The sequence below is a fragment of the Streptomyces sp. SID12501 genome (assembly GCF_010550245.1).
Classification (GTDB): Bacteria; Actinomycetota; Actinomycetes; order Streptomycetales; family Streptomycetaceae; genus Streptomyces.
The window spans coordinates 1-57,671 of sequence record NZ_JAAGLU010000047.1 but is presented as its reverse complement, the minus strand read 5'-3'; the positions used below and the strand labels follow the sequence as shown (position 1 = coordinate 57,671).

Here is a 57,671-nt window from a genome sequence, read left to right as displayed (position 1 = left end):
AACTGACCGCCCATGCCCGTACCGCCCTGGCCCGCACGGAACGCTCCGTGGTGGATCAGGAACTGCTGCGCTGGGCCTTCAGCCGCCTCGCATGAACGCCACCCACCGTGCCGCGCCGCCCGTCGCCCTGGTCATGGACCGGTACGACGACGTCGCCCACACCCACACCGCCCTGGCAGCCCACGATCCCGCCGCCGGCCGGATCACCCTGCACCCCGGACCGGGCACCACCAGTGACACCGCTCTCGCCCACGACCTCCTCGCGGCCCTGGGCAAGCCGCCGTTACTGCCAGGCCGCTTCCCCGCAGGCCGACAGCCCGCGTGGGAGGCCGCCACCGCCTGGATCGCCGCCCTGCCTGCCGCCCGGCTCACCGTCCTGCGCGCCCACCGGCTCACCGCACGCCGCATCGAGTGCCTCCTGCACCTGCGCGACACCACCGGCATCCCCCTGACCCTGGTCTGCCACCGCCCCCACCTGACCATCGCGCTCCACCGGGCCCTGCACCCCGTGCCCCACACCGTCACCAGCGACCTGGACACCGCCCGCAGCCACTACTACGGCGGCACACCCGCAGCGACTGGCCCCCAGCCCTTGGCGCAGACCCCGACCGCGTCTGCGGTCCGCTGGATGACCATCCCCGCCCTGGACCGCCTCGTCTCCTACGACAGCACCCAGCCCTGCACCGGCCCGTGCACGCCGGCACCGATCGACTGGCGCCACCGGCCGCCGCCACGCCCCCTCACCCAGGCAGCCGTACGCGGGATCACCCGCAGAATCCACCAGGCAACCGCGCACCCCCGGCTGGCCGCCGCCCTGGCCACCACGCTGCTCACCGGCGCGTCGTTCCAGCAACTCCTCACCGTCCGCGCCGAAGACCTCGGCCCTGACGCGACCACCCTCGCCTTCCACGACCCCGCCCGCTACACCGACGGCTGCGCCGTGCACCCGATCCCGGCATGGGCCCGCCCGTTCCTGCGTGCCGCGGCATCCTTCGCCGCCCTCACCGACAGCCGGGAACTGCTGGCTTGCCAGGACGAACGCCCCCACATCCTGCGTCTGGCCGAGAACGCCAGACTGCGCCCACCCCAGCCTCCGCAGCCGGCCCGCGCCGGCGGCGTCGTGTGGGACTGGGCGGAACGCGGGCAGGCCGAGCGCTACGAGACCCTGCTGTCCCGGCCCGGAACGCCGTCCCGACCGCGCCGGTAGACCGATACAGCCGCACACCGCCTCCGGCGAACCCGACGTCCTCGACCACCGGCCCGGTCACCCGATGGTGAAGTCGGCGAACTCGACATCCGAGAAGGCCACCTGGAGACCGTGGGCGCGCCCTCCTCCGTCACGGAAGTACGCATGCCCCAGCGAGCGGGCCAGGATGACCATCTGCTGCGCCTCGCCGGCACCGGCGTCCCGGGCGGCGAACAGCTCCCGCGCGACCGCGCCGGACAGCCGCTGGGTGATCAGCCGCCGACGCGGGTCATCGGAGGAGCCGACCGCGGACGCGAACCCGAACCGCGCCCGGGTGTGCAGGCAGAAGCCGCGGGCCTCGGCATCTGCACGCAACCGCTCGCGTATTCGGGGCTGCCACCGCGCCCGGACGGCATCCTCGATCACCTGTGCCTGCACAGGGCTTGGCTGGCGCCTCCCCGGGCCGGAGGTGACCCACCGCTGCACCGTCCGCTGCGAGACACCCAGAACAGCAGCCAGCCTCTTCGTGGATCCCTTCTCCGCTCTGAGCAGGAAGCCCAGGCGGGCACCGACACTGACCGGCAGCGGCCGGGTACGCAAGGCCCGCTCTAAACCCTCGTTGATCTCGCCCAAGACCCCGTCCGCTCGCCCGTGTCCACTACATACCGCTCCAGAGGCACCATGTTCCTACCCCGGCTTTGTTTCCGTGTACTGGTGTCAGTGGTGGCCGACTTCAGCTGCCGACACCGCAGTACCACTGCGCGGCCCAGACGATCGCTCTGCGTCAGGCACCGCCACCTGCCGAAGATCACCTTCACTGCCCTGCGCTACGCGTGGCAACGACCCGAACTTCTCGGCCCCACACCGTGCGGGCGAGGCTGATCGCGAATATGGCAAATGGCTCGAAACAGGTGGGCAGCTAGGGGCAGACTGGTTGTATGCAGCTCACTAAGGTGCGAAGTCGTCTCTTTCGTAACATCGTTGACAGCGGCGACGTCGATATCGCGCCGGATGTCACAGCGCTGGTCGGTAAAAACGAGAGCGGGAAGATAGCACTGCTGTCGGCGATCTACCGCTTCCATCCTGTCTACCCGAACGACTCCTTCACTTTGCGGCAGGACTATCCGCGGTGGAGGAAGGTCCCGGACACCCGCTCGGGGGGATCAAGAACGCCAAGCCGATCACCTGCACGTTCACTCTCGACGATGAAGACCTGAAAGCTGTCACCGACGAGCTTGGCCCCGGTGTGATCAAGGGACGCTCGTACTCACGATCCATGCCCTACGAGGGAAACAACACGGTCACCCTGCAAGTCGACGAAGCCGTGGCTTTGGAGAACCTCTATGCCGAAGAAGAAGTGCCCCCTGCACTGCGCAGCGTCCTCGGAACACGGAGCCTGGCCGCCGCCCTCGAGCAAGCTGGCGGCCTGGCCCCCGCGGAGGACTCCGACTACACCGCGGCGGACGTCGACCTCTTCACCAGGGCGGCCCGTCAGCGACTGGGCGACAGCGCGAGCGCCTGGCAGCGGGCCGTACGCATTCTGCGCGGCCGCGAGCCGAAGTTCTTCTACTTCAGCAACTACCAGAACCTTCCCGGACGGATCGCCCTGACGGACCTCAATGGCCAGGAAGAGCCTGGGGCCTCAGAGATACAGACTGCCCGGGCACTGCTGGAACTCGCCAGCACGACCGCCGGAGCGATGTCGGCGGAAGACTTCGAAGAACGCAAAGCCGAGCTCGAAGCGGTAAGCAACGACCTCACGCAACAGGTCTTCGAGTACTGGAAGCAGAACCCAGACCTGTCGGTCGAGATCGACCTGGACAAGACCACAGTCCAGCACCCGAACGGGCAGCAGGCCGTCGCCAGCCATCTCGACATCCGCGTCAAGGACCGCCGACACGGGTTCACCAATAACTTCTCCGCCCGCTCCACCGGCTTCCAGTGGTTCTTCAGCTTCCTTGCCGCCTTCTCCCAGTTCGAGACCTACCCGCACGGTGTGGTCGTCCTGCTGGACGAACCCGGCCTGAGCCTGCACGGCCGCGCACAGGCAGACTTCCTGCGTTTCATCAACGAGCGCCTCGCCCCCAACGCCCAGGTCATCTACACGACCCACTCGCCGTTCATGGTCGAAACGGCCCGGCTCGATCGCGTACGGATCGTCGAAGACCGTGGGCCGGACACCGGGGCTGTCGTCACCCAGGAAGTCCTCTCCGTCACCGACGACTCGCTCTTCCCGCTCCAGGCGGCTCTCGGCTACGACATCGCTCAAAACCTGTTCGTAGGCCCCGACAACCTCCTGGTTGAAGGAACCAGCGACTACACCTACCTCACCCTGATCAGCGACTTCCTCAAAGAGGCTGGCCGCACGCACATCGACGAACGCTGGCGCATCCTGCCAGCTGGCGGCGCCACGAACATCCCCGCCTTCGTCGCTCTTATCGGCACTAACCTCCAGGCAACGGTCCTCATCGACAGCACTCCGGCCGGAGTCGCCAAGCTCAAGAACCTCACCAACAAAGGCCTGCTGTCCCCCAAACGGCTCTTGCTCACGGACGCCTTCAGCGACGGCGTCAAGGACAGCGACATCGAGGACCTGTTCTCCCCGGGCGACTACCTCAAGCTGTACAACGCCGCCTTCGGCACCAAACTCAAGGTCGGTGACCTCAACGGCACCGACCGCATCATCGCGCGCCTCACTCGCGCGACCGGGGCTCCGTTCACCGAACACGGCCGGCCGGCCGACGCTCTCCTACGCAAGCGAGACACCCTCCTGCCCGGGCTCTCCGAGACGACCCTGAGTCGCTTCGAGCAACTCTTCACCGCCATCAACGACACTCTCACCTGACCCTGAGGGCCACACACCGCGAAGCCCCGGGGATCTGCCACGGTGTCCCCCCATGCGGCTCAACTTCGCCACGCAGTGCGCCGCGATACGGCAGATCAGGGACGACTTTGTACCCCAAGGAGCGATGCGGAACACCCGACCGTACGGATCGCCGTCGTGGGCCTGCCCGGGGAGAGTCGACCAGCCTGGCAAGCACCAGGCGCCCCTGTGACTGGCCCTTCTCTCGATTCGCCGCTATGCACCGTATGACCGAATATCCCTTAATCCAAGGGTAAGGAATGGGTCATATCCAGGGGTAATTTCTTGCTAGCGTGGGGGTCGGAGGTGGCGATGCCGAACCAGCCGAATCAGAATGAGCTGTTCGCAGCGGTGGACGAACTGTTGGCAGGTGAACCGGAGTTGCCGCCGCCGGGGGAGCGAGCCCGGCTGCGTGAGGCGGCCGGTATCACGCAAGCCCGGCTGGCTCAGGTGCTGCGGACTTCGACGCAGACCGTGAAGAACTGGGAGAACGGCCGGTCCGAGCCGCGCCCGCCACGCCGTGAGGCCTATCTGCGGCTGCTGGAAGGCTGGGCGGCGAAGCACCCGGCCGCACCGGTCACCGAGCCTGCGCCGGAGACCTTCACCGGTTCCGTGCCCGCACCCGAGCAACCTGCGCCCGCCGGGCCTGCTTACGACCCAGTGCCTGTGCCCGCGAACTCCTTGCCCCCCAACAGACCTGCCGTGGCCGCGTCCCGTCCGGTCGGCGCCCCGAGGACCGCGTCGACGGCACGGCGTCCGTCGCGGCCGAAGGCGGCCGCGCCCGCGGCCGACTCCCGCTTCCCGAACGGACCTTTGGCCGTGCTGGACGGGGACGGCACCGTCTACTGCCTGGGTGGCGTGTTGCTGGACTGCCCAGCAGCCACCATTGCGCAGTTGGTGGAGTGGACGCTGCAGGAGTCCGGTATCGGGCAGGCGCGGTTGCACCGGCACGGCAAGGACTCCGATCCGCTGATCGTGCTCACCCAGTCCGCGGCCGTACGGCTCGGGCTGCCGGAACGGCTGGAGGACCGCCGGGACCTGCGTCTGGCGGAGGACCACCCGGTCGTCAGGCAACTGGCCAAAGCCAAGTGGAAGTTGACGCAGCGTGGGTTCGGCCCGTGGCCACGGATCTACCGTCCGGCCGAGGCAGGCCGGCGGCAGTGCGTGCAGCTGGCGATCCTGCCCTGGGGCGCCCTGGACACCCGCGCCTGGCGCGAGCTCGACGAGATCACCGACCCTCGACTCCGATCCCGCATCGCCGCCCTGTGCTGACCATCCCCTGCCTGTCGGCCGCCCTCGGCCGCCCCTGAATCCCTCCCAGCCCACGGCAGGACCGGACCGGGAAAGTAACTGGTCACGGTCCTGCTGGCTTTGGTGAAAGGGGCCGAAGGGACCGAGTATTCGACATGACGGCACCGGCCGGAGAACTATGAAGGTCATGAGCTCCTCCAACACCACGATCACGGTGACCTTGTCCGCGGACGAGTACACGGCCGTCACCGAGCAAGCTGCCAAGCGCGGCATCGCCCCCGATGAGTACATCCGACAGGCCGCCGCCCAGAGGGCCAACAACGGGAGGGCCAAGGACCGCCTGCTCCAGGAGACCGCCGCTCGGCGTGGGCAGAGCGTCGAGGAGTTCCTCAATCCCGGCTTCCTCATCGACACCGACGACAGCGTCGATGCCGAGCTGGACCGGCGCCTGACTGCGGCTCGTGGCACCCAGGCCGAGCCCGAGACCGATCACTAGCTCAAGCGGGCGACGTTCAGCACGTCCGGCACCGGCATGCCGGCCCGGCGTTTGGCGACGATCGCCGCAGTGACGTTCCGGCGGGCCTCGGTCACTGCAGCCTCCGCCGCCCGCAGTTCCGCCACGGCCTACTCCAGCACACCCTCATCACCCGTCATGCCGTCCATCGTGACAGGGCCCGGCGCCCACTCCGTCGCGGTCTTCTGACGTGGTCGGCGCCGAGTTCTCGATAGGGCGTGCGGTCGTGCAGGACATGCCAGATGGCGATGGTGAGTTTGTGCATCACGGCGACCAGAGCCCGTTTGCCTCCGCGTCTGGCCGCGATCCGGCGGAAGAAGACGCCGAAGTAGGAGTCCTTCTTCCCGATAGCGACCATCGCGGCGATCCCGAGCAGGCGCAGCGACAGGAAGCTTGCACTCGGACGGCATTGCGATGCGGACAACTGAACAACAATATGTTGTTTCGTTGAACTATTGTGGTAAGCTGGCCGTATGGCACGTGATGCTCGTGACGAGGCCCGCCGGCAGTTGTCCGCACTTGCGGAGGACCCCACCGCCCACTGGGCCCCGGCGCGCAGTTTGGAACAGGGCGCCGCACTGATAGGGCGGTTGATGATGGCTGCGGCCAATTATCAACAAAGCGGCGGGCAAGCAGTGGACGTGACCCCGGACGATGTGGGTGCGGCACTCGGCTTGTTCGAGGACATGCGCCATCAACTGGACCGGCTGGAAACCCAGGTGGTCATCGAGGCCAGGCGTCGCGACATGGACTGGCGGCAGGTCGCCCAGTACCAAGGGCTCAACTCCTCCCAGGCCGCTTCGCAGCGCTATCAGCGGCTGATGACCCGCCTCGAAGAGATCCGCCAGGGCGTCAGGTAGAGGGAGGCGGAGCACAGATGACGGATCAGTCCCAGGAACTGTTTGCAGCCGTCGACTCGCTGCTTGCCGCCGTCGACGACGGCACCGTGCTGCCCCTCCCGGCTGAGCGGGTGAGGCTGCGTGAAGCGGCCGGGCTGACCCGGGCGGCCCTCGCCCAGGCTCTCGGCGTACGCGTGCCGAGCATCGAGGCGTGGGAGGCTGGACGGGCCGAGCCGAAAGGGGAGCGCCGCGAGGCCTACCGCAGACTGCTCGAAGGCCTCGCGGCGCGCCACCCCGCACCCGCCCCGCCCCCCGGCAGGCCCGCGATCCCGGCAGAGCCCCGCTCCGCGCCGTCGGTCCAGACAGCGGTGGGCGCCGCGACGGCTCCGCCCACCGCACCCTCGGCGCACGACACGCCGCACACGCCCACGCCGGGGACGCGGCGCCCGGCCCGGCCCACGGAAGCCGCGCCAGCCGTCGGCTCGCGGTTCCCGAACGGGTCGCTGGCGGTGCTGGACGCGGACGGCACCGCGTACTGCCCGGGGGGAGTGCTGCTGGAGTGTCCCGCGGCCACCATCCCGCAACTGGCCGACTGGGCCGTGAAGGAGTCCGGGCTCGGTGCCGAGAGGCTGCACCGCCACGGCAAGGACTCCGATCCGCTGATCGTCCTCACCGCCCGGGCCGCCGCCCGTTTCGGCCTGCCCCCCGCCCTGGAGGACCGGCGCGCGCTGCGCCTGGCCGATAACCACCCGGTGGTGCGTGAGCTTGCTCGCGCCAAGTGGAAGCTGACGCGCCGCGGATTCGGCCCCTGGGCCCGCGTCTACCGGCCCGCCGAGGGCGGCCGACGCCAGTGCGTCCAGCTCGCCGTACTGCCCTGGAACGCCCTCGATACCCGCACCTGGGGGAGTGCCGGCCAACTCCCGGCCCCTGAACTGGCCCAGATCCTCGGCGACTACGCCACACGCGTGATCACCCCGCGCGGATCCGCGGCCGTATGCGGTCTGGAACTGTTGACCGCGCTGCGCCCGCCCACCCGCCCCGTCAAAGACCCGGCCACCGACACCTGGATGTCCGGACCGAACCCCGGCGCCCTCACCCAGGCGGTCGACCCCGCACCGCCGGAGGCACCCGACGAGCACCCCGTCGTCACCGCCTGCTCCCCGCGCGGCCACCAGCGCACCCCCGCGGACGTCCTCGACGAAGAGGCCTTCGAGTGGATCCGCGACCCGGAACAGCTCACCGACGACGAATGCGCAAAGCCGTTCGCAGTGGGCATCGACGTCAACATGGCCTTCGCCGCGGCCGTCAACCGGCTCACCGTCGGCCTCGGCGCCCCCGTCCACGTCAACCACCCCCGCTTCGACAAGAAAACGCCCGGCAGCTGGCTCGTCGACCTCTCCCACATCAACCTCGACACCCGCCTGCCCAACCCCTTCACCCCACACGGCCTGCGGCCCGAAGGCCCGGCCTGGTACGCGACCCCCACCGTCGCCTACGCCGCCGAACTCGGCTGCGGCATCACCCCACTTGAAGCCTGGCTGCGCCCCGAGTCCGGTTCCTACCTGGACGGCTGGTACACCCGGCTGCGCGACGCCTACCTGGCCACCATGGAACGCCTCGGCGTCAGCGCGGGCATGAGCGAGGCGGACTTCCTGGCCGCCATGGAACACCACAAGGGCACCGATCCCGCGCAAGTCGCTGTCCTCTCCGCGATCAAGGCGACCGTCAAGGGCGGCATCGGCAAGCTCCGCGAACGACCCCAGGGCGCCGGCTACCGGCCCGGCGAGCGCTGGCCCGCTCTGGAACGCCCCACCTGGCGGCCCGACATCCGCGCCGCCGTCATCGCCACCGCCCGCGTCAACATGCACCGCAAGATGCTCAAACTCGCCGCCACCGGCCTGTTTCCGATCGCGGTGCTGTCCGACTGCGCTGTCTACCTCTCCGACGGCCCCACCCCTTTGGACTTCCTGCCCCGCACCCCGGAGGGCAAGCCGCTGCCCGGCGGTTTCCGCCTCGGGGTGAGCCCCGGCATGGTCAAGCACGAAGGCACCCAGTCACTGTTGTGGGCGGTGAAGATGCTCGATGAAGGCCATAACCCCGCCCGGCACATCAAGGGCGCCGATGCCGCCGCGGGCGGGGAGTAGGAACCGCACATGGGCATCTTCAGTGACAGCCTCGACAAAGCCACCGCCAACACCCTCACCCGACCCCTGCCCAAGTCTCCCCAGGCCCAGATGCGCTTCCTCGTCAAAACCGCCAAGGGCACCCGGGCCGCAGCCGAAGCACTGGGCATCTCCCGGCGCACCGTCGAACGCTACGTGAAAGGACAGATCCAGCAGCCGCGCCCGGAACTCGCCACCCGCCTCACGGACGAAGTCCGCCGACGCTGGCAGCCCCGCGTACGCGCGAAGGCCAGACAACAGGCAGCCACCACCAGCGGCATCACGATCGAGACCCGCGCCCGGTTCGGCTACACCGCCGCCCCCGGCACCACCGACGACGCCCGCATCCGCCTGATCACCCAGCACCTGCCCCCCGACTACGCCGCCCGACTCCTCGACGCCCACACCGCCGGCGCCACCGACCAGCGACTCCAGGAGATCGCCGCCGAAGGCCTGCAGGAGGTCTACTTCAAAGACCGCGGACAACGCGCCCCCGGCCTGCAGGTGGCCTTCACCGACATCGACTACGTCGAACTCGGCTTCTGAGGGATGGGCAAGGAATCCGCCTGCACATCCCACTGCGACTGGGTGCTGCTCGACGAGGCCCAGGACACCAACCCCGTTCTCGAACAGGTCTTCACCGCCCAGCGCGGTCACGCCCAGCTGATGATGGTCGGCGACTGTGCCCAGGCCGTCTACGGCTGGCGCGGCGCCCACGATGCCATGACCGGCTTCGACGGCACCGCCCTCACCCTGACGCAGTCCTTTCGATTCGGCCCCCGCCTCGCCGTTGAAGCCAACCGGTGGCTGGCCATTGCCGGCGCGCCCATCCGCCTGGACGGGACCGACACCATCTCCACCGAACTCGGCCCGGTCGTCTCTCCCGCCGCCGTGCTGTGCCGCACCGACGTCGGCGCCATGGCCGAGGTGATGGCGCACTTCGCCACCAGTCATCGCGTGGCCCTGGCAGGGGGAGCGGGAACCCTGCGCGCCTTGGCCACCGCGGCCCGTGACCTGACCGAAGGACGCCGCACCTGGCATCCCGACTCGTGCTCTTCCAGTCCTGGGGCGAACTGTGCGACGGTGACCGTCTCCGCCGTACACAGGGCCGAGGGTCGCGAATGGGCGACCGTAGAAATCGCCGACGACTTCACCCCGTCCGACGACAGCGACGGGAACGACGTCAACGGCCGGCCCCTGCCCGGCCCGATCGACGACGCCGAAGCACCTGTCGCCTACATCGCCGTCACCCGCGCCCGCCACCGACTGGACCTCGGCGGCCTGTCCTGGATCCGCCACCCCGGCGGAAACCCCTGCGTCACGCCCCCGGAACCACGCGGCGGACGCTCTGCCCGAACCGCTCACCGCGGAACCCGCGCTCGTCACCCTCGGATGAGCGATGTGATAGGCAGCGGGCTGCTGGTGAACCAGGTCCGGTCCCTCTCACGATGCTGACGGTGCGGCAGTTCTACGTCGGGGACGGTCCGCTGGGCGAAACTCCCGGCCTTCCTGGGCATCTCGTCGGTGGCCGTCGAGGCGATGCGGGAGGCCGGTTCGCGCAGGTGAGTTCTTCGGGGAGGAGTGTGATGGGTACGTCGATGCCGGTTTCCTCGTGCGGGAGGCTGACAAGACGCACCGTGGTCACTGAGCCGTCCCCGGCGGGGAAGCAGAGGTCTCGAGGGTGTCTGCCGGCTCGGCGCCCAGCGTGGTGCACAGCGGTTCGGTGACGCGCGCTTCGACGCCGTCGGCTGCCGCGGCCGCCGCCGGGGCCCTGCCGGGCGTTCCCGGCCGCAACGCGCCGTGGCTTTTCCCCGCGAAGGGGTAGGTGGGCAGGTGCACCCGAGGTGTCTCCTCGTCGAGCGGCGCGGGCCAGGTGACGTCGTTGCCCCGCACCCATGCCTGGCTCAGGGCCGCCAACTCGTCGGCTCCGGTGTCGGTGGTGATCACAGTGCCTGCGGCCAGTTCGCCCAGCGCACTCGCGGCGTTCTCGGTCCTCGACGCCACCACGCAGCCGCGCACAGGGAAGGGGCTGCGCCCGGTGCGCAGGGTGTGGCCGACGGCGGCGAGCGGTGGTGCGTCGGGGCGGTGCAGGGTTTCGGCGAGGCTGTTCGCCATGGTCCTGAGCTGGGCGGCGGTTCCGGCGGAAAGGGGGAGGACCTCGACCCGGGGGGCATCGACGGTCGTGAGCCGTATGGGTGCTTCTTCCAGGACGACGTGGACGTTGGTGCCGCCGATTCCCAGGGACGTCACACCGGCCCGGCGGGGTGTTCCGGTCGCAGAGACCCAGGGTTCGGTGCGTTCGATCAGGCGGAAGGGCAACGAGCCGTCGAGCAGTTCGGGCTGCGGCCGTCGCACGTTGACGGTGGCGGTCAGATCTCCGTTCTGCAGCATGAGGACTGTTTTGATGAGCGAGGCGACGCCTGCCGCCGCGTCGAGGTGACCGATGCTCGACTTGACGGAGCCGATGCCGCAGCGCTGTGCGTCGGCGAACGCCGCAGCCGCGGCCGCCAGTTCGGCGCGGTCGCTCCGTTCGGTTCCGGTGCCGTGCATCTCGATGTAGCCCGCTGTCGCGGGGTCCAGGCCCGCGGCGCCCCAGGCCTCCAGGATGGTCGCCGTCTGCTGGTCCGGGCTGGGCGCGGTGAAGCCGGTCTTCGCCGCGCCGTCGTTGGTGACGGCCGAGCCGCGCAGGACGGCACGTACGGGGTCGCCGTCGGCGAGGGCGTCCTCCAGGCGGCGCAGGACGACGATGCCGACGCCGTTGCCGGGAACCGTGCCGTCCGCGTCCGCGTCGAACGGCCGGCAGCGCCCGTCGGCGGAGAGGGTGCCGCCCTTGTGGTGGAGGTAGCCGTGCTTGCGTGCGGAGACGAGGCTTACCCCGCCAGCGAGCGCGGTGTCGCACTCGCCCAGCAGCAGTGCCTGCGCGGCGAGGTGAAGCGCGGTGAGGGAGGTGGAGCAGGCCGTCTGGACGGTCATGCTCGGCCCGGTCAGGCCGAGGCGGTAGGACACCCAGGAGGCCAGGAACTCCCGGCCGGTGAGGAAGCGAACCTGTGCGGTGCCGAGGACGGAGGCGTGGGCGGGATCGCTGAGTGCCGCCAGTTCGTGTTCGGTGGGGCTGCCGCCGACGTAGACTCCGGCGCGCCTGTTGCCGCCTCTGGGGGCGTACCCGGCGTCCTCCAGGGCGCTCCAGGCCGTCTCCAGGAGGAGCCGGTGCTGCGGATCGAGTACCGCTGCCTCGGCCTGGTTGAAGCCGAAGAGCCCGGGCTCGAAACGGTCGGCGCCGTCGAGGTGTCCCTTGGCGGGGACGTAGAGGGGGTTGCGGAGTTCCTCGGGGGCAACGCCGTCGGCCAGCAGGTCACGCTCGGTGAAGTCGGACAGGGAGCAGGTGCCTTCGCGGAGGTTGTTCCAGAACGCGTCGATGTCGGGGGCGCCGGGGAACCGTCCGCTCATGCCGATGATCGCGACGGCTTCGGTGTCCGTGTGCGCGGGCAGAAGTTCCCCGGCCTCGGCGCACGTCTGCAGGGACCGGGTGCTGGTCATCATGGAGAACCTTTCTGAGAGGACGTGTTCCGGGGCGCGGCCAGACGTTCCCGCCGGGTGCGGCCCTGGTGGAGTGGATCAGCGGATGGCCGGGGGTTTTCCCGCAGCGCCCCGGCGGGGCGGTCCAGGAGATCCGCCAGGACGGTCACTGTGGGATGGCGGAACAGATCGACAAGACCGATCTCTCCGCCGTTCTCGTGCTCGCGGAGCGCCGTCCGCACGGACAGCAGGCGGAGGGAGTTTCCGCCCAGGTCGAAGAAACTGTCGTGGACGCCGATGAGCTCCTGTGAGAGCTGCCGGCACGTTCTCGTCACGCAGGGGGACCACGGCCGCTACGGAGCCCGCTCGCCCGGTCTCGAACAGACGGCGCAGCAGCCGCACCGGCTGCTCACTGCTCAGTGCGACGAAACGGTCGGCCGGGGAGGGCACCGTCATGCGAGGTCCTTTCCGAGATCAGCGAGCCGGTACAGGCCGGCGATGGTCTGGTCCCGGTCGAGCCCGAAGTCGACGAAGCAGGCGACCTCGTCGCAGCCCAGGGCGGCCAGATCGGTGAGCATCCGGCGACAGGTCCCGGCGGAGCCCAGCAGGCTGCCCCAGGTCAGGTAGCGCTCGAAGGCGAAGTGGGCGAGCCGTTCCGCCGCGCCGTCCGGCAGCGACGTGAGCGGGGTGTTCTCGCCCCGGTTGGCGGAGGTCTGACGGACGTAGGACTTGAAGTAGGCCTTGAGCGGTGCGGCGACCTGTGCGCGCACCTCGGCGTCGTCGGCGCCGACATAGGTGTGGGTCATCAGCGTCACGGTGGGCGTCCGTGCCCCGCCGGTCTGCTCGGCCGAGGCCGCGAAGGCTGCCCGGTAGCGGCTGATGTGATCGGCCAGATTCTCCCTGCGCTGTCCGACCGTGGCGGCGAGCACACCTGTACGCAGCCGGCCCGCTTCCTCCCAGGTACGAGGCGAACCGGACGTGGTCAGCCACAGCGGCAGTGCCTCTTGCACCGGGCGGGGCTGCGGGAGCACGGAGATCCGCTGGCCGGTGCCGTCGGTGAACGGCACCTCCTCACCGGCCCACAGCCGTCGCAGCAGCGGGATGTCGCGCAGCGCGCGCTGCCGCCGGTCGGCGTAGTGTCCCGGGGCCAGCACGAAGTCGGTGGAGTGCCAGCCAGTGGCCACCGACAGCCCTGCCCGGCCGTGCGAGAGGTTGTCGACGACCGACCAGTCCTCGGCCACACGGAGCGGATGGTGCAGGGGCAGTACGACGCTGCCTGCGCGCAGCCTGATCTGCTCGGTGGCCACGGCAAGGGCGGAGCTGAGCACGGAGGGGTTGGGGAAGACCTGGCCGACCTGCTGGAAGTGCCGCTCGGGGGTCCACACCGCGTGGAAGCCGAGACGGTCGGCTGCGCGGGTGATGGCCAGGATGTCGTCGTAGCGTGCGGCGTGGTCCGCCTGACCGGTGGGGTAGGCGCCGAAGAACATCACGCTGAGTTTCACGAGGTTTCCCTTTCGGCCCGGGCGGAGCGTGGCCGCGCCGGGATGGACAGGTCCGGAGGGGTGCCGGTGGCGCCGCTGCCGATCACGCGGGCCAGGGCGGCGACGGTGGGTGACACGAAGAGCTGCGCCGTGGTGACCCGGAGCCCCTGGTCCCGGGCCAGGCGGAGCGCCGGGCGGACGGCTTTGAGACGGTTGCCGCCAAGAGCGAAGAAGTCCGCTTCACGCCCAGGAGGTGCCGGGACGCCGTACGTCTCTGCTGGCCTCCACGCCCGGCAGGTCCAGGTCGGGGCGGGCGTCGCTCTGTGGGACGAGCACGACATCGGTGAAGGGACTGCGGCGGGCCACCGTGCGGGCGACAGCTCGTCCACCACCTGTTCGAAGGGGAGGGCCTGGTGTTCCAGGGCGGCCAGGTCGGTCTCCCGGACCCGGGTCAGCAGTTCGCGGACCATGGGATCAACGGTGAGATCCGTACCCGGAACGAGGAAGTTGACGAAGAAGCCGACGACACCGGCCGCGGCGGCGACGGCGGGGGGATCGGGCGGGGCTGACCGGCCCATCTTGCCGTTGGGGGGCAGGGGCAACCGCTTCCGGAAGGCGAAGACGGCGGGCACCGTGAAGTCCGGGAGCACGGCGGCCGCGTGGGCCTTCACCCGGTCGGTGTCCGGCGCACCGGAGCCGCGATCGCTGGTGACCACGTATGTGACGAGCCGCTTGCCGTCGCCAGACGGGTCCGGTGCTGTGACGACGGCCGTCTGCTCCACGCCGGGACATCGGGCGAGTGCCGCCCGGACCTCACCCCGTCCGACGAAGGCGTCCGAGCGGTAGGTGAGGTGCTCGGTGCCGTCCACGGCAGCCAGGGCGTCCGGGAAATGCCAGGCCGGAAACCCGACGAGCTCGTGTACCCCCGGGCATGTGTCCAGGACCACGTCACTCACGTCCGCGGATGCCCGCGGGGCGCATGTCGGTCCAGTGGGTTTCCACGTACTCGAGGCACTCCTGGCGCGGACGGGCCTCGCAGACCGCTGTCCAGCCGATGGGTATCCCGAGGCCGGACGGCCAGATCGAGTGCTGCTGCTCGTTGTTGACCAGGACCAGGTAGTCGGCGGAGTCGTCCTCGAAAGGATTGGTGGTCATGTCAGCCTCTCCTCGGGTCTTCGTTCTTCGGGGAATTGACGGGCGGGACGGGCGAGGCGGAGCCGTCGGTGGACTCAGCGAGGATCGTCCGCCAGGTCGCAATGGCCATGACTTAAGGTTGTCGCGACACTACGAAAGGCCAATTGGCCTGCGGAAACGTCCTCTCGGGGAGCGTGCTGCCGCCGCTAAGCCATGGCCATTGCGCCAGGTCGTGGGGGACGATCCCGTCCTCTTTTGATGTGCGGGGAAACGAGTCGTCCGTACCGCTGTGAGGGCTGCCGCGAAACCCACGAGGCCGATCCACCGCACCATGCTGATCCCCGACGCGGCGACCGTCAGGTCACCGAGGGCGGGACCGCAGATCTCGGCGCCTTTCCTGGCCGAGGAGATCAGCCCGTTGGCCCGCTGGTACTGGTCTTCACAGACCAGCACCGCCACCGTGGACAGCAGCGCCGGATTCTGGAACGCCGTGCAAGCCCCCAACAGGGCGACCGTGGCATAGACCTGCCATGGGTGCGGACTTCCCAGGAAATAGCTGAGAGCCAGGGCCGCCACCACGATGAGCCCGCCGGCGTCCGCGAGCTGGAGAGCTGTACGCCGGGGCACCCGGTCGATGAGCGCACCAGCCATCGGAGGAGGCAGCAGGTTTTCCGGCAGTATCGCCGCAGGGGACAGCAGGACCACCGGGGTGGCCCGTTCATTCTGGGTCCATGCCTGGACCACGACAGTGAAGCGGAGAGCAGGGTTTCCGACCAGTGAGACGACCTGGCCGGACCAGAGCCGGATGAACGGGCCCATTCCTTCGAACCGGCGCGCTCGCACTGCTCTCCTATCGGCAGACATGGCGTGATCATTGAATGATCCAGGATCGCATCGCTATCCGTAGTAACGCCCAAGGCGTCTTTTCGTAACGTAACGATGGGGGGGGGCTGACTGGTCGATTGACGCACAGTCAACAGGAAGGGAGGGTATTCGCATGTCGGGTTCGTCACTTGGCGATCTGTCACCTGTTACTTCACTCTCTGTTGTGGATATATTGAATCTCTCTTTACCCGCCCCGCTTCGTTCGTCGATCAAGCTGCTAATCGTTGCGTTTGCACGGGCAGCCCTTCAGTGAAGGGCGCCGGGATCTGTGTATGGCTTGCAAGGGATCGCGTCATGAAAAACGACCGCGCATGTCTTGAGTGTGGCGAACCTGTGGAGAATTCCCGGACGTCGAAGGGGCGGCCCGCACGGTACTGCTCCAATGCGTGCCGGCAGCGGGCGTACCGGCTGCGTAAGTCTTTCGGCGCGTCCGAACCGCGCCCGAACAGTGCGTTCACGACATACGGGATCTTGCCGCACAGGGCGGACGTACTCGTCGGGCGGCAGCAGGAGCTGCGCGATCTGGACGCCCTCTTCGATACGTCAAGGGTGGTCACCCTGTTCGGCCAGGCGGGAATCGGGAAGACCAGACTGGCCCTCGAGTACACCAAGCGCGCGGCAGTACGGTTCGCGGAGACGATCAGTCTCGACGCGGAGTCGGTGACGGACGCGGATCTCACTCCGTCGGCCGTCCTGACCGCCTTCTGTGGCCGCTACACGCGAGGAGAGACGCTCCACGCGCAGACCGGCGACCCACAGTCGACTCCTCGCCGAAGGATCCTGGGTCACCTGGATGGCTGTGACCACAGAAGTGACGCCTGTGAGCGGCTCATCAAGCAGCTGCTCGCCGACTGTCCGGAACTGTCCTTGCTCGTCACCTGCCGACAGCCGCTTGGTCTTCCTGGGGAGTCGTCCCTGCGTGTCGGGCCTCTGGCTCTCCCTGAACGCGGCCCCGGCCACACTGCCTCCGTGCTGCTCCAGTCGGACGCGACCTTGCTCTTCGTGGAGCGGGCCCGCGCCGTGGATCAGCACTTCAGGCTGGACAGCGGCAACCTCGCCGGAATCGTCGATGTCTGCCGCAGGCTGGAAGGAATACCTCTCGCCGTGGAACAGGCGGCGCGATGGGTGCGGTTGCTGTCCATCGAGGACATCCAGGTGGCCCTTGACGATCTGATGACCTTCCTCCCTGCGGAGGGGGGTCGGGAGGAAGACGGTGGAGAAGGCAGCGCCTTCTCCACCGTCATCGGGGGGAGTCACTCGCTGCTCCGTGACGACGAAGTCCGTATGAGCCGTCGGCTGTCGGTCTTCCCCTCACACTTCGGAGTGGAAGCGGCCACGGCAGTGTGCGCGGACGAGGGCGAGGGGCCCGGAGGCGTGCTGAAGACCCTTCTGGCGTTGGAGTCCCGTTCCCTGCTTCAGGAAGCCGGCAAGGGGGAGGGTGGGGTCAGGTTTCAGCAGGCCGGCCCCCTACGGGCCTATGAGCTGCAGCGCCTGAGGGAGACGGGTGAGTTCGACTGGGCGCACGAGCGGCTCGTGCAATGGCTTATGGGCGTCGCCGAGCCCTTCTACGGCCCGCATATCCCCCCGTCTGCCGAAACGGCCCCGGTCTGCCGCGAGATGGGAGCGCTCCTACGGGGGGCGCAGTGGATGCTGGAGCGGGAGGACAGCCGCGTACAGGCGCTTGCACCAGCCCTGGCCCGGTCTTTTCTGGAGCGAGGTGAGGGTGCCGAGGCCCGTCGAATGCTGGACCGCGCGTTGGCCGTGCCGGGGCCGGAGAACGAGTACCGGGCGTCCACCGAGTGGGTCGCGGCGTGGCATGCGTTTGGGGAGGGCGACTACCGCAGGGCACTGAAGGGCTCCCTGGAGGCGGTCAGGATGGAGAGGGCGCTGGATCGTCCGGCGAGGCTGATCCTCGCCCTTGCCCTGGCGGCCGCCTGCCATCTCGAACTGGAGGAGCCGGCGGCCGGAGCGGCACTGTGTGAGGAGGCCGTGCGCCTCCTTGCCGAGGTCGAGGAGCCCGTCGCTTGGATTCAGGCCGCCCTGGGCATCGTGGAAGTGCAGATATACCTCGGTGACGAAGATGCCGCGGAGGACCTGCTCGACCGGTACCGGATGCAGACGGTCCGCGCCTTCTCCGGCGAGGGGTCCGCAAACTCCGATATTCTCGCCTATGGCAGGGAGAGAGCGGACATGCTCTCGGCCCAGATCGCTATCGCGCGCGGAGACATGGCCCACGCCGAACGCCTTCTCATCGAGTCACTGACCAGAAATGCCGGACATATGCGCAGGGTATGGCTTGTGTACGGCCTCGCCATCGTGTCGTCTGCCCGGGGGTACCACTTCCGGACGCTGCTGTGCGCGGAACTGCTGAAGCGCTGGCCGGCGAGTACGGGGCTGCGTGTCGAACGGTGGTGGCGAACGCGACTTGAGGCGGCGCTCGTTGAGGCAGGCTCCGTATGCGCCCCGGCGAAGGTGTTCAAAGCACGTCGGCTGGCGTCGGAACTCACTGTGGACGGTCTGGGTTCCTGGTTCAAGCAGGACGCCGTCGCTGTGCCCAGCTCTCGACCGGCGCAGCCGCTGCCGCAGCTCACGCCGAGGGAACACCAAGTCGTCCTGATGCTGTCGGGGGGCATGACGAACTACCAGATGGCGAGACGGATAGGAGTCTCGATCCGGACGGTGGAGAGCCATTTGGACAACGTTCGCCAGAAGACGGGGCTGCGCAGCAGGGTGGAGATCGGGATCTGGGCCCAAGAGGAACTCGAGAGCGCCGACAGGGTGCGTGCGTTCCCGGATCATGGGAAGACGCTCACTGCCGGGCGTTGACGGTACCGACGAAGGAGGGCACGGCCCCCGTTGGTCACGTGGAATTCGAAAGCCGCGTGAGTCGAAGGAACCATGCCCGCATGCCATCCGGCCCGATCGGGGAGCCCGCTCGCACCCTTGACGCCCTCCAAGTCACCTTTGACCAGGACGCTTGGGTCGGACCCCGAGAGGCGACGGCACCCTTGGGCTCGCCGATGCCCGAACCCGATCCGCGCCGCAGGCAGGGCTGCCGCTACTCCTTCACCGGCCTGTTGTCGGTCACCGTCCCTGCGGTCATGCGAACGGTGCTCGCTCGCCGCCATCGTGCCCTGGGCCCGGCCGACGGGGCAGTGGGCCGACTACGGGCCCCAACCGCCTTCGGCCGAACCCTGACCAGGATCGACGGTGACGCGCTGGACGATGCCCTGAGCGCCTCACCGAACGACTTGCCGCCGGCAGTGAGACCGTGTGCGGCCCGATCGACACCGAAGGCAAGCAGCAGCACCTACTGTCGGTGTTCCGCCCCGAGACCGGCACAGCGGCCGCCCAGCGTGCGATGCGAGGCAGGGGCTGCGAGGTCACCCACTTCATGGCCGCCCCGGACTTCATCGTCACCGCCGACGCCCTGCACTGCCGGCGATCCCACGCCATCCACCTGTCCGAACACGGCGCCTCATCCTGATTCCCCGTGCTTGGCAACCAGCCCACCCCTTTACGGTCCTGGACGCCCTGGACTGGGACAACACCCTCTCGCCCACGAGGACACCCAGCGCAACCTGGGCCGCACCGAGACGCGGACCCTCAAGATCCTGCCCGCACCCGAACAATCTTCTTCCCCATGCGGCCCGGGCCGTGCTCATCGAGCGCGCCAACGGCCTGGGCGGCGGAAAGTTCCACGGCTATGCCGAACCGGGCACCACCAGCGACCCCGGCACCCTCCCCGGCCGGCGCAAGCGCCACCGCCCTGGCCCGGATCGCCCACGGCCACCGGGGAGTTGAAGCCATGGGCCACATCAGGGACGTCACCCACGACGAAGGCGCGTCCCAGGTGCGCAGCGGCAGCACACCTCGCGCCATGGCGGCCTTCCGTGAATTCGCCGTCAGCCTCATCCGCCTTGTCATGTGAAGGAAAATCGCCACTGTGAACGACCACTACCGAGACCACTCCGCCGACACGCTCCGCCCCTCCGGTCTCACCACGCGAGAACGCACGCACCCTGCGGGTGCCGGGGACCCTGCGCCGAGGGCTTGACCGATATGCCGCACACCTTGTTACGTTACGAAATCCGCTGTGGGTGTTACTACGGATGCCAAGATGTACTTGAATCTTTCATCATGGATGTCAGGGGGCCGACGGCGTAAATCTGAACCGTTTATGAGAACGGGGCTGCTGCGTGAAGTACTTCCGCTTCCTGGTAGTCGGGAATGCAATATCTGCTTACGGTAGTTATCTCAACATGCTCGCGCTGAACCTGTTCGCGTACGAGCTGACGAAGAGCCCGCTGTTCTCCGGACTATTTCTTGCGGTCCGGCTTGTCGCCGGATTCCTCACCGGGTTCGTCGCCGGGCGTATCGTGGATCACCGCCGGCGAAAACCCCTCATGGTTGCCGCCGAGCTGTGCCAGGCCACCGCGCTGGTGATTCTGGTGGTCGCGCCGTCGGCCGCCCAGGAGGAGATCCTCTACGGTCTGGCCGTGGTCACCGGGGTGGGCAGCACCATCTCCCAGGTGTGTCTGCGGGCGATGGTCCCCGAGATCGTCGGGCAGGACCTGCGGACCAGAGCCAACAGCCTCCTCGTCACAGGACGGTCGCTGGCCATGGTGCTCGGCTTCGCCTCCGCCGGCATCATCCTGGCCCGGATCGGCTACCACGCGGCGTTCCTCATCGACGCGCTCTCCTTCGTCCTCTCCGCCTCGATCCTCACGACTCTCCCGGTCGCCGGGCCGAGGAAGGGCGCGCAGTCGGAGGCGGACAAGAGCCGGCCGGAGTCCTTCGTCGCGGTCCAGCGCACCGCACTGCGTTTCCTGTGGACCGTGCCGATCCTGTTGCCCATGATCACCATCCGGGCGATCGACGGCCTGGGTTCGTCGTCGCACAACGTGGCACTCCCCGTCTACTCCAGCGCCCTCGATCCGCACCATCCCGCAGCCTTCATGAGCAGGTTCTGGATGCTGTGGGCAATCGGGAACATCGTCTTCCAGCAGCTCCTGTCCTGGCACGGCAAACGGACAGGGCGGACGTTCGAGGAGACCGCGTTCGCCCTCGGGACCTGTGTGATGTCGGCGGCGTTCATCCTCGCCTTCTGCGGCTTCCCTGCCGCTCTCACCGCGGTCATCGCCCTCGTGGCCGGAGCGGCCGACGGTTTCACCGAGGTGTCGTACATCTCGCGGCTCCAGAGCGTTCCCGACGAGCGAAGAGGGGCCGTCTTCGGGCTCTCCGCCACCGCCGACAACCTCGGAGTCGGCGTCGGGATGGTGCTCACCTCGTCCGCACTGGAGTTCTTCTCGCCGCTGCAGGTCGTCGCCGTGGCGCACGGGACGGCCATCGCCATGGCCCTGGCGTTCCTGGTGTACCTGGCCCGGCGGAGAAGACACCCGCCGGCTCCGCCCGGACAGTCCCCCCACGCCTCCGTATCGACCCGCACCGAGGAAGCCAGGTGAACCGCCTGTGACCGCGCGATCCGCCGAAGAACACATCGCCGTCATCGGCATGTCATTCCGCTTCCCCGGGGCGGACTCCGAGGACGCCTTCTGGGAACTGGTGACCTCGGGCCGCACGGCCGTCCGCAGATTCACCGATGAGGAACTCGATGCCGCCGGAATACCGCAACAGGAGCGCGAGGCCAAGGAGTTCGTGGCCGCGGCCGGCACGCTCGGCGACGTCAGTGCCTTCGACGCGTCCTTCTTCTCCGTCAACGGCCGAGAGGCCGCGACGATGGACCCCCAGCAGCGCCTGTTCCTCGAATGCGCCTACCACGCCCTGGAGGACGGCGGATACGCCGCCACCAGCCCGGACCTGCGCGTAGGGGTCTTCGCCAGTGCCGGATACCAGCTCTACCCGCTCAACACGTATCTGCTGAACAACCTCGCCCCGGTCGGCTGGGACGTCCGCGACTGGGCCACGGCCGGCCGTCCCGCTCTCGGTACCTCCGCCGACTTCCTCGCCACCCGCGTCGCCTATGTGCTCGACCTGACCGGTCCGGCGGTCACCGTCCAGACGGCCTGCTCCAGTGCTCTGGTCGCCGTCCACCAGGCCTGCCAGGCACTGAGGGCGGGCGACGCCGATCTGGCTTTGGCGGGCGCTTCCGCCGTCCACGTGCCGCAGATCACCGGATACCGCAGGATCAACGGCTCCGTCCTCTCGGCCAGTGGCCGGTGCCGTGCCTTCGACGCGGACGCCGACGGCACCGTGGGCAGCAGCGGAGTGGCGGCCGTCCTGCTCAAACGCCTCGACCGCGCTCTTGCCGACGGAGACACCGTCCACGCGGTCATCCGCGGCGTCGGCATCACCAACGACGGTGCTCACAAGGACAGTTACCTCGCTCCCAGCGCCGCCGGACAGCGGGACGCGGTGCTCCGCGCCCTGGAGACGGCCGACGTCACCGCGGAGAGCATCGGCTACCTGGAAGCCCACGGCACCGGCACCTTCAAAGGCGATCCGATCGAGTTCGCCGGCCTGAGCGCCGCGTTCCGCCGGTCCACGGACAAAACAGGGTTCTGCGCGCTGGGCGCCGTCAAGTCCAGCATCGGTCACCTGGACGTCTGCGCGGGACTGGGCGGCCTGATCAAGGCGGTCCTGGTCCTCAAACACGGCGAGATCCCGCCGCTCGCCAACTTCAGCACCCCCAACCCGCTCCTGGACATCGACAACAGCCCCTTCTACCTGCCCGACAGCCCCCGGCCCTGGCCCCGGGGAGCCGAACCCCGCAGGGCAGGCGTCCATTCGCTCGCCGTGGGCGGCACGAATGTACACATCGTGCTGGAAGAAGCGCCGAAGGCCGCACGCAGGCCCTCACCGGTGCCGCCTCCGGGGCTGCTCGCGGTGTCCGCCCGGGACGGCAAAGCACTGCGGGAGTACGCCCGTTCCTGGCGCGAGAGGCTGCGCGGCCCGCGGCCCGCCGCGATGCAGGACGTGCTCACCACCGCCCTGACCGGCCGGCGTCATCTGCGCCACCGGCTCGTCGCCCTCGGCAACAGCCCCAGGGAACTGGCCGATTCGCTCGACGCCTTCCTCCGCCGTACGCAGGAGACGACCGCCACGGACACACGGGTGCCGTACGTCGTGGGCGAGGTCCCCCGGAGCACGGCCGGCCTCGTGATGCTCTTCGGCGGCCAGGGCAGCCCGTACCCGGGCATGGCCCGTCTCCTCCACGACCGCTTCCCCGTCGTGCGCGACGTGCTCGACGAATGCGAGAAATTCCACAAAGAGGCAGGCGGCACCTCCCTGCTGGGGCCGCTGCTCGATCCGACCCCGGTCGCGCCGGGCCACATCTGGGAGACGCAGACGGCCCAACCGGCCCTGTTCGCCTTCCAGATGGCACTGTCCCGCCTGTGGGAGCACTTCGGCGTCACCCCCGCACTGACGGCCGGACACAGCGTCGGTGAGTACGCCGCCCTGTGTGCCGCCGGGGCCTTCTCACTGGCCGACGGAGTCCGGCTGACCACACTGCGCGGCCGGATGATGCAGCGAGGCACCCGCCCCGGCGGCATGGTGGCGGCGCTGGCCGGCCGCGAGCAGGTGGACGAACTGCTCGCGAAGGTGGCGGGGCTCGAACTCGCCGCCGCCAACGGCACCGGCAGCCACGTCCTCGCCGGCCCCACCGGAGCCGTCGACGAGGCCTGCGGGCTGCTCGAGGACAACGGTGTCAGCGTACGAAGGCTCCCGGTGGACAGGGCCTTCCACACCACCGCACTCGCCCCGGTCCTCGACGAACTGCGTGACGTCCTGGCAACCGTGTCCTTCGCGCCGCTCACCACCGCGTTCGTCAGCAGCGTCGACGGCACCGTCCGGGCCGAGGGCTGGATGCCGGACGTGGAGTACTTCGTACGGCAGGCCCGCGACCCCGTCCGCTTCGACGCCGTACTCGACCGCATTGCGGAGGCGGCCCACACCGCCGTACTGGAGGTCGGGCCCGGAAACAATCTCAGCGGCATGCTGCGGCGCTCGGCGCCGGGTGCCGAGGCTGTGGCGGGCCACCGGCGCGGCGCCGAACTGTCCGCGCTGTGGTCCGCAGTGGGAGCCCTCTACTGCCGGGGGCTGCCCGTCGACTTCAACCGCCTTCTGGAGGGAACGGGCGGCCGGCGCATCCCGCTGCCCCGCTACCCCTTCCAGCGAGCCCGGCACTGGTCAGGACCCGAACTGATCGTGCCACTCGCCCGCGACCCCCTGGGGCATCCCCCCTCGGACGCCCCAGGATCCGGCGACCGCCCGGCGAACCCATCGGGTGACGCCTCACTGAGCAAGGAGAACGACATGAGCGAGTTGGCGTTGGGTCGTGTGAGGGAGTTGGCGGCGCGGCATCTGGGGTGTGCGGTGTCGGAGGTGCTGCCGGATCGGGCGTTCGTGGATCTGGGGGCTGATTCGTTCCAGATGGTGAGTCTGCTGCGGGAGTTGGAGGAGGGCTTCGGGGTCAAGGTGTCGATGCGGGAGCTGTTCGAGGAGGTCTCGACGCCTGAACTCCTGGCCGCGCTGGTCGCGCAACGAACCGGCCCGGCGCCCGACGTGCCGCACAACGCCCCGACGGCGGCCGAGAGGCCGGTGCCAAAAGCACCGGAACCGGTAGTGGTGCCTGCTCCGCTTGCCCCGCCGCCGGGATACGCCAACCAGGCCACCGTCGATCTGCTCACCCGTCAGGTTCAGGTGATCGCGGAGGGGCAGCTGCAGATACTCCAGCAGCTCGCCGCCCTCGCCGCCCGGAAGGGAGTCGACGCGTGAGCGCGGGAACCGAGTTGGCGTTGGGTCGTGTGAGGGAGTTGGCGGCGCGGCATCTGGGGTGTGCGGTGTCGGAGGTGCTGCCGGATCGGGCGTTCGTGGATCTGGGGGCTGATTCGTTCCAGATGGTGAGTCTGCTGCGGGAGTTGGAGGAGGGCTTCGGGGTCAAGGTGTCGATGCGGGAGCTGTTCGAGGAGGTCTCGACGCCTGAACTCCTGGCGGCACTGGTCGCGGAACGAACCGGCCCGGCGCCGGACGACGTCGACACCACGTCTGTCACCTCAGCTGCCCAGATGCCGTTGCCGTTGCCGTCCGGCGAAGCGGACTCCGCGGTCGACAGGCTCGCCCGCCAACTGGCCCTCATCGCCGCGGGCACGGTCCCCGCCCCAGCCCCTGTCCAGGACGCCGAGCCCGCACCCGCCGTGGCCCCCAAACCCCTCGTGCTCGGCCCCCGTGTGGCCGTCTCCGCCGCCTCCGGCATGGCCGCGGGCTCGACGAGCGAGGTACAGCGCGCACACGTGGCCGACCTCGTCGAGCGGTACACCCATAAGACCCCCTCCTCGAGAGACCTGACCCAGCGCCACCGGCGTGTACTGGCCGACAGTCGTGCCGCGGTCGGCTTCCGCAGGAGCAGCAAGGAGATGCAGTACCCGCTCGCTGCCCGCAGGTCCTCCGGCTCGTGGCTGGAGGACATCGACGGCAACCGGTACGTCGACATCACCATGGGCTTCGGCGTGCTGCTCTTCGGCCATGAGCCCGAGTTCGTCACCGAACCGATCCGTGAACACCTGGCCCGTGGCATCCGGCTCGGCCCGCGCAGCCCCGAGACGGGCGAGGCGGCCGAACTCCTCGCCGAGCTGACCGGCTTCGAACGCGTGGCGTTCGCCAACTCCGGCACCGAGGCGAACTCCGCGGCCATCCGGCTGGCGCGCGCCGCCACCGGACGCGACCGGGTCATCACCTTCCAGGGCGCCTACCACGGCCACGCCGACAACGTGCTCGGCCGTGCGGTCGGCGGCGCGTCAGGCGACCGGACCGTACCGGTGTCCCCGGGCATCCCGCAGGGCGCGGTCGGCGACCTCACGGTGCTGCCTTTCGGCGATCCCGCGAGCCTGGAGGCCATCGACGCGCTCGGTGACACCGTCGCCGCCGTGGTCGTCGAGCCGGTTCAGAGCCGCAATCCGAGCCTGCGTCCGGTGGAGTTCGTCCGCAAGCTGCGCGAGGTCACCCGCCGGCACGGCATCGTCTTGTTCTTCGACGAGATGCTCACCGGTTTCCGCCCGCACGTCCGCGGTGCCCAGGGCCTCTACGGCGTCCAGCCCGACCTGGCCACCTACGGCAAGGCCATCGGCGGCGGCTACCCGATCGGCGCCATCGCGGGCCGCGCGGACATCATGGACGGCATCGACGGCGGGTTCTGGACCTACGGCGACGACAGCGGCCCGGGCCACGACACCACCTTCTTCGGCGGGACGTACATCCAGCACCCGCTCGCCATGACCGCGGCCAAGGCCGTACTCACCCACCTCAAGGAGCACAGCCCCGCGCTCCAGGACCGGCTCAACGCCCGCACCGACCACCTCGCCGCCACGCTCAACGGCTTCTTCGAGGAGGAGGAGTTCCCTCTCCGTCTGAAGCACTTCGGCTCGATGTTCAAGTTCGAGCACCAGGCCGACATGGACCTCCTCTACCACCACATGGTGCTCAAGGGACTCTACGTCTGGGAGTGGCGCAGCTTCTTCTTGTCCACCGCGCACAGCGACAGCGACATCGAGTTCATCTCGGACACAGTCCAGGCATCTCTGCGCGATCTGCGCCAGGGCGGGTTCTTCCCGCGTAAGAGCACCCTGAAGGCCGCCGCACCGAAGGCTGCAGTCACCCCGTCGGCCGAGCGTCCGGCACCCGACTTCAGCCTCTCCTTCTTCGGCGACTACCCCCAGGACAGCGGCGCGGCCGACGCCTACGACACGCTCATCGACACCGCCAAATATGCCGACGAGCACGACTTCCACGCCGTATGGCTGCCCGAGCGGCACTTCCACTCCTTCGGCGGCCTCTTCCCCAACCCCGCCGTCCTCGGCGCGGCCGTGGCCCGCGAGACCGACCGGATACGCATCAACTCCGGCTCCGTCGTGCTGCCCCTGCACGACCCGGTACGTGTCGCCGAGGAATGGTCCATGGTCGACAACCTCTCCGGCGGACGGGTCGGCATCGGCTGCGCCAGCGGCTGGAACTCACGGGACTTCGTCTTCTACCCGGACCACTTCGGCCGCCACAAGGAGGTGACCCGCACCCACCTGGACCAGATCCGCGCGCTGTGGCGGGGCGAGCCCGTGCAGCGCCGTTCGGGCGACGGCGAGGTGGACGTACGGCTCTTCCCACGCCCCGTGCAGCCGGAGCCGCCGATGTACATGGCGGTCGTCGGCCGCCCCGAGTCCTACCAGGAAGCAGCCCAGGCCGGACTGGGCATCCTCACCAACCTGATGGCCCAGTCGGTGGAACAGCTCGCGCACAACGTGGCGCTCTACCGCACGACGCGCGCACAGCACGGCCTCGACCCCGACGCCGGGCGCGTCGTCGTACTGCTGCACACCTACCTCGGAACGGACCTGGCCACCACACGCGCACAGGCACTGGACCCGCTCTCCCGCTACATGCGCTCCTCCCTGTCCCTGTCCGGCCAGGTGGCCAACAGCCTCGGCGTCAACATCGACGTCTCCGCCACCGGCGCGGAGGACCTCGACTTCGTCTTCCGCCGCGCCTACGACCGGTACTGCGACGAACGCGCACTCATCGGAACCCCCGACAGCTGCGCCGCGATCGTCGACGCCGTGCGTGCGGCGGGCGCCGACGAGATCGCCGCGCTCGTGGACTTCGGAGTGACCCCCGACCAGCTGAGCGCCGGACTCACCCACCTGGACGCGCTGCGCCGCCGCTACCACGGCGACACTCCCGGCACCGGGGCGCCGCAGGAGACCGTTCATGCCACTCCCACCACCTCCAAGCCCCGTCCAGCGGCTGCCACGCCGGAACGACTGAGTGCGCTGATCGACGCGGTGCACGATGCCGTGCACGACGCGGTTCACGAGGAGCCGTCGGATGACAGCGGCAGCGGCCGCAGCGTCCCTCCGCCCGCTCAGGTCCCCTCACCCGTCACCACGGAGCGCAGCGCCCCCGCAACCGCCGCCCAGCGCCGCCTGTGGCTCGCCGCTCAGCTGGCGGGCGACGCCGCCTACAACGAGCTCCAGGCCGTACGGCTGCACGGACCGCTGAACCGAACCGCCCTGCAGAGCGCCGTGCAGACCGTCGTCGACCGGCACGACGGACTGCGCACCGTCTTCCGCGCCGACGAGGACGACGAGACCGGCGAGACGCTCCGCCAGGTGGTGAAGGCACCGGCGCCCCTCGCATTCTCCGTCACCGACGCCACCGACAAGCAGCCGGACGAAGCTGTCCGGGCCGCGCTGCGCGCCGAGAACGAACGGGTCTACGACCTCGCGGACGGCCCGCTGTTCCAGGCCGGACTCCTCCGGCTCGGCGAGGAGGACCACCTGCTCGTCCTGGGCATGCACCACATCGTCATCGACAGCCACTCGGCAGACCTGGTCACCCGAGACCTCCAGGAGGCGTACCGGGCCGCACTCGAAGGCCGCGCCCCCCGGTTCGCCGGCCCGGCCGGAACCAGCCTCGACCTCCCGCCCGCTGTGGATCGCCCCGACGACCTTGCCTGGTGGCGGGCCCACCTGGGGCAGACGCCGCCCGTTCTGCGCACGCCCACCGACCGGCCCCGCACCCGCTTCCCCAAGGGGCAGGGAGCCTCGGTGACCGCACGCGTCGACACCGCGACGGCCACGCGGCTGCAGTCCTGGAGCAGCCGGCAGCGCGTCACCCTCTTCGCCACCCTGTTCACCGGCTGGCAGACCGTGCTGCGCCACTTCTCCGGGCAGGACGAGTTCGTCCTGGCCTCCACGTTCGGACAGCGTGACCCACAGGCCCAGGACATGGTCGGATTCTTCGTCTCGCTCCTGCCGCTGCGCTGCTCCCTCACCGACGGGACCAGCCTCGCGGACGCGGTCCGCGCGGTCCGCAACACGCTGCTGGACGCCGGCGAACGGGCTGATGCCCGACTCGACGGCCTCATCGCCGAGATCAACCCCGAACCGGGTGCACCGAGGCCGCTCGCCCCGGTCTCCATCGACTTCGACAACGAGGCGCTGCCCGGCATCGACCTGCCGGGCCTGCGCGCCGAGCCGATCGCGGGAGCCGGGGACTCCGCCCCGCTCGAACTGATGCTGCTGGTCACCAAGGACCGCGACGGCCTCAACCTGCGGGTCAAGTACGACACAGAGCTGCACGACGAGGCCACCGCCCGGCGTCTGCTGGAGCACCTGCACCTTGTCCTGACCGCGATGGCCGACGACACGGCGGAGACGATTGGCGCTCTCCCGCTTCCCGCGCCCGACGACGAGGAACCGCTGGCCAGCACCGTGCGTGCCGAATGGACCGCCGCCCTGGGCCTGGACGACGTACCCGGGAACGCCTCGTTCTTCGAGGTCGGCGGACACTCTCTGGCGGTGATCAGGCTGCTTGCCAGGATCGAACGGCAACTCGGCGTCAAACTCGCCGTTGCCGAGTTCTTCGACGCGCCCACTCTCGAAAGCTTCACAGCCGCGGTCGCCGCCAGACAGCCCAGGGCAGCCCGGGGCCGGGTCAGGGGGCGGCTGTGACCGCCGCCGACGCCGCCGGCCGACTCCTGGGGAGGCTGGCGGCGGACGACGTACGCCTGTGGGCGCAGGACGGGTATCTCCACTACGACGGTCCGGCCGACGTGCTGCCCGCCCCCGTGCTCGGCGAACTGCGCACACACCGTGAGGAGATCCTGAGCCAGCTGGCACACCCTGAGGTGCGGACGGTGCCCGCGGGAACCGAGCACGCTCGCATGTGGCGGTCGATCTCGACCGTGCCGCACCCCGAGGTATGGACCAACGCCTACTACACGGCCACCGCAGTGCGCATCGACCTTGGCATCCTGCGCCACGCCCTGGCGGACGTGGTTGCCCGGCACGAGTCACTGCGCTGCGGGTTCGCCGATCAGGCCGACGGACGCCTGATGCTGAGCGTGCATCGTGCGGCGGCCGGCCGGGTGGAGCTCCTGGACGCGGCCCCTGAGGAAGCGACCGACGCGCAACGTCTGCACGACCGTTGTCTGCGCTTCGCCGCCGAGCCCCTGGACCTCGCCGCTCCACCCCTGCTGCGGCTCGGCGTCGTCCGACGCGACCGCGGCGGCGAGCCCGACGACGTCCTCGTACTGGCCGTCCACCACCTGATCTCCGACGGCGTCACTCTGGAGATTCTCGGCGCGGAACTCGGCGCCTGCTACCGGTCCAGGTTGCGAGGCGAGAGCCCTGAACTCCCCGTCCCGCAGTCCTATGTGGGCTTCCTGGAGCAGGAACGGCAGTGGCTCACAACCGAGTCGGCCACTGCCGTCGAGGAACGGGCCGCGCAGCTGGCGGGCGCGGTGGCGGTCCTCACCTTCCCGCCCGCTCCGGACGCGGACCCCGACAGTGTCGACAACGTCAGCTTCACCACGCTCGACGAGGAGGAGAGCGCGCTCTTCACCCTTGCGTGCCAGCTGGCCCGGGTCAGTGAGTTCGCGGTGATGCTGGCCGCGCTGAACGTACTGGCCACCGAGGTGACCGGTGAGAGCGACTACGTCCTGGCGGTCTCGGCGGCGTGCCGCACGCCGGAGTACGCCGAGACGGTGGGTCTGGTCCGCCGGCACCTGCCGGTTCGCCTGCGCGCCGAGGCGGACGACAGCTGGGCGGACCTGGCACGGCGTTGCCTGGACGCGCTCGGGGACGCCCTCGATTACCCACTCCTGTCCCTGGACGCGGTGCGCGACCAGTGGATGCCCCAGGTCTCCGCGGAGTTCCCGCAGTTGGTCGTGACCCATCTTCCCGAGATGGAGCTGGGCGTGGACCTCGGCGCGGGCCTCGCGCTGTGGGAGGAGTGTCCGATGCCGGGGGCCCGCGCGGGCATCGGCATGATCATGCGCAGCGACGCCGGGCGGGTCAGCGGCGGGTTCGAGGTCGCGGGCTCCATCGCCGGCCCGGAGACACGGCAGCGCTGGCTCGACCGGTACGCCCGGCTGCTCGTCGAGGCGGCCCAGGACATGGACGCCCCTATCCCGTCGGCTCGCCGGGCCGGCATCGCTTCGGGAGGCACCGCATGAAGCTGTTCTGCATCCCGCACGCGGGCGGATCGGCCCGAGCCTTCCAGCCGTTGGCCGCCGCGCTGGACCCGCGAATCGACGTCGTTCCCTTCCAGCCGGCCGGACGTGACGGCCGACACCGCGAGCAGCCGTACGAGAGCTTCGACGCGGCGGTCGACGACATCACCGCACTGATCGAGAAGGAGGCGGACGGCAGCCCGTACGCGATCTACGGGCACAGCCTGGGGGGCCTGTTCGGCTACGAGGCCGCCCGCCGCCTCACCGCGCGCGGACACCGCCCGCCGCTGCACCTGTTCGTGTCCGCCACCAGGCCTCCTCAGCGCCGCTACGGCGGGGGCGGCAGGCCTGCCATCCACACCTACCCCGACCTGGCGTTCCTCGGCGCACTCGCCGCCACCGGCGGGGTGCCGGAGGAGTTCTTGAGGGAGAGCGACGCGGTGGCCTACTTCACCGCGCGCATCCGAGGGGACTACGAGCTGTACGGCCAGTACCGCCACTGCGGTCCCGCACCCCGGCTCGCCTGCCCGGTCACGGTCGTCACCGGGGCCGACGATCCGGTCACCTCCCCCCACGACGTCGGCCTGTGGGCCGACGTCACCACCGGGCCGGTAACCCACCTGGAACTGGCCGGCGCCGGTCACTTCTTCCTGGACAGCCACACCGGCCCCGTCGTGAACCGGATCCACTCCGCGCTGCCGGAGCGGGGCGCCGCCAAGGCCGAACGGCCTCTGACCCAGGACGACTTCCGGGAGGCGATGGCCCGGCTCGCCGCGCCCGTCACAGTGGTCACCACCATCGACGGGGACGGCCGGCCCCGGTCGTTCACCGCCAGCGCGGTGTGCAGCCTGTCCGCGCAACCGCCACTGCTGCTGGTGTGCGTCAACACAGGCGGCAGCAGCCACGAGGCATTCACCACGGCCGACCACTTCCTCGTCAATGTCCTCGATCACGAACAGGCCTCCGTGGCACGGGACTTCGCGCAGAGCGACCGCCGGCAGGCGGAGGCCGCGCTCGTTCCGCTGGAGCTCGGCCTGCCCGGCCTGCCGGACGCGTCGGCCAGGTTCGCCTGCACACGCCAACAGGTACTGCCGGGAGGCGACCACAGCATCCTCATCGGCCGGCTGGAAAGCGTGGCCCTGTCCGACGCGCCCCCGCTGATCCACTTCCACCGCGGCTGGCACCAGCCCGCTCCCGTGCCCGCCGACCGCCCCCCAGTCCTACGGAGCCTCGTATGACATATCCAACGCCCCGCGCCGCCGTCCTCACCGGCATCGGATCCTGGCTGCCGCCCGACGAGCTCACCAACGCCGACCTCGAGGCCCGGCTCGACACCACCGACGAGTGGATCCGCAGCCGCACCGGCATCGCCAGCCGCCGCCGGGTCTCACCCGGCATGTCCACCTCGGACCTCGCCGTCGAGGCCGGCGGCCGTGCTCTCAAATCGTCGGGGCAGGACTCGGTCGACGCCGTCGTCCTGGCCACCACGACACCCGACGAACTCTGCCCCGCCACCGCTCCCCAGGTGGCCACGCGGCTGGGACTGCCGATGGTGCCCGCCTTCGACGTCTCCGCCGTCTGCGCCGGGTTTCTGTACGGTCTGTCCGTCGCCGCCGGCCTCATCGCCACCGGCGCGGCCGACCGGGTGCTGCTCATCGGAGCCGAGGCTTTCACCACCCTCATCGACCCCGACGACCGGTCCACCGCCGCCATCTTCGGCGACGGCGCCGGAGCCGTCGTCCTGCGAGCCGGCAACCCCGACGAACCCGGCGCCCTCGGCCCCGTCGTGCTGGGCAGCGACGGCAGCCGCAGCGACCTGGCCGAGGTGCCGGCCGGAGGCGCCCGCCGCCGTGTCCCCACCCCGGAGGCATCCCCCTACCTGCAGATGCAGGGCCGGGAGATCTTCCGCCACGCCGTACGGCACATGACCGCCGCCTGCCGCACCGCGACCGAGGCGGCCGGCTGGCAACTGGCCGACGTGGACCGGCTGGTGGCCCACCAGGCCAACATCCGGATCATCACGTCGGTGGCCGACGGACTGGGCATCCCGCCCGAGCGCAGGGCCTCAAACATCGAGCGCGTGGGCAACACGGCCGGCGCCTCCGTACCTGTGCTGCTGGCCGAGGAGAACGCCTCAGGCGGCCTGGTCGCCGGACAACGCGTGCTGCTCACCGCTTTCGGCGGCGGGCTTGCCTGGGGCGCGGCCACGTTGGTCTGGCCGTCACTGGCCAGCGCTCAGTAACTCCATCCCGGCCCTTTCCCCCTTCCCGTACGGCCTCCCACGTACGGCCCCCCCCAGAATCAAGGAGCAGACATGACCGCCTACGACACCCTCAAGAAGATCTTCGTCGACGACCTCAAGGTTCCCGACGACCTGATCGCCCCGGACGCCACCCTGAAGGACATCGAGTTCGACTCGCTCGCCCTGGTGGAGCTCACCGTCATTCTTGAGCGTGACCTGGGCGTGGAGATCCACGAGGACGAGCTCAAGGAACTCGCCACCCTGGGCGACATGGCCCGGCTGGTGGACGAGCGGGTCGCCCAGGCGCACGCATGACACCCCGCACCGACGCTGCGGTCACCGGTCTCGGCCTGGTCACCCCGGCCGGGATCGGGACCGAGCGGAACTGGGCCGCGATCGGCGCGGCCCGGTCCACCGCCGCAGCCTCCGATCCCGTACTGAAGGACCTGCCGGTGTCCTTCTCCTGCCGGGTGCCCGGCTTCGACCCTGAAGCCCTGCTCGGCGGGCGGCGGGCGCACCGCCTCGACCGCTTCGTCCAGTTCGCGCTCGTCGCCGCTCACGAAGCCCTGGCGGACGCCGGGCTCGACCCCGGCACGTGGGACGGCGCCCGCGTGGGCGTCGTGCTCGGCAACGCGGGCGGCGGTACCCAGACCTTCGAACAGCAGCACCAGATCCTGCTGGACGAGAAGCCGGGGCGGGTGACCCCCCTGCTGCTGGCCATGTATCTGCCCAACATGCTGGCCGGCCAGGTCGCGATGGAGTTCGGTGCCACCGGCCCCAACCTGGTCGTGGCCACCGCGTGCGCCTCCGGTGCCTCGGCCATCGCCACCGCGTGCGACCTGCTGGCCCTGGACCGCTGCGACATCGTCCTCACGGGCGGCAGCGAAGCCCTGATCACCCCGCTGATCATGGCGGGATTCGCCAGGATGGGCGCGCTCTCCGAGCGCGGTGACGACCCCACGCGGGCATCCAGGCCCTTCGACGCCGCCCGTGACGGATTCGTCGCCGGCGAGGGCGCCGGACTTCTGGTCCTGGAGCGAACGGCCGACGCGCGGGCGCGGGGTGCCAGGGTCCGCGCCCGGATCACCGGGCACGGCTGCACGGCCGACGCCCACCACATCACCGCCCCGCACCCCGATGGACGAGGCCTGGAACAGGCGATCCATCAGGCCCTCGCCGATACCGGAGCCACGGCCCGGGAGGTGGCCTACGTCAACGCGCACGGAACCTCGACCCCCATGAACGACCTGGCCGAGGCGCGCACCCTGCGCCGGGTCCTGCCCCACGATCCGGCCGTCAGCTCCACCAAGGGCGTCACCGGCCATCTGCTGGGAGCCGCCGGAGCAGTGGAGGCCGCCTACACGGTGCTCGCCGTCGAACACGGCATCGCCCCGCCGACCGCCAACCTCACCACCCCCGATCCGGAGATCGAGATCAGCATGGTCACTACCGCGACACCTCGCCGCATCGGCCTGGCACTCAGCAACTCCATGGGATTCGGCGGTCAGAACACCGTCCTGGCGGTGAGCCCCGCATGACCGCTTCCCTGGCCGAGGCCTTCACCACCGTCGCCGCCACCCACCCGGACCGCACGGCCGTCCGCAACGGCCCGACGAACCTGACATACCGCCAACTGGACCTGGAGTCCGACGCCTTGGCCGCAGCGATCCAGGAACGAGCCTCCGGGCCACGCCCGTTGACCGGCGTCCTCCTCGAACGGGGCCACACCATGGTGGTCGCCGCACTGGCCGCCCTGAAGGCCGGAGGGTCCTACCTGCCCCTCGATCCGGCATCGCCCCCCGAACGGCTGAAGTTCATCCTGCAGGACGCCGAACCGGCTCTCGTCATCACCTCGGACACCCTGTCCTCGAACGTCCCCGCGGGCATTCCGGTCCTGCTCACCGAGACCTGCGCCCCCGGCAGCCCGGAACCCGTGGCCACCGCGCCCGATGACCGGGCCTACATCATCTACACCTCCGGCACCACGGGCCGCCCCAAGGGCGTCGAGATCTCGCACCGCAACGCGCTGGTGCTGTTCACCGCGACCGACGGCCTCTTCGGCTTCCGGCCGGACGACATATGGTCGCTCTTCCACTCCTACGCCTTCGACTTCTCCGTGTGGGAGATGTGGGGTCCGCTGCTCACCGGCGGCACCACGGTCGTCGTACCGACCGAGGTGGCACGCGACCCTGCCGCCTTCCGGCGTCTGCTGCGCGATGAACAGGTCACCGTCCTCAGCCAGACACCCACCGCCTTCCACCAGCTGGCGGCCGAGGACGAGCAGTGGGCGGACCGGCTGCCGCTGCGGACGGTCGTGTTCGGCGGGGAGGCACTGCGCCCCTCGGACCTCAAGGGCTGGGCGGGCAAGTACTCCGGGAGCGGTCCGAGCCTGATCAACATGTACGGCATCACCGAGACGACCGTGCACGCCTCCTACCGTGTGCTGTCCCCGGCCGACCTCGGCGACGACCGCAGTCTGATCGGCGGCCCCCTGCCGGGCTCGGATCTGCTCCTCGTGGACGACGCCCTCGCCCCGGTGCCGGACGGCACCACCGGCGAGGTCATCGTCGTGGGACCACAGGTCGGTCTCGGCTACTTGGGACGCCCGGAGCTGACCGCGCAGCGGTTCGTCGAACTGTGCGGCCCGGACGGGCGGCTCGTGCGGGGGTACCGCTCGGGCGACCTGGCGTGCCGCACGCAGGACGGCGGTCTGGAATACCTCGGCCGCGCGGACAATCAGGTGAAGATCCGCGGCTTCCGCATCGAACTCGGCGAGATCGAGTCTGTCCTGGGCGAACACCCCTCCGTACGGCAGGCAGTCGTCACCGTCCGGGACGCCGGAACCCCGGACGCGACACTCGTCGGCTACGTGGTCCCCGCGCCGGGCGAGATCCCCGACGGCCGGCGGCTCCGCGCCCATCTCGCCTCTCGGCTGCCCGAGTACATGCTGCCGTCCGCGACGGTGGTACTGGAGGCCCTGCCCCTGACCGTCAACGGCAAGCTGGACCGCGCGGCCCTGCCCGCACCTTCCGAGGCGGAGCCCGCACCCGCGGAGCCGGGTTCCGAAATACCCGCCGGGCAGCGGATGACAGCGGTCTTCGCCGAGGTGCTGGGACGCCCCGGCATCGGCCCCGATGACGACTTCTTCGAACAGGGCGGCCATTCCCTGCTCGCCCTGCGTCTGGTGAACCGGGTGCGAGCCCGGTTCGCCTCCCGCATCACACTCCAGGACGTCTACGAAGCCGGCACCGCCACCGCTCTGGCAGACCTCCTGCGGGACCGCGCAGCCCAGTAGAACCCGAACAGGCAGGAACAGCCCATGGCCACCTCGGTGAGCGGCGAGTCCGCACGGACCGCCCTGCGGAACACGAACGGCGCACCCCTGTCCTACGTCCAGGAACACCTGTGGTTCCTGGACCAGCTCAGGCCCGGCGACACGACCTACAACATGCCGGTCGTACTCCGGCTGAGCGGCAGCCTCGACCAGGAGGCCCTCGCCCGCAGCCTCGCCACCGTCATCGCCCGCCACGCGGTGCTGCGCACCCGCTACCTCGTGATCGACGGCGCCCCCCGGCAGGTCCAGGACGCGCCCTACGACATCGCCGTACCCCTTCTGGACCTGAGCGGTCTGCCCGAAGCGGACCGGTGGCCGGCCGCGCGGCGGGCGATCGCGCAGGAGAGCCGCCGGGCCTTCGACCTCGCCGCCGGGCCGGCGGTGCGCGCCGCCCTGTACCGGCTGGGCCCACTCGACCACGCCCTGCAGCTGACCTTTCATCACATCTGTGCGGACGGCTGGTCGCTGGAGGTTCTGTTCGAGGAGTTGAAGGCCTGCTACACGGCGTGGACGAGCAGCGGTGAACCCGATCTGGACCCATTGCCCTACCAGTACGCCGACTTCGCCGCCGAGCAGCGCACAGAGCCGGCCGACGCTGCTCCGGACGCCGGACTGGCCCACTGGCGCCGGCGGCTGGACGGCCTCACCCCCCTGGAAATACCCGCCGACCGGCCCCGGCCCGCAGCGCCCACCGGCGCGGGCGCGGTGGCCCGGCGCGCCGCGCCGGCCGCTCTCGGCGACGCGCTCGCACGCCTGGGCAGGGCTGAGAACACCTCACCCTTCGTCGTGCTGCTGGCAGCGTTCAAGGTTCTGCTGCACCGCTGCACGCAAACCACCGACATCGCGGTGGGCACGCCGTTCGCCGGCCGCCCGTCCGTGGACAGCGAGGCCCTCATCGGCTTCTTCGTCAACATGGTCGTCATCAGGTCAGCCCTGGACGGCGACCCGTCCTTCACCGACCTGGTGCGGGCCGTGCGCGACACCGTGCACGAAGCGGCCGCCCACCAGGACGTCCCCTTCGACCGGATCGTCGCCGACCTGAGCCCGCAGCGCGACACCGGACGCAATCCGCTGTTCCAGGTCGCCTTCCAGGCCGACCACGCACCGGCCCCCTTCCTCCTGGGGAAGGGCGTCGAGGCCGTGCTCTGCCCGCTCGACGACACCGGAGGATCACGCTTCGACCTCACCCTGCGGGCCACGTACGGAGCCGGCGAACTGCTCCTGGAGGCCGAGTACTCCACCGAACTCTTCGACCACGCCCGTATCGAACGACTCCTGGAGCACTACGAACACCTGCTGACGGACATCGCGGCCCGGCCGGCCACACCCCTTTCCCGGCTGGCGCTCCTCGGGCCGGAAGAACGCCGCCGGCTGCGGGAATGGGGCACCGGCACTGCGGGTACCGGGGAACCGCGCACCCTGCCCGACGTCTTCGCCGCCCAGGTCGAGGCCCATCCCGACACCACGGCCGTCATCTGCGCAGACTCCACGTTGAGTTACCGCGAGCTGGACGCGCGGGCCAACCGGCTGGCCCATCGGCTGACCGCGCTCGGTGTCGCGCCCGGCGCCTGTGTCGCCACCTTCCTCGACCGGTCACCGGACCTGGTGGTGGCCACACTCGCCACGGTCAAGGCGGGCGGCGCCTACGTCCCGATACCGGCCGGCTTCCCGCTGGAACGCATGCGGTGGGTCCTGGAGAACACCGGGGCGGCCGCCCTGCTAGTCGACCCGTCCACCCGCTCCCACCAGATCGTGGCAGCCGCCGAGGACCTCGGCATTCCCACGATCACCGTCGAGAACCCGACAGGCCCGGACACCGACCTCGCCTCCGGCCCGGAAGTGGCTGTCGGACCCGAGGACCCTGCCTACGTGATCCACACATCCGGCTCCACCGGCGTGCCCAAGGGCGTGGTGGTCACCCACGCCAACGTGGCCTCCTTCGCATCCGACCCGCGCTGGCGGACCGATCACGGGCAGCGCGTCCTGCTGCACTCGGCCCACGCCTTCGACGCGTCGACGTACGAGATCTGGGTGCCGCTCCTGACAGGCAACACCGTCGTCGTCGCACCCCCGGGGCACCTGACCCCCGCCCACTACGACCGCCTCGTCACCGAACACGCAGTGACCTCGGCCTTCTTCACGACAGCACTGTTCAACGTACTGGCCGACGAGATCCCGGACGCGCTCGCATCCCTGGACGAGGTGTGGTTCGGCGGCGAGGCGGCCTCGGCCGACACCGTGCGCAGGCTGCTCCTGACGCATCCGCGCACCACACTGGTCAACGTCTACGGACCGACCGAGACAACAACGTTCGCGACCTGCCACCCCCTTGATGCCGACGGCCCGCGGCAGGGCCCCGTCCCCATCGGCGGCCCTCTGCACGACACCCGCTGCCACGTCCTTGACCGGTACCTCGCACCCGTCCCCGTCGGTGTGCCCGGCGAACTGCACATCGCAGGCGCCGGACTGGCCCGCGGCTACCTGGGCCGGCCCGGGCTCACCGCGGAACGCTTCGTGGCCGACCCCTTCGCGGACCGGCCCGGCGCCCGGATGTACCGCACCGGTGACCTGGTCCGGTGGACGCCCGAGGGGCAACTGGAGTTCCTCGGCCGGTCCGACAACCAGGTGAAGATCCACGGCTTCCGCATCGAACTCGGCGAGATCGAGAAGGCGTTGACCGCCGACCCGCAGATCTCCCGGGCAACCGTGATGGTGCGTGAGGACAGCCCGGGGGAGCGCCAACTGGTCGGCTATGCCGTCCCGGCCACGGGCGCCACCCCCGATCCCGACACGGTCCTGGAACGGGTCACCGCCGCCCTGCCGGACTACATGGTGCCCCGCCGGCTCGTCCTCCTCGGCACGCTGCCACTGACCACCAACGGCAAGGTCGACCACCGTGCGCTCCCCGAGCCGGGACCCGTGCCCGCAGGACACGGGCGGGCACCGCGCACCCCGCAGGAGGAGATCCTGTGCGGCCTGTTCGCCGAGGTACTGGGCCTGTCCACAGCGGTCGGGATCGACGACGACTTCTTCCACCTCGGCGGTCATTCCCTGCTCGCCACTCGGCTGGTCGCGCGCATCCGTGCCGCCCTGGGCACGGAAGTCGAGCTGCACGCCCTCTTCGACGCTCCGACCGTCGCCCGGCTCGTCACCCGCCTGACCGCGGCGGGCCGGGCTCGGCCCGCCTTGCAGCGGGCGGACCGTCCCGCTCTTGTCCCGCTGTCGTTCGCTCAGCGACGCCTCTGGTTCCTCCAGCAGCTGGGCCGGGAGAGCGGCGCCGCCTACCACATCGTGTGCGCCTGGCAGCTGACCGCAACCGCGGACCAGGAAGCCCTGGCCGATGCGCTGGCCGCCGCGCTGGCCGACGTGAGCGCCCGACACGAAAGCCTGCGGACGGTCTTCGCCGACGGTGACCTCGGACCGATCCAGATCGTCCTGCCCGCCGACCGGGCCGTACCGGAGTTCGTCACGCGCACGGTCCCGGTGGCCGGCTGGGACGAGGCGATCACCGAAGCCGCGGCCCGCCCGTTCGACCTCGCCACCGATCCGCCCCTGCGTGGTGCCCTGCTCTCCGCCTCCGAGGACCAGCACCTTCTGCTGCTCGTGTTCCACCACATCGCAGCGGACGGCTGGTCCGTCGCACCACTGCTGCGGGATCTGAGCCAGGCCTGCGCGGACCGCCGCGCCGGTACCCGCCCAAGCTGGGAGCCTCTGCCGGTGCAGTACGCGGACTACACGCTCTGGCAGCGGGAGCTGCTCGGCGATTGGGCCGACCCCGACAGCCTCGCGGCCCGCCAGCTCGCCCACTGGCGCGAGGCGCTCGCTGGTCTACCCGATCAGCTCGAACTGCCCGCCGACCGGCCCAGGCCCGCCGTCGCGAGCCACAGCGGCGCGGTCGTGGACTTCTGGATCCCCTCCGAAACCCACGTCCGCCTCGCCGAACTCGGCCGCTCCGGCCGGGCCACGCTCTTTATGGTCCTCCAGGCCGCAGTCGCCGCACTCCTCACCAAGTGCGGCGCCGGAACCGACATCCCCCTGGGCACCCCGGTCGCCGGCCGCACCGACGAGGCCCTCGACGAGCTGGCCGGCTTCTTCGTCAACACAGTGGTGCTGCGCACGGACACCTCGGGCGATCCAGGATTCCGTCAACTCCTGGACCGGGCAAGGAAGACGAGCCTGGCCGCCTACGCACACCAGGACCTCCCCTTCGAATCGCTGGTGGAGACCCTCAACCCGGCCCGGTCCCTCTCCCGCCACCCGCTCTTCCAGGTCATGGTCGCCCTGCAGAACACCACCGCGTACGACCTCGCCCTGCCGGGCGCCGACTGCGCTCCGTATCCGTGGCAGGAGGAGACGGCCAAGTTCGACCTCTCCTGGACGTTCACCGAGCAGCACAATTTCGACCGCACCCCGGCCGGCATCGAGGCCGAACTGCGCTACAGCACCGACCTGTTCGACCCGGCCACCGCGCGGCGCTTCGCGGACCGTCTGCTGCGGCTGCTCGACGCCGTGCTGAAGGACCCCGACCGCCCGCTCAGCCGCATCGACGTCCTCGGCGCGCAGGAGCGCCACCAACTGCTCGTGGAATGGAACGGAAAAGAGGACACCACCCCGCCGGCCACCGTGCCCGATCTCCTCGCCGCGCAGGTCCGAGCCACTCCGGACGCCCCCGCAGTCGCCCAGCGGGACCGGACGTACACCTACTGGGAGCTCGACGCGCGGGCCAACCGGCTGGCACGGCTGCTGATCCGCCGGGGTGCCGCACCGGAGCGCATCGTCGCGCTCGCGCTGCCCAACTCACCTCAACTGCTGGTCGCGATGCTCGCGGTCCTCAAGACAGGAGCGGCGTATGTGCCCTTGGACAGCAAACTGCCGCCCGGGCGGTCGGCCGACGTGCTGGCGGAGGCCGACCCGGTAGCACTGCTGACGACTTCCGCTCTCACCGGACCCTTCGCCACGACGGACTCCCCCTTCCCGAACGTGGACCTGGACCATCCCGAGACGAGGGCGGAACTGTCCCGCTGCTCCGCCACCCCCGTCACGGACGCGGACCGGGCCGCACCCCTGACCCCGCACCACGCCGCCTACGTCATCTACACCTCCGGCTCCACCGGCCGGCCCAAGGGAGTAGTGGTCGAACACCGCTCGCTCGCCGACTACCTGGCCTGGTGCACCGACGCGTATCCCGCCCTGCGCGACACCACCGTGCTGCACACCTCCCTCGCCTTCGACCTGCCCCTGACCGCCGTCTACGGAGCACTGGCCAATGGCGGCTGCGTCCAGATCACCGACCCGACGCAGCGACCGAACAAGGAGGTGACCTGCACGTTCCTCAAAGCGACCCCCACACATCTGCCGCTCCTCCTGGAACGGGACAAGAGCCTTGTACCGAGCGGGGAACTCATGCTCGGCGGTGAACTGCTGCAGGCACGGGCCCTGACGGAACTGCGCCGCCGCCACCCCGGCCTCGGCGTGGTCAACCACTACGGCCCCACCGAGGCCACCGTGGGCTCGACGCACTACCGCATCCCGCCCGGCACAGCTCTGCCGGATGGTGCCGTGCCCATCGGCCGTCCCTTCCGCAACACCAAGGCCTACGTCCTCGACGGCTCCCTCGGACCGGCTCCGGTCGGGGTGGCTGGCGAACTGTATCTGGCGGGCCGGGGACTGGCCCGCGGATACCTGCACCGCCCGGACCTGACCGCCGAACGGTTCGTGGCGAACCCCTTCGGCACCGCGGGCTCCCGCATGTACCGCACCGGCGACCTGGCCCGCTGGAGGCGCGACGGTCAGCTGGAGTATCTCGGCCGGGTCGACCACCAGGTCAAGATCCGGGGATTCCGGATCGAACTCGGGGAGATCGAAGCCGCCCTGGTGGAGCATCCGGAGGTTGCCCAGGCCTCGGTGATCCTGACAGACGGCGGACAGGGCGGACAGGGCGGCGCGCGGCTCACCGCGTACGTCGTGGCCGCCGGCCGGGACGGGCTGAACGCCGACGAACTCCGGCGGTACGTGGCCCACCGACTGCCCCAGTACATGGTGCCTGCAGCCTTCGTCCTTCTGGAGGCCATGCCGCTCACCCCCAACGGGAAGCTGGACAGGAGGGCGCTTCCGCCACCGGAAGTCACCACCTCTGCGTCCGGGTCCGTGTCACCTGCCACCCCGCAGGAAGCCCTCCTGTCCGACCTCTTCGCCGAGACCCTCGGACTTCCCGCGGTCGCTCCCGACGACGGCTTCTTCGACCTCGGGGGGCACTCGCTCCTCGCCGCCGTCCTCATGCACCGGGTACGGACCGCCTTCGACACAGACCTGGGCATCGGCGACCTCTTCGAGGCCCCGACCGTCGCGCGACTCGCAGCACGGATCCACAGCGGTGCCCCCCGAAGCGGCTTCGGCACCCTCCTGCCCCTGCGGCAATCCGGCAGCCGGCCTCCGCTGTTCCTCATCCACCCCGGCGGCGGCATGGCGTGGTGCTACACGGGCTTCCTCCGTCACCTCGACCCCGGCTGGCCCGTGTACGGAATCCAGGCGCGAGGCCTGGACGGTTCCGGCACGCTGCCCACGAGCATCGACGAGATGGCCGACGACTACGTGTCCGAGGTCCTGAAGGTCCGCCCCTCGGGGCCGTTCCGCCTGGCCGGCTGGTCTTTCGGCGGTCTCGTGGCACATCGGATGGCCGACCGGCTCACCGAACGGGGTCACCAGGTCGACCTCCTGGCCATGTTCGACAGCTACCCCCAGTTCACAGCCGACCCGCAGGACACGGTGGATGAGAAGGACGACGTGGTCGCCGCCGTCCTGGAGGCATTCGGCCGATCCGACGTGGACAGCGTGCACGGGACACTCGCCACCGAGGGACTGAACCTGGACCGTCTGACGGAAATCGCCACCAACAACCGGCGCCTGGCCAGGTCCTTCCGGCCCGGGCACCACCGTGGGAACCTCCTCTTCTTCACCGCTGACGGGAGCACCGCCGAACACGGCCTGAACGTCGCGTCATGGCGCCCCCACATCGGGGGGCAGGTGCACGAGATCTCCATATCGTGCACCCACCAGGCGATGATGCGGCCCACCGCAGTGACGAGCATCTCCCAGCACCTGGCGGCCGCCCTGCGAAACCCCGGCCATTCCACGGCGACTTCACCGAATCAATCCCCATCGCGTAGTTCTGCGTGCACAAACCCCTTGGCATAAGCGCAGTCGGCGCGCGCCCGCACAAGGCTGGACAGACACGGAAAGGAGTCGACTTGCCCAGGTCAACGCCCAAGGCGCAGCCGAACATGAGACACGAGGTGCTGCGCATTCTGTGGGAAATCCTCGAAATCGACGCCGACACCGCGTCGCCCGAGGAGAACTTCTACGACGTCGGCGGTACGTCCTTGCAGGCCATGCGCGTCTGCAGCCGTCTGCAACAGGACCTCGGTGTGCCGGCCGTCCCGGAGCAGCTCTTCGAATCAGAAACCATCGCCGAATTCCTCAGCTCGCTCATCCCGACGAGCCCGGAACCGACGAGCACGTCGACATCTGCGGGCGGGCTGATCCATGAAGGCGTCACCCGCGCCGCCCGACTCACCCCGGATGCCATGGCGCTGGTCCACGGCGACCAGCGGATCAGTTACGCCCAACTGGAATCCGGTGCCGAGGCATACGCGAAGGAGCTACGCCGGCTGGGTATCGGTCCCGGTACCAGCGTGCCCGTGATCCTCCGCCGGTCGGTCCGGCTTGTCGCCGTACTCCTCGGAGTGCTCAAGTGCGGGGCGGCATACGCGGCACTCGACCCCCGGTGGCCCGCGCCGCGCCTGGAACAACTGATACGTACGCTCAATCCTCCTGTGACTGTCGCGGACACCTCTGCGCTGGATGCCGGAGCGCCGGTGTGGATGCCCGATGCGAGCTACTTGGAGGAGACGCAGGGCGCGGCGCCGGCCCAGGGCCAGGAAGGCTTCGAGGACACTGCTGTGTCCTCGGTGTTCTTCACCTCGGGCACGACAGGAACTCCCAAGGGTGTGCTGTCGACGCATCGCGCCACCATGAGGCTCTTCTCCGAGCCGACCTTCGCCGATTTCCGCCCCGGCCGGGTAATGCTCCAAGCCGCACCGGTCTCCTGGGACGCCTTCTCCCTGGAGCTGTGGGGAATGCTGACGACCGGCGGCACCTCGGTCATCACCACCAGCGACTATCTGCTCCCGGCCGAGCTGCGGCGGTTGATCGAGACAGCAGGCGTCGACACGGTGTGGCTTACCTCCTCACTGCTGAATCTCTTCGTGGACGAGGACATCCGCTGTTTCGCCGGGCTTCGCCAGGTGCTCACCGGAGGCGAGAAGTTGTCCGCTCCACACGTCCGCCGCTTCGTGTCCGCGCATCCGGGCATCACCCTCATCAACGGCTATGGGCCGGTGGAGAGCTGTGTGTTCGCCACGACCCATCGTGTGCGCCCGGCCGATTGCGACGAGCCACATGGAATTCCGATCGGCCGGGCGGTTCGGGGAACACGGATTCATCTGCTTGACGGGTCCGATCCGGTACCCGCAGGGGAAGTGGGAGAGATCTGCCTCTCCGGTGACGGGCTGGCCCGCTCATACCTGGGCGACGCCCGGGCCACAGCCGAGCGATTCGTTTCACTCCCGCTGGATGGGGTCGCGACCCGCCTCTATCGCACGGGAGATTTCGGCACCCTCGACCACGAGGGAATCCTGCATTTCCGTGGTCGCGCGGACCGGCAACTGAAGGTGTCCGGTCACCGAATCGAGCCGGCTGAGATCGAGGCAGCAACTCGCGCCGTTCCGGGTGTGCTGAGCTGCGCGATTGCCCATGAGACGGGACCGGATGGCGTGTCCGTCGCCCGGCTGGCCCTGTTCTACACAGTTGACAGCCAGCATCCCGCTCCGCCCACCCCCACTGCGCTGCGCCGCGCAATCGCCGGAGTACTGCCCCGCCACATGGTGCCGAGCCAGATCGAGTTGCTCGACGCTTTGCCGCTCACGACCCACGGCAAGCTCGACCGCTCCGCACTGCTCCCTTCACTGGCAGATCACCACGAACAGACCGCAGGGAGTCGGAAGTGACCTCCGAGAGCATCAAGCCGCTCGTGCCCATCGACACGGCGGAGGGCTCTTGCCCGACCTATCCGATGTCCTTCGAACAGGAGTCGATCTGGCTTCAGGACCAGTTCAGCACCAGCCTGTCCCGCTACGTGGAGTCCTGGGTCCACCGGCTCCGTGGGCCCGTCGACCCGGACGCTGTCGAGACAGCGTTGACCACCATCGTGGAGCGCCAGGAGGCTCTGCGTAGCCGCCTCGACAACTCCGGCGGCACCCCTACGCAGACGGTGATCTCTCCCTCCCGCCTCCCGCTGGCCGTCCGCCCGATCACCCCGCACGAGCTGGACGGGGCACTGATCGAGGCCGTGACCGCGGAGATCCCACTCGACGAACCGCCGCTCCTTCGCGCCACGCTGCTGCGCCTGACAGAGGACGACGCCGTGCTCGCGGTGGCCATCCATCACGCGGTCATCGACGGCTGGGGAATCAATCTGCTGGACGCGGAGTTCAACGAGGCGTACCGGGCGGCCGTCGAGGGGCGGGAGCCCGTACTCCCCGAGGTCCCGCTGCAGTTCGGCGAATACGCCCGGCTCCAGCGACGAGACACGGAGACGAACTCGAGGGAACACCTGGAGCACTGGCGGACGGCGCTGAGCGACGCCCCGGCCGAGTCCACCTTCCCGGCCGACCGCCCTCGGCCGGCCATACCCCGTCACCGCGGTGGCGAGGTGCGGTTCACTCTGGATGAGACGACCGGTGGGGGGATCCGTAAACTGGCCCGCGCCCAGCGGGCAACTCCGTTCGTGGTGATGACGGCGGCCCTCACAGCACTGCTCAACCGGCTGAGCGGGCAGAACGACCTCGTCGTCGGCACCCCCATCTCCCGGCGCACCGGGACCGAGGTCAAATCGCTGATCGCCTGCCTCACCGACGTGATGCCGCTTCGCCAACTCGTGGATCCGGCCGCGTCGTTCAAGGACCTGATCGCCTCGACGAAGAAGACCGTCTGGTCGGCCGTCAAGCATCGCCATATTCCGTTCCTGCACCTGGTGCGGGAGACGGTGAAGGAGCGCCGGCTCGGCCGGTTCCCGATCTTCCAGGTGGTCCTGACCCTTGAGGACGACCGAAGTTCGGGGCTGGACCTGCCGGGGGTCGAGTCCGAGCGCGTGTATGTGCACAGCGGCCGGTCGAAGTTCGATATTTTCCTGAACCTGGTGCCGGTGGACGGCGGCTATGACGGTTACCTGGAGTACTCGACCGATCTGTTCGACGAGCGGAGCGCTCACCGCCTCGCGGACCGCTTCCAAACCCTGCTCACAGACGCCGTGACCCACCCGGAACACGTCCTCGCGGACCTGCGGCTGATGTCCGAGGAGGAACGGACGCTGCTCGACACCTGGGCGGAGGGCACTCAGCCCGGCACGCCGCCCATGGCCGCACCACCGCTGGCGCACGAGGCGGTCGCGGCACAGGCACTGCGGACCCCCGATGCGCCCGCCGTGATCCAGGGCGATCACATCCTGACCTACCGGGAACTGACCGAGCGCGCGGGCAGGGTCTCCTCGTACCTCGCCGCTCACGGGTATGCCGGACCTGGCCAACGAGTCGCCCTGTGTGTCGGACGGTCCTTCGAGTTGCCCGCCACCGTCCTCGGCATACTCGGGGCCGGGGCGTGCTGTGTACCCGTCGACCCGGCCTACCCGGCCGACCGGATCGCCTTCATGCTGGGGGACAGCGGAGCTGACGTGGTGCTCACGGACAGCAGTACGGCAGGCACGGTGCCCCTTCCGGACGGCGTTCGGCAGGTCCGGGTGGACCGGCTGCCGCCGAGCCCCGAGGCCGGCTGCCCCACCGCACCCGGCGTCACAGGCGAGGACCTCGCGTACGCCCTCTACACTTCCGGGTCCACCGGTCGACCCAAGGGCGTGGCGATGCCGCACCGTTCGCTGGCCGGCCTTGTCGACTGGCAGAGCCGGACCTCCACCTGCGGGCCGGGCTCCAGAACCCTGCAGTACGCGCCGGCAAGTTTCGACGTCTTCTTCCAGGAGCTGTTCGCCACCTGGGCCGGCGGCGGAGCCCTGGTCATGGTCGGTGACGCGACACGCAGGGATCCACAGTTGTTGTTGGACCTCGTCGAGGAGCAGCGGGTCGAGCGGCTGATCCTGCCGTACGTCGCGTTGCAGCAGTTCGTCGAATACGCCTGTGCTGAGCAACGAAGGTGCGGTGCGCTTCGCGAAGTGATCACCTCTGGTGAACAGCTGTTCATCACCCCCTCTCTCAGGCGTTTCTTCTCCGATCTGACCCGAGCGTCGCTGGAGAACCAGTACGGGCCCACGGAGACGCACGTCGTCACCGCTGAGCGGCTGTCGGGAAATCCCGCGACGTGGCCGGAACGGCCGCCGATCGGCAGGCCCATCGACGCAGCCCGCGTCCAGGTCCTGGACGACGGACTGCGGTCGCGCCCGATCGGCGCGGTGGGGGAGATCTGCGTCGGTGGTCGTCCCGTGGGCCTCGGCTACCTAGGACACGCCCGACAGGATGCGGAGAGGTTCGTCGCCGACCCTCTCACTCCGGGACTGCTGTACCGGACCGGTGACCTCGGCAGGTTTCTGCCGGACGGGCGGATCGAATTCCTGGGCCGCCGGGACGGCCAGGTGAAGATCCGCGGCCACCGGGTCGAGCCCGGTGAGGTGGAGGCTGTGGCCAAGACCCTGGCAGGGGTCGCCGATGCCGTCGTGGTTGCCGGCGAGGCCGCCGAATCCACCGCTCTCCGCCTGATCGCCTTCTACCGGCCCTCGACTCCCGAAGGCGTGGAACCGGACGCGCTGCCCGCCCAGCTCCGCGAGGCGCTGCCCGCCCAGCTGGTTCCTGCCGCATGCGTGCCTCTGACTCGGTTCCCGCTGACCGCGAGCGGCAAGGTCGACCGCGTGGAACTGGTCCGCCGGGTCCCCGGCGCACTTGTCAGCTCCCGCCCGCCCGCCGGGCGGTCAACCATGCGTGGAGCGACAGAGGAGCGACTTGCCAAGATATGGGGAGAGTTGCTGAGTCTAGACACGGCGACTCTCGGTGCCGAAGAGGGATTCTTCGACATCGGCGGCGACTCGTTGCTCGCTGCGCGGCTGCTGCTTCGGCTACGGGAGGAACTGGACGTCAGGCTGGGCCTGGACGCCGTGTTCAACTCACCCACCATCGCGGACCTCGCCGCCCGGATCGACGGTCGTGGAATGTCCGCCGCGCAGGACATCGCCGAGGTCCGACTCCCAGCCGACATCATGGTCGAACCTCACCACGGACAGTCGCAGACGGGGTCTCCAGAACAACTGTTGCTGACCGGCGCCACAGGATTTCTCGGTGCATTCCTCCTGCGCGAGCTGATTGAGCAGACCGATGCGACGGTCCACTGCCTCGTGCGTGCCACGGATGCCGACGACGGCCGACGGAGGCTGCGCACCTCCCTGGAACGCTACGGCGTGTGGAGCAAGGCCGCCGAAAAGCGGACCGTGGTGGTCGTCGGTGACCTGGAGCGATCCCGCCTCGGACTGCCTTGGCAGACCTACGATCAGCTGGCCGGCACCGTGGATGCTGTCTACCATTGCGGCGCCTCAGTCAACCTGGCCCACTCGTACGGGCAGCTGAAGGCCGCCAACGTGGACGGAACCATTGAGGTGCTGAGGCTTGCCGCCGCGCACCGGCCGGTTCCGGTACACCACGTCTCCACAGTCGGGGTGTTCACGGACCGGCCTGGGGAGCGGCCCATCACGGCGGACGATCAGCTGACATCTGCCGATGGGCTGCGCCACGGCTATGCCCAGAGCAAGTGGGTTGCCGAGCGCCTGGTGGAGCAGGCCCGCGCCCGCGGCCTGACAGTGTCCGTCTACCGGCCCACCCGCATCAGCGGCGAAACCGAGACTGGCGCCTGCCAGACCGGGGACTTCATGTGGCTGCTACTCAAGGGCTGTATCGAGGCGCGGTCCTTCCCGATGGACCTCGCCCTGGACTTCGACCTCGTACCCGTGGACTACGCCAGCGCGGCCCTCGTGGCGTTGTCCCTCGATCCGGCGGCGGCCGGTAGCACTTACCACCTCGCAGGCCGGCTGGTGTCGCTCGCCGAGGCCGTGGCGAGGCTGAGGGTCATCGGATACCGCATTGACGGCGTCCCGATGGGCCAGTGGATCCATAGCATCGAAGACGCCCAGGGCAACACGGCTTTCCCTCTGCTGGAGGTCATGGCTTTGGCGATGACGGCCGGGGACGGGGACAGGGCTGGAGGTGCCGTGTTCGATGCGACCAAGACGGAAGAGGCCTTGAGGCCGCACTCGATCGTCTGCCCCGAGGTGGACGAGGACCTCTTCCACCTCTACGTGACGTACTACCGTCGCACCGGCTTCCTGCCCGAACCGGATCCGGAGCCCCTGGACTGAACCAGGCTGCTGACGCGTAAGTAGTGCCTGGTCGGGGTGTGCGTGGGCACGGCTGGATGCCCGGTGTCCGTGGGGCTCCGGGTGTCCAGGGTTGCTGGCCAGGTGGCGTTCTCCCTCGGGTTGAGGGTGACGGTGTAGCCGAGTTGGTTGATAGCGCGGCGGGCGGTGCGTTCGGGGTCGCGTTGGGACATCTGGGAGAGCGCTGACGGCGGTTGTGCCGTTCGAGCTCGTGGGCGCGGTCCTTGCGGAGACGAGAGGGGTGTCCCAGCCAGGATGCCGCTGCTTGCCGGCCCCAGTGTTCCTCGGCCCGGTACCAGGCCACCACCGCTTCATCGGCCACGGACCCATTGTCATTGTTGACCCCCGCTGGTCGGGGCCGATCAGGTGCTGCAGTAGACGGTGAAGGTGCTGCGGGCTACGGCGTGGACGTAGGACTGGGCGCCGGCCAGTAGCCGCAGGTGCTCGGGGGTGCTGGCACGAGCGGACAGGCCCGGTTGGGCCAGTACGGTGCGCAGACGCGGGCGCAGTTGCGGGGCGAGCCGCCGGATGCGGTAGAGGTCCTCGATGGTGCCGACCTCGTAGGGGGAGATGCCGGTGCGCTGCATGGAGTGCTGTGCGCGCTGGTCGAGGTGGCGCAGGAGGGGGTCCAGTCCCTGGTGGCGCCATTTCGCTCCGCGGACGGCTTGCCCGCACAGCTCGTAGAGGTCTTTGACCCGGGCGCCGGGTCGGTCGGCGGAGGAGTACTTGCAGTGGACGAGGGTCACGATGATGTCGTTGCCGTCGATGCGCAGGCCCACCAGGTCGGCTGCCTCACCCGCGCCGTCGTCGTCGATCAGGACGTCGAAGGCGTCGGTTTCCTGCAGGTGGCGGGACATGTGGAACTGGATGGAGTCTGTTCGGCGCTCGGCGCGCTGGGACTCCTTGCGGATGTCGACTCCGATCCAGTCCAGGGCGGTGAGCTTGGCCGGGTCGAAGGGCGGCAGTTCGTAGCGGGGTTCGAGCAGGCGACTCTCGGGGGTGATCATGCGGTCGCCCTCGAGGAAGAGCAGCGGCTTGTTGACATCCAGCCACTGCGCCAGCATGGTCTGCGAGCGAGTGGAGGCGATGACGACGTCCTAGTCCACGGGCGTGTACGTCAGGCCGCCGGGCCCGAAGTCGGCCTGGTACGGGATCCGCCAGGCCTCGGTCACCAGGGAGAAGCGGAACGGCCCGGTGGTGGTGAAGTCGTCGACGGCGAAGTCGACCTCGGTGATCGGGTAGGTGCTGCCCTGGTAGGAGAGGGTGAGCCTGGCCCTGGTCCCGGTCCAGGTATACAGCTCCCAGGGCCATTCCAGGCCGATCAGGACGTGCGCGGGCCGCTCGGTCAGGTCGCTCGGGATGATGAAGCCGCCCAGGATCTGGTCCAGGTCGATGCCCGCGTCTAGGAGTTTGCCGCCCTGCTCGTCGCACCAGTCGGTCCAATCCTTCAGGTTGGAGGCGGTGCGCATGGACCAGAACCGGCCTTTGAGGGAGGCGCTGATGGTGACGTGTTCCCCCTCGTCGAAGCCGGAGGCGGCGATGTGGGTCTGGCTCTTGCCCTGCCGGTCCGCAGTGTCCAGGGCCTCGAACACGTCGCTGCCCACGTGCATGGAGAACCGGTTGAAGTGGTCGCGGGCGTCGAGCAGTCCTACGTTGGTGGGGATGAGCCGGTCCAGGTGGGCCAGTACCCGGAACGTTTCCCAGTCGCGGACCGGTGTGCTCCCCTCACCCAGCACGGCCTGGGCGAGGTCGGTGTAGTCGCCGCTGTTGTCGGAGCCGTGCACGAACAGCAGTCGGCGGTTCCGGTCGAAGTACATGATGACCAGGGCGTAGGAGGTCTCGCGCAGCGCTTGCGAGGCGCCCCAGCGGACCTCGTCGTGTTTCTCCAGCACCAGCCAGGCCACCGGCGCACTGGTGCTGGTGGCGACCGTCGAGGCCAGGACACTGTCCTCGCCGTACAGCACCAGGGCCTGGTGCGGGTCCCAGGCGCGGGTGGGGGAGCGGTGGGCGATGGCGCTCATCTTGGGTTCCAGCACGCTGACCGCGACCTCCTCGGGCACACCGGTGAAGGAGGCATCGAAGGCGCTGATTTCCTCCACGGCGGCGCTGGCGCGTTCGGTGACGTCGTGCAGGATCGTGTTCCAGTCCGCGTCCTCGCGCAGCAGCGCGCGCAGTGGCGACAGGGCCACCGAGGGGTCCTGGGCCACGAACACCGAGGCCGTCCCGATGGCGGTCTGCGAGGCGGTGCGAGTGAAGCGCCCGATGAACTGGATCATCGGGCTCAGGCTCTTCTTCACGTCGTGCAGGGCCGCGATCTTCAGCGCGGGCAGGTCGAAGCCCTCACCGAGCATGTCCACGCACACCACGATGCGGCAGCTGCGGTCCTGCAGCCCGTCCAGCGCCTGCTTGCGCCTGGGCGCGGCCAGTTTCACATGCAGCAGATTCGGCCCCAGATCGGAGGCGCGGCCGCGGTACAGCTCCACCAGGGCCTCGGCCCGCTTCGCGGTCTTCGCGCGCACCATCATGATGTGGTCCAGCCCCGCCGCCAGGTCCTCCCTCAGCCGCTGTACCGCCAGGTCGGCCAGCCGCTCGTCGGTGCCCTCCAGGCTGAGGACCGCCTTGTAGTCGATCTGGGTGAAGTAGCCGTCCCGCTGCGCCTCGCGCAGGGGGAACCGGAAGATGGTCCGCCCTTGCAGCGGCCGCCCGTCCTCGCGGAACGGGGTGGCGGTGAACAGCAGGACGCGCCGCCCGGCGAAGGCCTCGATCACCTGCGACCAGCTGTCAGCGGGCGCGTGGTGGGCCTCGTCGACGATCAGGTGCGTGAACGCCGCATACAGGGCCTCACGGGCTTGCGGATCGCAGGCATTGAGCACGTGCGGGGTGGCCACCACGACATTGCAGGCGGCCACGAACGCCTGTGCCTGGGCGGCGTCCTGGAACCCGTGTTCCAGCCGTCCCACGCACGGCCGCAGCACCTGCGGTGTGACGATCTGCTCGCGCTGCAGGATCCCGAGGGTCTCGAACTTCCCCGCGATCTGCTCACGCAGCGCCGCGGTGGGCACCAATACCAGCACCTTGTCGGGTCGGCAGGCGACCAGGAGCGCGAGCATTGTCTCGGTCTTGCCCGTACCGGTCGGCATCACCACGATGCCCGGCTCGCTCAGCCCCGAGGACCAGTAGCCAACCACCGAGTGCAGTGCCCCGATCTGCGGGCGTCGCAGGGCATGGTCCTGAGTGTAGGGGCGGAACCCGATTCCGTCCTGGAAGGAGTCCAGCACGACCGAGGGGGACAGCAGGTCCAGGTTGCCGAGCCACTCAGCTCTGGCCCCACTGCGCACCGTGGGGATGCGTGCGGTCAGCACTGCGGGATCCGCGCCACCGGAACGGGTGGCCGGCCACGTCCCGTACACACCGGTCACTGTCAGGCCGCCCTCTGCCTCCACCACCTCCAGATTCCCTTTGGGAACCAGAAGCTGACGCACCTTGTTGCGTTCGAACACCCGCTCCTTGGCCCAGATCTGGCTGGTCGTGATGTGCAATGCCGGAAGCTCCCGTCTCGGACAGCCGTCACGGGCCTGGCCGAGGCGGGAAGAGAGGTATGCGACGCGCTCTATCGCGGCAGCGTCGGTGAAGGTGAGTAGCAGCACGCATCACCTGACTTACCATCATCTTAGAGCCCATCAGTGTCCCCGGCAGCAGCTGTGTGACCGCCCTTGCAGGACGAGACCCGCGCGGACCCCGGACACCGTGCCGCTTCTTCGAAGCCGGGGGCCGGGGATGTGCCTCAATGCCGTGGGCGTGTCGGCGGGAGCCGCCAGCCCCGGGCGGAGCCGCCGGGCCCACCCCACAGCGTTCCTGGAGCAGTCACGAACCACCGGAAGCCACTGCCATCGCTGGGTGTCACCGGGACACGACCTCGACTCTCCCAGCCCCGTGAGAGCAGTGCAGTCCGCGGGAGAGATCCCGGTAATGGTCCTCGCTTTCTGTGCCGTTGAACAGGAGAACGACTCACGCGGTCTTCGGCTCAGCTCCGGAGAACGGTCGTTCGCGGGTGTTTCCTGAGCCAGGCGACGTCCCGGCCGACAACCGGCCGATCGAGGCGGATCGCGCCAGCGCAGCCGTGGGGCCGAAGCCTTCTGGGCTCTGGCACTGCGCCGGGCTCGGAAGGGTCGCGCGAGCCGTACCGGGGTGGCGGCAGCCCTCGTTACCGTCCGGCGAGGACTGCCCGCCAGACTGCACTGCCTCATCCGCGCCGGCCAGGCTCGGGCTCGTCTTCCTTGCCGAGGCCAGGTCCTGAGGGTGGTCTGAAGGCGTCGGCGATCGTGGCGTACTGGGCTGCAATGTCCAGTTCGGGTCCGCCGATGGTGTCTGCGGCCTTGACCTGCGCCTCGTAGAGGAAGAACTTCGCCTTCTCCAGGCAGAAAGCGCGGACCTGGGTGTCGGTCATGCTGAGGATGTCGGCGCCCTTGTACTGGAAGACGCCGATTACGTCTTCGGTCTGGGGGAGGTCGGGGACTTCCTTCGGCTGCGGCCGGTCCCACGGTCTTCTGTCCTTCGTCATGTCAGGCATCTTTCCTGTACCGGGGCGACTCGGTGCCCGTCGGAGGAAGTTCCGGCCCGCCGCTTTCCTCTGTAGCGGGGGTCGGCTCTTTTCATCGTGCGCAACCCGTGCCTGAGCGCATCGTCCTTCGCCCGCCCTGTCGTTGCTGGGAGCATGGTAGGTATGAGTACCGCTGTCCTCCCTTCGTCGTGGTCTGGTCGTCCGGTGCGGGCTGTGTTGTTTCCGGATCAGGTGCGGGGTGTGGCGCGGGCGGTGCGGCATCTGCGCCGGCCGGGTACCCGGGCGCTGTATGTGTCGGCGACGGGTATCGGCAAGGCACTGGCCTCGGTCCGGATCGCCGACGCGCTGCAGGCCCGGTTGGTGTTGTTCGTGGTGCCGACCCTGGACCTGGCGGCGCAGACCGCGCTGGCGTGGCGTGCGGATGGTCATACCGAGCACATGCTGATCGTGTCGTCGATGGATGCCTCCGGCCACGACGCGCTGGCCGCGCGCCGGGTCGGCTCGACCTCCGATTACCGTGCTCTGGCGGGTCTGATGGCGCTGGTGGGGGAGGGGGAGGACCAGACCCCGGCGTTGACGGTGATCTGTACCTATGACTCCCTCGACAAGATCGAGGCCACCCGTCACAGCCGTTTCGACGTGCCGCCGTTCGACCTGGCGGTCATGGACGAGGCGCACCGGATCGCCGGCCGCGCGGACAAGAAGTGGGCCGTCGTCAACGATGCCACCGGCCCATGGTCCTATCACTCCGTCACCCCACACACCGGCCCATCGTTTTGCTCCGTATGCGCATCGGTGTGCGGCACTATGGTCCACGACACCGCGACCGACCGGGGAACACTGTGATCGAGCTTGAGCCCCCGCCAGTACCCCACCGTCGGCCGCCGCGCCCGCACCAACACCGGGACGCAGACAAGCTCGCCGCGCTGCTGCGCCGTGCCGGTTCGCGGGCGTTGTACGCGGCCGCGTGCGGTACGGGCAAGACCCACACCTCGATCCTTGTCGCGGAGCGGCTTCGGGTGCGCAGGACCGCGGTAGTGGTGCCGACGCTGGATCTGCTGGTGCAGACGATGAAGGCCTGGCGCCAGGACGGCCGGACCGAGCCGATGCTCGCCGTGTGCTCGGCCGACCTGCCGGCCTACCCGGACCTGGTGGCCACCGGCGTGCGGATCACCAGCGACCCCGGCGTGCTGGCCGAGATCATGATTGCCGAGCCGGAGCTCACGGTCTTCATCACCTACCAGTCCCTCGACAAGATCCGGCAGGCCCAGGCCTCCTACGAACTGGTCCCCGCCCTCGACCTGGTCATCGCGGACGAGGCCCACAGGGTGTCCGGCCACGCGGACAAGACCTGGGCCATGATCCACAACAACCGGCGCATCCGCGCCCACCGCAGGCTGTACCTCACCGCCACCCCGCGGGACTGGGAAGCCCCGGACCTCACAGAGGACCCCGACGGGCCCGCCCGCCGCCGCACCCGCCCGCTGGGCCCCAACCTGCTTGAGAAGCCGCTGTCGATGAGCGATCAGGCCGTGTTCGGGCCCAGCGTCACCTACGAGCTGGCCCAGGCCATCAAGGATGGTGTCGTCACCGACTACCGGGTCGCGGTCTCCACCCTGACCGACGACACGCTCCGCGCGATCCTCAACCACCCCGTCCCCCAAGAGGCCCGCCGAACCACCGCCCTGCACCTGACCATCGCCAAAGCCATGCGCCAGTTCGGCCTGCGGCGCGTCGTCGTCTTCTTCAACACCGTCGCCGACGGCGAACGATTCGCCGCAGAGTTCCCCCAGACCCTGCGCAGACTCCCACCCGAATACCGGCCCGAGACCGTCCCCGTCACCCTGTGCATCCACGGCGACCACACGCCCGAAGAACGCCGCGACATCCTGGCCGACTACGCCAGCGCCCCCCGCGCGATCCTCGCCAACGCCAAACTGATCGCCGAGGGCATCAACATCGACGCCATCGACGCCGTGGCGTTCGCCGACCCCACCAGCAGCGTCGTACGCGGCCAGCAGGCCCTGGGCCGCGCGGTGCGCCTGGACCCCGCCAACCCCCACAAACTCGCCTACCTCCTACTCCCCGTATACGTACCCCCCCAGGCACACCCCCACGACATCCTGGGCACCGCCTACGACCCGGTCTGGCTCATGGCCCAAGCCCTCGCCCAGGACGACGTCCACATCAAGGACCGCCTGCCCAACCGGAGCCGACGCCTGTCCACCGAGACCCGCGCGGACATCGTCCGCCGCTGGCACTGGGACTTCGACCTCGATCCCGAACACATCGCCCGCGCCCTGGACATCGTCAGCTTCAGCCCCGGCGGCATCGCCCGCCAGCTGCGCCGCCGCGCACTGGCCTCCGCCCAGCGCTTCCACGACACCCACGGCCACCTGAACCTGCGACCCGACTACGAGGACGAGTTCGGGTTCCGCCTGCGCACGTACCTCGACGCCCAGCGCACCGCCTACCACCGCGGCCAACTCGACCCCGCCTGGATCGCCGAACTCGAAGCCCTGGGCATGGTCTGGAGCATCAACGGCGCTATCCTCGCCGGCCACCTCGCCCAGGTCCAAGAGCATGCCGAGCTCCACGGCCACACCGCTATCAAGGCCGGCGAGCCCAGCGGCGACTTCCTCAGCGAGCAGCGCACCCTCGACGCACAAGGCGAACTCCCGCTGGCCCGGGCCGCAGCCCTGGACCGCATCGACCCCGAATGGCGCCTGCCCCACGGCCCCGACTGGACCCGCAAATACCACCTCATCCGCACCTACCTCCACACAGGCGGCGACCCCGCACCGCTGCTCGCCGGCCCGCTGGAACTCGACGCCGTCAATGCCACCAGCTGGCTCCAGCGCCAGCACAGCCTGTGGGACCAACTAGCCCCGGCCCAGCGTGACAAGCTCACAGCACTCCGCCTCACCCCGCAGGACGCCCCTGTCCGCAGCCGCAAAGCTCCACGGCGCACCTTCGAGCACAACGCCGAGATCCTGCGCCTGTTCACCGACACCAACCAACGCTTCCCCAGCAAACGCGACCCCGTCACCGTCAACGCCGAGCACATCCAGATCGGCGCCTGGTTCTGCAAGATTAAGATCAAGGACCGCAGCGAGAACCCCCTCACCCCCGAGCAGCGCAAGCTGATGGCCGATCACTTCGGCCCCGGATGGGGAGACGAAGGCGCTCGACCCGACCCTTGCACACCGCCGCCGCGGTCGAACCGAAAATCCAGTGATCCGGGAAGTTTTCAGGAAG

Annotated in this window: 37 protein-coding genes and 2 pseudogenes (1 of these 39 running past the window's edge); 26 read left to right on the top strand and 13 right to left on the bottom strand. The window is 69.5% G+C overall.

The features are described from left to right. On the top strand, positions 1 to 95 hold the end of the coding sequence (locus tag G3I71_RS39510; RefSeq protein ID WP_343243204.1) for an ATP-binding protein. The gene continues 649 nt to the left of window position 1, outside the view; 95 of the gene's 744 nt are visible here — the last part of the coding sequence; its start codon lies beyond the left edge, outside the window; it ends in the stop codon at positions 93 to 95. After that, positions 92 to 1,207: a hypothetical protein gene (locus G3I71_RS39505; RefSeq protein WP_239149613.1), complete on the top strand. Its 1,116-nt coding sequence runs from the start codon at positions 92 to 94 to the stop codon at positions 1,205 to 1,207. The genes G3I71_RS39510 and G3I71_RS39505 overlap by 4 nt, the downstream gene beginning before the upstream one ends. A 57-nt stretch (positions 1,208 to 1,264) precedes the next feature. Here the strand turns inward: G3I71_RS39505 and G3I71_RS51730 are convergent, their stop codons facing one another. Beyond that, entirely contained in the window at positions 1,265 to 1,624 is a 360-nt protein-coding gene (locus G3I71_RS51730) for a hypothetical protein (RefSeq protein ID WP_239149612.1), read from the bottom strand. 45 nt (positions 1,625 to 1,669) lie between these two features. Then, positions 1,670 to 1,786 (bottom strand): annotated as a pseudogene (locus G3I71_RS52805) (XRE family transcriptional regulator); the annotation flags it as partial. A gap of 529 nt (positions 1,787 to 2,315) precedes the next feature. Here G3I71_RS52805 and G3I71_RS51725 point away from each other — a divergent pair. The 3 genes from G3I71_RS51725 to G3I71_RS39485 all read left to right on the top strand — a co-directional run bounded on the left by G3I71_RS51725 (position 2,316) and on the right by G3I71_RS39485 (position 5,796). Then, on the top strand, positions 2,316 to 4,031 hold the full coding sequence (locus G3I71_RS51725; protein WP_343243203.1) for an AAA family ATPase: 1,716 nt from the start codon (positions 2,316 to 2,318) through the stop codon (positions 4,029 to 4,031). 330 nt (positions 4,032 to 4,361) lie between these two features. Then, entirely contained in the window at positions 4,362 to 5,321 is a 960-nt protein-coding gene (locus tag G3I71_RS39490; protein ID WP_164322762.1) for a helix-turn-helix domain-containing protein, read from the top strand. Between the two features lie 166 nt (positions 5,322 to 5,487). Next, positions 5,488 to 5,796 (top strand): TraB/GumN family protein, encoded by a 309-nt coding sequence (locus G3I71_RS39485; protein WP_164322760.1) that lies wholly within the window; start codon positions 5,488 to 5,490, stop codon positions 5,794 to 5,796. On the opposite strand, the gene G3I71_RS52430 is transcribed toward G3I71_RS39485, so the two are convergent. Continuing rightward, positions 5,793 to 5,921, bottom strand: coding sequence for a hypothetical protein (locus G3I71_RS52430; RefSeq protein WP_275409360.1), 129 nt, complete (start codon positions 5,919 to 5,921; stop codon positions 5,793 to 5,795). The two genes, G3I71_RS39485 and G3I71_RS52430, sit on opposite strands and share 4 nt — an antisense overlap. A gap of 29 nt (positions 5,922 to 5,950) precedes the next feature. Continuing rightward, on the bottom strand, positions 5,951 to 6,238 hold the full coding sequence (locus tag G3I71_RS39480) for a hypothetical protein (protein WP_164322757.1): 288 nt from the start codon (positions 6,236 to 6,238) through the stop codon (positions 5,951 to 5,953). Between the two features lie 49 nt (positions 6,239 to 6,287). Between G3I71_RS39480 and G3I71_RS39475 the strand changes: the two genes are divergently transcribed. The 4 genes and pseudogenes from G3I71_RS39475 to G3I71_RS39460 form a co-directional block, all read left to right on the top strand. Continuing rightward, entirely contained in the window at positions 6,288 to 6,674 is a 387-nt protein-coding gene (locus tag G3I71_RS39475; RefSeq protein WP_164322755.1) for a hypothetical protein, read from the top strand. Between the two features lie 17 nt (positions 6,675 to 6,691). Beyond that, the gene (locus G3I71_RS39470) at positions 6,692 to 8,797 is read left to right on the top strand and encodes a helix-turn-helix transcriptional regulator (protein WP_164322753.1); all 2,106 of its coding nucleotides are present in this window, start codon (positions 6,692 to 6,694) and stop codon (positions 8,795 to 8,797) included. A gap of 9 nt (positions 8,798 to 8,806) precedes the next feature. Then, positions 8,807 to 9,361 (top strand): XRE family transcriptional regulator, encoded by a 555-nt coding sequence (locus tag G3I71_RS39465; protein ID WP_164322751.1) that lies wholly within the window; start codon positions 8,807 to 8,809, stop codon positions 9,359 to 9,361. 30 nt (positions 9,362 to 9,391) lie between these two features. Further along, positions 9,392 to 10,270, top strand: a pseudogene (locus G3I71_RS39460) (UvrD-helicase domain-containing protein); the annotation flags it as partial. A 186-nt stretch (positions 10,271 to 10,456) separates the two neighbouring features. Here the strand turns inward: G3I71_RS39460 and G3I71_RS39455 are convergent. From G3I71_RS39455 to G3I71_RS39430, 6 genes are all read right to left on the bottom strand, one after another. Next, entirely contained in the window at positions 10,457 to 12,355 is a 1,899-nt protein-coding gene (locus tag G3I71_RS39455) for a polyketide synthase (protein ID WP_164322746.1), read from the bottom strand. Continuing rightward, positions 12,352 to 12,666: an acyl carrier protein gene (locus G3I71_RS53010; protein WP_164322744.1), complete on the bottom strand. Its 315-nt coding sequence runs from the start codon at positions 12,664 to 12,666 to the stop codon at positions 12,352 to 12,354. The genes G3I71_RS39455 and G3I71_RS53010 overlap by 4 nt, the downstream gene beginning before the upstream one ends. Positions 12,667 to 12,783: 117 nt before the next feature. After that, positions 12,784 to 13,833, bottom strand: a complete 1,050-nt coding sequence (locus G3I71_RS39445) for a MupA/Atu3671 family FMN-dependent luciferase-like monooxygenase (RefSeq protein WP_164322741.1) — start codon at positions 13,831 to 13,833, stop codon at positions 12,784 to 12,786. Next, complete coding sequence (locus G3I71_RS39440) at positions 13,830 to 14,768, bottom strand: phosphopantetheine-binding protein (protein ID WP_164322739.1); 939 nt, start codon at positions 14,766 to 14,768, stop codon at positions 13,830 to 13,832. Before G3I71_RS39440 ends, G3I71_RS39445 begins: the two co-directional genes overlap by 4 nt. After that, entirely contained in the window at positions 14,761 to 14,967 is a 207-nt protein-coding gene (locus G3I71_RS39435) for an MbtH family NRPS accessory protein (protein WP_164322737.1), read from the bottom strand. The genes G3I71_RS39440 and G3I71_RS39435 overlap by 8 nt, the downstream gene beginning before the upstream one ends. Before the next feature lie 129 nt (positions 14,968 to 15,096). Next, entirely contained in the window at positions 15,097 to 15,765 is a 669-nt protein-coding gene (locus G3I71_RS39430; RefSeq protein WP_164322735.1) for an MFS transporter, read from the bottom strand. A 360-nt stretch (positions 15,766 to 16,125) separates the two neighbouring features. Between G3I71_RS39430 and G3I71_RS39425 the strand changes: the two genes are divergently transcribed. The 15 genes from G3I71_RS39425 (at position 16,126) to G3I71_RS39350 (ending at position 49,834) form a co-directional block, all read left to right on the top strand. After that, entirely contained in the window at positions 16,126 to 18,657 is a 2,532-nt protein-coding gene (locus tag G3I71_RS39425) for a LuxR C-terminal-related transcriptional regulator (protein ID WP_164322733.1), read from the top strand. Between the two features lie 445 nt (positions 18,658 to 19,102). After that, on the top strand, positions 19,103 to 19,318 hold the full coding sequence (locus tag G3I71_RS39420; RefSeq protein WP_164322731.1) for a hypothetical protein: 216 nt from the start codon (positions 19,103 to 19,105) through the stop codon (positions 19,316 to 19,318). Between the two features lie 321 nt (positions 19,319 to 19,639). Continuing rightward, positions 19,640 to 19,762 (top strand): hypothetical protein, encoded by a 123-nt coding sequence (locus G3I71_RS52425; protein ID WP_275409359.1) that lies wholly within the window; start codon positions 19,640 to 19,642, stop codon positions 19,760 to 19,762. Between the two features lie 268 nt (positions 19,763 to 20,030). Further along, complete coding sequence (locus tag G3I71_RS39415; RefSeq protein ID WP_164322729.1) at positions 20,031 to 21,296, top strand: MFS transporter; 1,266 nt, start codon at positions 20,031 to 20,033, stop codon at positions 21,294 to 21,296. Between the two features lie 7 nt (positions 21,297 to 21,303). Next, positions 21,304 to 24,570: a beta-ketoacyl synthase N-terminal-like domain-containing protein gene (locus G3I71_RS39410; protein WP_343243202.1), complete on the top strand. Its 3,267-nt coding sequence runs from the start codon at positions 21,304 to 21,306 to the stop codon at positions 24,568 to 24,570. Then, positions 24,567 to 29,294, top strand: a complete 4,728-nt coding sequence (locus G3I71_RS51715) for a MupA/Atu3671 family FMN-dependent luciferase-like monooxygenase (RefSeq protein WP_343243201.1) — start codon at positions 24,567 to 24,569, stop codon at positions 29,292 to 29,294. Before G3I71_RS39410 ends, G3I71_RS51715 begins: the two co-directional genes overlap by 4 nt. Then, entirely contained in the window at positions 29,291 to 30,799 is a 1,509-nt protein-coding gene (locus G3I71_RS39390; protein ID WP_164322727.1) for a condensation domain-containing protein, read from the top strand. Before G3I71_RS51715 ends, G3I71_RS39390 begins: the two co-directional genes overlap by 4 nt. After that, the gene (locus G3I71_RS39385; RefSeq protein ID WP_164322725.1) at positions 30,796 to 32,034 is read left to right on the top strand and encodes an alpha/beta fold hydrolase; all 1,239 of its coding nucleotides are present in this window, start codon (positions 30,796 to 30,798) and stop codon (positions 32,032 to 32,034) included. The genes G3I71_RS39390 and G3I71_RS39385 overlap by 4 nt, the downstream gene beginning before the upstream one ends. Next, positions 32,031 to 33,038, top strand: a complete 1,008-nt coding sequence (locus tag G3I71_RS39380; RefSeq protein ID WP_164322723.1) for a beta-ketoacyl-ACP synthase III — start codon at positions 32,031 to 32,033, stop codon at positions 33,036 to 33,038. Before G3I71_RS39385 ends, G3I71_RS39380 begins: the two co-directional genes overlap by 4 nt. A 72-nt stretch (positions 33,039 to 33,110) precedes the next feature. Continuing rightward, positions 33,111 to 33,353 (top strand): acyl carrier protein, encoded by a 243-nt coding sequence (locus G3I71_RS39375; protein ID WP_164322721.1) that lies wholly within the window; start codon positions 33,111 to 33,113, stop codon positions 33,351 to 33,353. Beyond that, complete coding sequence (locus G3I71_RS39370; RefSeq protein ID WP_164322719.1) at positions 33,350 to 34,576, top strand: beta-ketoacyl synthase; 1,227 nt, start codon at positions 33,350 to 33,352, stop codon at positions 34,574 to 34,576. The genes G3I71_RS39375 and G3I71_RS39370 overlap by 4 nt, the downstream gene beginning before the upstream one ends. Further along, a complete protein-coding gene (locus G3I71_RS39365; RefSeq protein ID WP_164322717.1) occupies positions 34,573 to 36,333 on the top strand; it encodes an amino acid adenylation domain-containing protein in 1,761 nt (586 codons plus the stop codon). The genes G3I71_RS39370 and G3I71_RS39365 overlap by 4 nt, the downstream gene beginning before the upstream one ends. Before the next feature lie 24 nt (positions 36,334 to 36,357). Continuing rightward, a complete protein-coding gene (locus tag G3I71_RS39360) occupies positions 36,358 to 43,566 on the top strand; it encodes a non-ribosomal peptide synthetase (RefSeq protein WP_164322715.1) in 7,209 nt (2,402 codons plus the stop codon). A 98-nt stretch (positions 43,567 to 43,664) separates the two neighbouring features. Then, positions 43,665 to 45,437: an amino acid adenylation domain-containing protein gene (locus G3I71_RS39355; RefSeq protein WP_164322713.1), complete on the top strand. Its 1,773-nt coding sequence runs from the start codon at positions 43,665 to 43,667 to the stop codon at positions 45,435 to 45,437. Then, the gene (locus G3I71_RS39350; RefSeq protein WP_164322711.1) at positions 45,434 to 49,834 is read left to right on the top strand and encodes a non-ribosomal peptide synthetase; all 4,401 of its coding nucleotides are present in this window, start codon (positions 45,434 to 45,436) and stop codon (positions 49,832 to 49,834) included. Before G3I71_RS39355 ends, G3I71_RS39350 begins: the two co-directional genes overlap by 4 nt. Before the next feature lie 380 nt (positions 49,835 to 50,214). Here G3I71_RS39350 and G3I71_RS51710 read toward each other — a convergent pair whose 3' ends face one another. From G3I71_RS51710 to G3I71_RS39340, 3 genes are all read right to left on the bottom strand, one after another. Further along, positions 50,215 to 50,916, bottom strand: coding sequence for a hypothetical protein (locus G3I71_RS51710; RefSeq protein WP_239149609.1), 702 nt, complete (start codon positions 50,914 to 50,916; stop codon positions 50,215 to 50,217). Positions 50,917 to 50,949: 33 nt separating this feature from the next. Further along, positions 50,950 to 53,499: a DEAD/DEAH box helicase family protein gene (locus tag G3I71_RS39345; RefSeq protein ID WP_343243200.1), complete on the bottom strand. Its 2,550-nt coding sequence runs from the start codon at positions 53,497 to 53,499 to the stop codon at positions 50,950 to 50,952. Between the two features lie 596 nt (positions 53,500 to 54,095). Further along, a complete protein-coding gene (locus G3I71_RS39340; protein ID WP_164322709.1) occupies positions 54,096 to 54,413 on the bottom strand; it encodes a hypothetical protein in 318 nt (105 codons plus the stop codon). Between the two features lie 162 nt (positions 54,414 to 54,575). Between G3I71_RS39340 and G3I71_RS39335 the strand changes: the two genes are divergently transcribed. Together G3I71_RS39335 and G3I71_RS39330 are read left to right on the top strand one after the other, a co-directional pair. Beyond that, positions 54,576 to 55,259 (top strand): DEAD/DEAH box helicase family protein, encoded by a 684-nt coding sequence (locus G3I71_RS39335; RefSeq protein ID WP_164322707.1) that lies wholly within the window; start codon positions 54,576 to 54,578, stop codon positions 55,257 to 55,259. Continuing rightward, on the top strand, positions 55,256 to 57,671 hold a 2,416-nt coding region (locus G3I71_RS39330; protein WP_164322706.1), incomplete at its 3' end, for a DEAD/DEAH box helicase. The genes G3I71_RS39335 and G3I71_RS39330, both read left to right, overlap by 4 nt.

What these genes read in the sequence shown, in the direction of transcription:
- G3I71_RS39505 (WP_239149613.1), top strand. Translation starts at nt 92, where the DNA reads ATGAACGCCACCCACCGTGCCGCGCCGCCCGTCGCCCTGGTCATGGAC.
- G3I71_RS39490 (WP_164322762.1), top strand. Translation starts at nt 4,362, where the DNA reads ATGCCGAACCAGCCGAATCAGAATGAGCTGTTCGCAGCGGTGGACGAA.
- G3I71_RS39485 (WP_164322760.1), top strand. Translation starts at nt 5,488, where the DNA reads ATGAGCTCCTCCAACACCACGATCACGGTGACCTTGTCCGCGGACGAG.
- G3I71_RS39475 (WP_164322755.1), top strand. Translation starts at nt 6,288, where the DNA reads ATGGCACGTGATGCTCGTGACGAGGCCCGCCGGCAGTTGTCCGCACTT.
- G3I71_RS39470 (WP_164322753.1), top strand. Translation starts at nt 6,692, where the DNA reads ATGACGGATCAGTCCCAGGAACTGTTTGCAGCCGTCGACTCGCTGCTT.
- G3I71_RS39465 (WP_164322751.1), top strand. Translation starts at nt 8,807, where the DNA reads ATGGGCATCTTCAGTGACAGCCTCGACAAAGCCACCGCCAACACCCTC.
- G3I71_RS39455 (WP_164322746.1), bottom strand. Translation starts at nt 12,355, where the DNA reads ATGATGACCAGCACCCGGTCCCTGCAGACGTGCGCCGAGGCCGGGGAA.
- G3I71_RS39435 (WP_164322737.1), bottom strand. Translation starts at nt 14,967, where the DNA reads ATGACCACCAATCCTTTCGAGGACGACTCCGCCGACTACCTGGTCCTG.
- G3I71_RS39430 (WP_164322735.1), bottom strand. Translation starts at nt 15,765, where the DNA reads ATGGGCCCGTTCATCCGGCTCTGGTCCGGCCAGGTCGTCTCACTGGTC.
- G3I71_RS39425 (WP_164322733.1), top strand. Translation starts at nt 16,126, where the DNA reads ATGAAAAACGACCGCGCATGTCTTGAGTGTGGCGAACCTGTGGAGAAT.
- G3I71_RS52425 (WP_275409359.1), top strand. Translation starts at nt 19,640, where the DNA reads ATGGGCCACATCAGGGACGTCACCCACGACGAAGGCGCGTCCCAGGTG.
- G3I71_RS39385 (WP_164322725.1), top strand. Translation starts at nt 30,796, where the DNA reads ATGAAGCTGTTCTGCATCCCGCACGCGGGCGGATCGGCCCGAGCCTTC.
- G3I71_RS39380 (WP_164322723.1), top strand. Translation starts at nt 32,031, where the DNA reads ATGACATATCCAACGCCCCGCGCCGCCGTCCTCACCGGCATCGGATCC.
- G3I71_RS39375 (WP_164322721.1), top strand. Translation starts at nt 33,111, where the DNA reads ATGACCGCCTACGACACCCTCAAGAAGATCTTCGTCGACGACCTCAAG.
- G3I71_RS39370 (WP_164322719.1), top strand. Translation starts at nt 33,350, where the DNA reads ATGACACCCCGCACCGACGCTGCGGTCACCGGTCTCGGCCTGGTCACC.
- G3I71_RS39365 (WP_164322717.1), top strand. Translation starts at nt 34,573, where the DNA reads ATGACCGCTTCCCTGGCCGAGGCCTTCACCACCGTCGCCGCCACCCAC.
- G3I71_RS39360 (WP_164322715.1), top strand. Translation starts at nt 36,358, where the DNA reads ATGGCCACCTCGGTGAGCGGCGAGTCCGCACGGACCGCCCTGCGGAAC.
- G3I71_RS51710 (WP_239149609.1), bottom strand. Translation starts at nt 50,916, where the DNA reads ATGCTGGCGCAGTGGCTGGATGTCAACAAGCCGCTGCTCTTCCTCGAG.
- G3I71_RS39340 (WP_164322709.1), bottom strand. Translation starts at nt 54,413, where the DNA reads ATGACGAAGGACAGAAGACCGTGGGACCGGCCGCAGCCGAAGGAAGTC.
- G3I71_RS39335 (WP_164322707.1), top strand. Translation starts at nt 54,576, where the DNA reads ATGAGTACCGCTGTCCTCCCTTCGTCGTGGTCTGGTCGTCCGGTGCGG.